The sequence below is a fragment of the Glutamicibacter sp. AOP38-B1-38 genome (assembly GCF_052377485.1).
Taxonomy (GTDB): Bacteria; Actinomycetota; Actinomycetes; order Actinomycetales; family Micrococcaceae; genus Glutamicibacter.
This window is the reverse complement of record NZ_JBQSWU010000008.1, coordinates 1-57,671: the sequence shown is the minus strand read 5'-3', so window position 1 is coordinate 57,671 and position 57,671 is coordinate 1. Positions and strand designations below refer to the sequence as shown.

Annotated in this window: 55 protein-coding genes (1 of these 55 running past the window's edge); 36 read left to right on the top strand and 19 right to left on the bottom strand. The window is 59.0% G+C overall.

Annotated elements, in window-relative coordinates; translation table 11 throughout:
- The 4 genes in view from ACT3TP_RS06450 to ACT3TP_RS06435 are tightly spaced (at most 50 nt apart) and all read left to right on the top strand, a layout consistent with a single transcriptional unit that may run on beyond the window.
- Positions 1-841 carry the 3' portion of an ABC transporter permease gene (locus tag ACT3TP_RS06450; RefSeq protein WP_105553713.1) on the top strand. It extends 677 nt beyond the left edge of the window, so only the last 841 of its 1,518 coding nucleotides appear in the window; its start codon lies off the left edge, out of view; its stop codon occupies positions 839-841.
- Between the two features lie 50 nt (positions 842-891).
- On the top strand, positions 892-1,947 hold the full coding sequence (locus tag ACT3TP_RS06445) for an ABC transporter permease (protein WP_096287326.1): 1,056 nt from the start codon (positions 892-894) through the stop codon (positions 1,945-1,947).
- A complete protein-coding gene (locus tag ACT3TP_RS06440; protein WP_105569938.1) occupies positions 1,944-3,620 on the top strand; it encodes an ABC transporter ATP-binding protein in 1,677 nt (558 codons plus the stop codon). Before ACT3TP_RS06445 ends, ACT3TP_RS06440 begins: the two co-directional genes overlap by 4 nt.
- Positions 3,621-3,661: 41 nt before the next feature.
- The gene (locus tag ACT3TP_RS06435) at positions 3,662-3,850 is read left to right on the top strand and encodes a hypothetical protein (RefSeq protein WP_096287322.1); all 189 of its coding nucleotides are present in this window, start codon (positions 3,662-3,664) and stop codon (positions 3,848-3,850) included.
- Positions 3,851-3,933: 83 nt separating this feature from the next.
- Here the strand turns inward: ACT3TP_RS06435 and ACT3TP_RS06430 are convergent, their stop codons facing one another.
- Positions 3,934-4,398: a GNAT family N-acetyltransferase gene (locus ACT3TP_RS06430; RefSeq protein ID WP_096287320.1), complete on the bottom strand. Its 465-nt coding sequence runs from the start codon at positions 4,396-4,398 to the stop codon at positions 3,934-3,936.
- Positions 4,399-4,469: 71 nt separating this feature from the next.
- Entirely contained in the window at positions 4,470-5,084 is a 615-nt protein-coding gene (locus tag ACT3TP_RS06425) for a TetR/AcrR family transcriptional regulator (protein WP_096287318.1), read from the bottom strand.
- Positions 5,085-5,304: 220 nt separating this feature from the next.
- Between ACT3TP_RS06425 and ACT3TP_RS06420 the strand changes: the two genes are divergently transcribed.
- From ACT3TP_RS06420 to ACT3TP_RS06360, 13 genes are all read left to right on the top strand, one after another.
- On the top strand, positions 5,305-6,459 hold the full coding sequence (locus tag ACT3TP_RS06420) for an acyl-CoA dehydrogenase family protein (RefSeq protein ID WP_105553710.1): 1,155 nt from the start codon (positions 5,305-5,307) through the stop codon (positions 6,457-6,459).
- A 123-nt stretch (positions 6,460-6,582) separates the two neighbouring features.
- Positions 6,583-7,806, top strand: a complete 1,224-nt coding sequence (dxr, locus tag ACT3TP_RS06415; RefSeq protein ID WP_444617414.1) for a 1-deoxy-D-xylulose-5-phosphate reductoisomerase — start codon at positions 6,583-6,585, stop codon at positions 7,804-7,806.
- Entirely contained in the window at positions 7,803-9,152 is a 1,350-nt protein-coding gene (locus tag ACT3TP_RS06410; protein WP_105569940.1) for a M50 family metallopeptidase, read from the top strand. Before dxr ends, ACT3TP_RS06410 begins: the two co-directional genes overlap by 4 nt.
- Before the next feature lie 23 nt (positions 9,153-9,175).
- Positions 9,176-9,475: a YciI family protein gene (locus ACT3TP_RS06405; protein WP_096287310.1), complete on the top strand. Its 300-nt coding sequence runs from the start codon at positions 9,176-9,178 to the stop codon at positions 9,473-9,475.
- A 534-nt stretch (positions 9,476-10,009) separates the two neighbouring features.
- Positions 10,010-10,564, top strand: coding sequence for an NADPH-dependent FMN reductase (locus ACT3TP_RS06400; RefSeq protein ID WP_096287308.1), 555 nt, complete (start codon positions 10,010-10,012; stop codon positions 10,562-10,564).
- Between the two features lie 130 nt (positions 10,565-10,694).
- Positions 10,695-11,861, top strand: a complete 1,167-nt coding sequence (gene ispG, locus ACT3TP_RS06395; RefSeq protein ID WP_096287306.1) for a flavodoxin-dependent (E)-4-hydroxy-3-methylbut-2-enyl-diphosphate synthase — start codon at positions 10,695-10,697, stop codon at positions 11,859-11,861.
- Between the two features lie 61 nt (positions 11,862-11,922).
- Complete coding sequence (locus ACT3TP_RS06390) at positions 11,923-12,702, top strand: GNAT family N-acetyltransferase (RefSeq protein WP_255248472.1); 780 nt, start codon at positions 11,923-11,925, stop codon at positions 12,700-12,702.
- 194 nt (positions 12,703-12,896) lie between these two features.
- Entirely contained in the window at positions 12,897-13,598 is a 702-nt protein-coding gene (locus tag ACT3TP_RS06385; RefSeq protein ID WP_444619931.1) for a hypothetical protein, read from the top strand.
- Between the two features lie 71 nt (positions 13,599-13,669).
- Positions 13,670-14,404: a hypothetical protein gene (locus ACT3TP_RS06380; RefSeq protein ID WP_105553707.1), complete on the top strand. Its 735-nt coding sequence runs from the start codon at positions 13,670-13,672 to the stop codon at positions 14,402-14,404.
- A 76-nt stretch (positions 14,405-14,480) separates the two neighbouring features.
- Positions 14,481-15,215, top strand: a complete 735-nt coding sequence (locus ACT3TP_RS06375; protein WP_444619928.1) for a hypothetical protein — start codon at positions 14,481-14,483, stop codon at positions 15,213-15,215.
- Positions 15,216-15,338: 123 nt separating this feature from the next.
- On the top strand, positions 15,339-15,749 hold the full coding sequence (locus ACT3TP_RS06370; RefSeq protein WP_444619926.1) for a hypothetical protein: 411 nt from the start codon (positions 15,339-15,341) through the stop codon (positions 15,747-15,749).
- Positions 15,750-15,931: 182 nt separating this feature from the next.
- The gene (locus ACT3TP_RS06365; protein ID WP_444619924.1) at positions 15,932-17,719 is read left to right on the top strand and encodes a proline--tRNA ligase; all 1,788 of its coding nucleotides are present in this window, start codon (positions 15,932-15,934) and stop codon (positions 17,717-17,719) included.
- Positions 17,720-17,767: 48 nt separating this feature from the next.
- Positions 17,768-18,574 carry a TSUP family transporter gene (locus ACT3TP_RS06360; RefSeq protein WP_096287294.1) on the top strand — a complete coding sequence of 269 codons (807 nt, stop codon included), beginning with the start codon at positions 17,768-17,770 and terminating at the stop codon, positions 18,572-18,574.
- A gap of 489 nt (positions 18,575-19,063) precedes the next feature.
- Here ACT3TP_RS06360 and ACT3TP_RS06355 read toward each other — a convergent pair whose 3' ends face one another.
- The 3 genes from ACT3TP_RS06355 to ACT3TP_RS06345 form a co-directional block, all read right to left on the bottom strand.
- Entirely contained in the window at positions 19,064-19,792 is a 729-nt protein-coding gene (locus ACT3TP_RS06355; RefSeq protein ID WP_444617396.1) for a response regulator, read from the bottom strand.
- Between the two features lie 16 nt (positions 19,793-19,808).
- The gene (locus ACT3TP_RS06350) at positions 19,809-21,059 is read right to left on the bottom strand and encodes a sensor histidine kinase (protein WP_444617394.1); all 1,251 of its coding nucleotides are present in this window, start codon (positions 21,057-21,059) and stop codon (positions 19,809-19,811) included.
- A gap of 339 nt (positions 21,060-21,398) precedes the next feature.
- Entirely contained in the window at positions 21,399-22,340 is a 942-nt protein-coding gene (locus tag ACT3TP_RS06345; protein WP_444619922.1) for a hypothetical protein, read from the bottom strand.
- A gap of 284 nt (positions 22,341-22,624) precedes the next feature.
- Between ACT3TP_RS06345 and rimP the strand changes: the two genes are divergently transcribed.
- The 5 genes from rimP (at position 22,625) to rbfA (ending at position 28,372) form a co-directional block, all read left to right on the top strand.
- Entirely contained in the window at positions 22,625-23,191 is a 567-nt protein-coding gene (gene rimP / locus ACT3TP_RS06340; RefSeq protein ID WP_444617479.1) for a ribosome maturation factor RimP, read from the top strand.
- A 2-nt stretch (positions 23,192-23,193) separates the two neighbouring features.
- On the top strand, positions 23,194-24,177 hold the full coding sequence (gene nusA, locus ACT3TP_RS06335; RefSeq protein ID WP_444617477.1) for a transcription termination factor NusA: 984 nt from the start codon (positions 23,194-23,196) through the stop codon (positions 24,175-24,177).
- Between the two features lie 172 nt (positions 24,178-24,349).
- Positions 24,350-24,670 (top strand): YlxR family protein, encoded by a 321-nt coding sequence (locus tag ACT3TP_RS06330; RefSeq protein WP_444617475.1) that lies wholly within the window; start codon positions 24,350-24,352, stop codon positions 24,668-24,670.
- Between the two features lie 167 nt (positions 24,671-24,837).
- Positions 24,838-27,843, top strand: coding sequence for a translation initiation factor IF-2 (infB, locus tag ACT3TP_RS06325; RefSeq protein ID WP_444617473.1), 3,006 nt, complete (start codon positions 24,838-24,840; stop codon positions 27,841-27,843).
- A 94-nt stretch (positions 27,844-27,937) separates the two neighbouring features.
- Entirely contained in the window at positions 27,938-28,372 is a 435-nt protein-coding gene (gene rbfA / locus ACT3TP_RS06320; protein ID WP_444619920.1) for a 30S ribosome-binding factor RbfA, read from the top strand.
- 110 nt (positions 28,373-28,482) lie between these two features.
- On the opposite strand, the gene ACT3TP_RS06315 is transcribed toward rbfA, so the two are convergent.
- Positions 28,483-28,923 (bottom strand): hypothetical protein, encoded by a 441-nt coding sequence (locus ACT3TP_RS06315; RefSeq protein WP_444617471.1) that lies wholly within the window; start codon positions 28,921-28,923, stop codon positions 28,483-28,485.
- A 255-nt stretch (positions 28,924-29,178) separates the two neighbouring features.
- On the opposite strand from ACT3TP_RS06315, the gene ACT3TP_RS06310 reads away from it, so the two are divergent.
- Positions 29,179-29,625, top strand: coding sequence for a YdeI/OmpD-associated family protein (locus tag ACT3TP_RS06310; RefSeq protein ID WP_444617469.1), 447 nt, complete (start codon positions 29,179-29,181; stop codon positions 29,623-29,625).
- Between the two features lie 107 nt (positions 29,626-29,732).
- Entirely contained in the window at positions 29,733-30,221 is a 489-nt protein-coding gene (locus tag ACT3TP_RS06305; RefSeq protein ID WP_444619918.1) for a GNAT family N-acetyltransferase, read from the top strand.
- Positions 30,222-30,282: 61 nt separating this feature from the next.
- Here the strand turns inward: ACT3TP_RS06305 and ACT3TP_RS06300 are convergent, their stop codons facing one another.
- The 3 genes from ACT3TP_RS06300 to ACT3TP_RS06290 all read right to left on the bottom strand — a co-directional run bounded on the left by ACT3TP_RS06300 (position 30,283) and on the right by ACT3TP_RS06290 (position 33,886).
- The gene (locus ACT3TP_RS06300) at positions 30,283-31,971 is read right to left on the bottom strand and encodes a cytochrome b/b6 domain-containing protein (protein ID WP_444619916.1); all 1,689 of its coding nucleotides are present in this window, start codon (positions 31,969-31,971) and stop codon (positions 30,283-30,285) included.
- A gap of 78 nt (positions 31,972-32,049) precedes the next feature.
- Positions 32,050-33,042: an electron transfer flavoprotein subunit alpha/FixB family protein gene (locus tag ACT3TP_RS06295; RefSeq protein ID WP_096287270.1), complete on the bottom strand. Its 993-nt coding sequence runs from the start codon at positions 33,040-33,042 to the stop codon at positions 32,050-32,052.
- A gap of 64 nt (positions 33,043-33,106) precedes the next feature.
- Positions 33,107-33,886, bottom strand: coding sequence for an electron transfer flavoprotein subunit beta/FixA family protein (locus ACT3TP_RS06290; RefSeq protein ID WP_176484216.1), 780 nt, complete (start codon positions 33,884-33,886; stop codon positions 33,107-33,109).
- 406 nt (positions 33,887-34,292) lie between these two features.
- Between ACT3TP_RS06290 and ACT3TP_RS06285 the strand changes: the two genes are divergently transcribed.
- The 10 genes from ACT3TP_RS06285 to ACT3TP_RS06240 all read left to right on the top strand — a co-directional run bounded on the left by ACT3TP_RS06285 (position 34,293) and on the right by ACT3TP_RS06240 (position 42,504).
- A complete protein-coding gene (locus ACT3TP_RS06285; protein ID WP_096287268.1) occupies positions 34,293-34,889 on the top strand; it encodes a class I SAM-dependent methyltransferase in 597 nt (198 codons plus the stop codon).
- A gap of 420 nt (positions 34,890-35,309) precedes the next feature.
- A complete protein-coding gene (gene truB, locus ACT3TP_RS06280) occupies positions 35,310-36,236 on the top strand; it encodes a tRNA pseudouridine(55) synthase TruB (protein WP_444617462.1) in 927 nt (308 codons plus the stop codon).
- A 36-nt stretch (positions 36,237-36,272) separates the two neighbouring features.
- Positions 36,273-36,650 (top strand): hypothetical protein, encoded by a 378-nt coding sequence (locus ACT3TP_RS06275; RefSeq protein ID WP_444617460.1) that lies wholly within the window; start codon positions 36,273-36,275, stop codon positions 36,648-36,650.
- Positions 36,647-37,117: a hypothetical protein gene (locus ACT3TP_RS06270; RefSeq protein ID WP_096288283.1), complete on the top strand. Its 471-nt coding sequence runs from the start codon at positions 36,647-36,649 to the stop codon at positions 37,115-37,117. The genes ACT3TP_RS06275 and ACT3TP_RS06270 overlap by 4 nt, the downstream gene beginning before the upstream one ends.
- 62 nt (positions 37,118-37,179) lie before the next feature.
- Positions 37,180-38,133, top strand: a complete 954-nt coding sequence (locus ACT3TP_RS06265; protein WP_444617457.1) for a bifunctional riboflavin kinase/FAD synthetase — start codon at positions 37,180-37,182, stop codon at positions 38,131-38,133.
- Between the two features lie 4 nt (positions 38,134-38,137).
- A complete protein-coding gene (locus ACT3TP_RS06260) occupies positions 38,138-38,926 on the top strand; it encodes a class I SAM-dependent methyltransferase (protein WP_444617455.1) in 789 nt (262 codons plus the stop codon).
- A gap of 104 nt (positions 38,927-39,030) precedes the next feature.
- Positions 39,031-39,300 (top strand): 30S ribosomal protein S15, encoded by a 270-nt coding sequence (gene rpsO / locus ACT3TP_RS06255; protein WP_096288277.1) that lies wholly within the window; start codon positions 39,031-39,033, stop codon positions 39,298-39,300.
- Between the two features lie 227 nt (positions 39,301-39,527).
- A complete protein-coding gene (locus ACT3TP_RS06250; RefSeq protein ID WP_444619914.1) occupies positions 39,528-40,280 on the top strand; it encodes a YceI family protein in 753 nt (250 codons plus the stop codon).
- Between the two features lie 364 nt (positions 40,281-40,644).
- Positions 40,645-41,742, top strand: a complete 1,098-nt coding sequence (locus ACT3TP_RS06245; protein WP_444619912.1) for a pyridoxal-phosphate-dependent aminotransferase family protein — start codon at positions 40,645-40,647, stop codon at positions 41,740-41,742.
- A gap of 321 nt (positions 41,743-42,063) precedes the next feature.
- Positions 42,064-42,504, top strand: a complete 441-nt coding sequence (locus ACT3TP_RS06240) for a DUF4282 domain-containing protein (RefSeq protein WP_444617449.1) — start codon at positions 42,064-42,066, stop codon at positions 42,502-42,504.
- A 153-nt stretch (positions 42,505-42,657) separates the two neighbouring features.
- Here ACT3TP_RS06240 and ACT3TP_RS06235 read toward each other — a convergent pair whose 3' ends face one another.
- The 4 genes from ACT3TP_RS06235 to ACT3TP_RS06220 are packed head-to-tail and all read right to left on the bottom strand — an operon-like array spanning position 42,658 to position 46,201.
- Positions 42,658-43,062 (bottom strand): universal stress protein, encoded by a 405-nt coding sequence (locus ACT3TP_RS06235; protein ID WP_444617447.1) that lies wholly within the window; start codon positions 43,060-43,062, stop codon positions 42,658-42,660.
- Positions 43,059-44,660: a tripartite tricarboxylate transporter permease gene (locus ACT3TP_RS06230; protein WP_444619910.1), complete on the bottom strand. Its 1,602-nt coding sequence runs from the start codon at positions 44,658-44,660 to the stop codon at positions 43,059-43,061. The genes ACT3TP_RS06235 and ACT3TP_RS06230 overlap by 4 nt, the downstream gene beginning before the upstream one ends.
- Before the next feature lie 21 nt (positions 44,661-44,681).
- Positions 44,682-45,185 (bottom strand): tripartite tricarboxylate transporter TctB family protein, encoded by a 504-nt coding sequence (locus tag ACT3TP_RS06225; RefSeq protein ID WP_444617443.1) that lies wholly within the window; start codon positions 45,183-45,185, stop codon positions 44,682-44,684.
- Positions 45,182-46,201: a Bug family tripartite tricarboxylate transporter substrate binding protein gene (locus tag ACT3TP_RS06220; protein WP_444619908.1), complete on the bottom strand. Its 1,020-nt coding sequence runs from the start codon at positions 46,199-46,201 to the stop codon at positions 45,182-45,184. Before ACT3TP_RS06220 ends, ACT3TP_RS06225 begins: the two co-directional genes overlap by 4 nt.
- Before the next feature lie 221 nt (positions 46,202-46,422).
- Between ACT3TP_RS06220 and ACT3TP_RS06215 the strand changes: the two genes are divergently transcribed.
- Positions 46,423-48,030, top strand: coding sequence for a sensor histidine kinase (locus ACT3TP_RS06215; RefSeq protein ID WP_444619906.1), 1,608 nt, complete (start codon positions 46,423-46,425; stop codon positions 48,028-48,030).
- A gap of 10 nt (positions 48,031-48,040) precedes the next feature.
- Positions 48,041-48,712 carry a response regulator gene (locus tag ACT3TP_RS06210; RefSeq protein ID WP_444617437.1) on the top strand — a complete coding sequence of 224 codons (672 nt, stop codon included), beginning with the start codon at positions 48,041-48,043 and terminating at the stop codon, positions 48,710-48,712.
- Between the two features lie 372 nt (positions 48,713-49,084).
- On the opposite strand, the gene ACT3TP_RS06205 is transcribed toward ACT3TP_RS06210, so the two are convergent.
- The 6 genes from ACT3TP_RS06205 to ACT3TP_RS06180 form a co-directional block, all read right to left on the bottom strand.
- Positions 49,085-50,485: a flavin-containing monooxygenase gene (locus ACT3TP_RS06205; RefSeq protein ID WP_444619904.1), complete on the bottom strand. Its 1,401-nt coding sequence runs from the start codon at positions 50,483-50,485 to the stop codon at positions 49,085-49,087.
- 756 nt (positions 50,486-51,241) lie between these two features.
- Entirely contained in the window at positions 51,242-52,102 is an 861-nt protein-coding gene (locus ACT3TP_RS06200) for a prephenate dehydratase (RefSeq protein WP_444617433.1), read from the bottom strand.
- Between the two features lie 255 nt (positions 52,103-52,357).
- Positions 52,358-52,654: a DUF3024 domain-containing protein gene (locus tag ACT3TP_RS06195; protein ID WP_444620003.1), complete on the bottom strand. Its 297-nt coding sequence runs from the start codon at positions 52,652-52,654 to the stop codon at positions 52,358-52,360.
- Positions 52,655-52,795: 141 nt separating this feature from the next.
- Positions 52,796-53,812, bottom strand: coding sequence for an NAD-dependent epimerase/dehydratase family protein (locus tag ACT3TP_RS06190; protein ID WP_096288235.1), 1,017 nt, complete (start codon positions 53,810-53,812; stop codon positions 52,796-52,798).
- Positions 53,809-56,397, bottom strand: a complete 2,589-nt coding sequence (locus ACT3TP_RS06185) for an alpha/beta fold hydrolase (protein ID WP_444619902.1) — start codon at positions 56,395-56,397, stop codon at positions 53,809-53,811. The genes ACT3TP_RS06190 and ACT3TP_RS06185 overlap by 4 nt, the downstream gene beginning before the upstream one ends.
- Positions 56,394-57,419, bottom strand: a complete 1,026-nt coding sequence (locus ACT3TP_RS06180) for a 3-oxoacyl-ACP synthase III (RefSeq protein ID WP_176484261.1) — start codon at positions 57,417-57,419, stop codon at positions 56,394-56,396. The genes ACT3TP_RS06185 and ACT3TP_RS06180 overlap by 4 nt, the downstream gene beginning before the upstream one ends.
- Positions 57,420-57,671: the final 252 nt, after the last annotated feature.

The following is a 57,671-nucleotide window of genomic DNA, read 5'->3' as shown; positions in this document are numbered from 1 at the left end:
CCCGCAAATGGGACCGGCATTCATCGTGGTGCTCACCGCGCTCGTCGCCCTCTCGGCCACCGCGATGAGCACGGGACTGAAGGAAAAGCGAGTGCTGTATCCGGCGCTGATCACCGTGGCGCTCGTGCTGATCGCCTACTACGCGACCTTCTACCTGATGGCCGAACCGAACACCTGGATCCTGCTGGGCGGCTTAATCCTCGCGGTGCTGTTGCCCGCGCTGGTCGGACGTTTCATGGGCGGGAGGCTGCGCAAGGTCGCCGCCAGCGTCGCGATGGCCACCGGCTTTGTCGGAGCCGCACTGACCGTGGTCGATCACCTGTTCCGTGCTTGGCCAGGCTTCCTGGACAACAAGGGACGCCCGATCTCCACCATCGGCTCCTCTACGGCGAACTTCGAGGGCGGCTACTGGGACCACTTCCTGGACAATGGCACCCAGCTGCTGCTGCCCACCATTTTGCTGGCAATCATCTCGCTGGCAAGCTACTCGCGCTACACCCGTTCGTCGATGCTCGAAGTTCAGCAGCAAGACTACATTCGCACCGCCCGCTCCAAGGGCCTGAGCGAACGCACGGTGATTTTCCGCCACGCATTCCGCAACGCCATGATCCCCATCGCTACCATCGCAGCCTTCGACTTCGCCGGGCTGATCGGTGGCGCGGTGATTACCGAGCGGGTGTTCGGTTGGAAAGGCATGGGCGAAATGTTCGCCACCGGTCTGGACCGGGTGGATGCCAACCCGGTGATGGCCTTCTTCCTGGTCACCGGCACCGCAGCAATTCTCTTCAACCTGATGGCAGACATTGTTTACGCCCTGCTCGACCCGCGCATTCGCGTCTAGGCGGCCATGACAATTCACACCAATCGTGTCTGGGACATTAAGGACAAGCGATGAGTAACACCAACGACAAACTGCCAGAGAACGTCACCTCCCTTGCAGAACTGGAGGATGCGAAGCTTGCCCGCCAGGCCGAAGATTCAAAAAGCCAGGGGCGCATCGTTATTGGGCGCTTCCTCAAGCACAAGCTCGCCATGACCTCCAGCATCATTCTGGTCTTCATTACCGTGATGGCCTTCAGCTCGGTGGGCTGGGGAGTATTTCCGGGCTGGTGGGATAAGTCCTACCTCAACGCCGGTAGCGTGATCGATGGCGGCAAGCCAACCTTGAGCTTGGTCCCCACGTGGCTCGGCGGCGAAGGAATCCGCTGGGGGGAGAACCCCTTCGGGCAGGACTCCATCGGTAAGGACTACTTCGCGCTGGTGATGACCGGAACCCAAAAATCGATCATCATCGGAGTGGTCGTCGGCGTGGTATCCACCTTCCTCGGAGCGGTCATCGGCGCGATCGCCGGATACTTCCGCGGCTGGGTCGATGAGGTTTTGATGCGCATTACCGACCTGTTCATCGTGATCCCGCTGCTGGTGCTGGCCGCAGTGCTTGGCCAGCTTGCCGGCGCGACCTCCGGCTCGATCATCACCTTGGCCCTCGTCTTGGGCTTGGTGACCTGGACCGGTCTAGCCCGACTGGTCCGCGGTGAGATCCTCAGCTTGCGCGAACGCGAATACGTGGCGGCGGCCCAGGCCATGGGCTCAAAAACCTCACGGGTCATTTTCAAGCACCTGCTGCCTAACACCATCGGGGTGATCGTGGTCAACGCGACCTTCGCCATTGCCGGCGCGATCCTGCTCGAATCCGCCCTGTCGTATCTGGGCTTCGGCGTACAACCGCCGGAATCCTCGCTGGGCCTGCTGATCAGCCAGTACCAGAATGCGTTTACCTCACGTCCGTGGTTGTTCTGGTGGCCGGGCATGATCATCGTCGCCATCGCGCTGAGCGTCAACTTCCTCGGCGATGGTCTGCGAGATGCCTTCGATCCACGCCACACCGGCAAGCGCCGCCGCCGGGCAGGGCTCTTTGCCCTGCCTACCCGTAAGGAGAAGCCATGAGCACCGAAGCAACAGAAGACTATGCACTGAGCTTCAATGACCTGAAGGTCACCTTCGAAACCGCCGGACCCGACGTCCACGCCGTCAAGGGGCTATCCCTGGCGGTGCGCCCGGGCGAAGTCGTGGCGCTGGTCGGTGAATCGGGGTCCGGGAAGTCCGTGACCTCCACCGCGGCCATGGGCCTGCTGCCGGAGAACGCCCAGGTCACCGGCGTCGCCAAGATAGGCAATGTCAACGTGGTAGGACTGGAGGCAGGCAAGATGCGTAAAATGCGTGCCACCGACATTGCCATGGTCTTCCAAGAACCCATGACGGCGCTGAACCCGGTGCTGACCATCGAACGCCAGCTGACCGAAGCGCTCGAGCTGCACGACGTGGCCTATGGCAAGGAAGCCACCGACCGCGCCATCGAGCTGCTGACCATGGTGGGCATCCCAGATCCCGCCAAACGCATTAGGCAGTATCCACACCAATTTTCCGGTGGCCAACGCCAGCGCATCGTGATCGCCATGGCGATCTCCTGCGAACCGAAGGTGATCATTGCCGATGAGCCGACCACCGCACTGGACGTGACCGTGCAGGCCGAAATCCTGGACCTGCTCCGGGAACTCAAAGACCGGCTGAATACGGGAATTCTGCTCATCACCCACAATATGGGTGTCGTGGCAGATATGGCCGATCAGGTCGCGGTGATGTTCCAAGGAAACCTGGTGGAGACCGGGGATGTAAAGCAGGTGCTGCTGCACCCGCAACACGAATACACCCAACGCCTATTGTCTTCCGTGCCGCGCCTTTCGCGAGTGAGCGTAGAAGAGCCCGCGCCGCGCAGCGAACCGATCGCGCAGGCCGACCGCGAGCTGGTCTTGGAAGCCAAGGACCTGATACTGGAATACGACATGCGCGGCACCGTCTTCCGGGCGGTGGAAAACGTCAGCTTCGACGTCGCAAAGGGCGAGGTGCTCGGCATCGTGGGCGAATCCGGTTCGGGCAAATCGACCATCGCCAAGGCGGTGCTCGGCCTGCTGCCGGTGGCCTCCGGAACGCTGTCGGTCAAGGGCCATAATCTGCCCAAGCTCTCACCACGCCAGGCGCGCCAGGTGCGCAAGCAGATCGGGGTGATCTTCCAGGACCCGGCCGCTTCGCTTAATCCGCGATTCCCCATTGGCGATTGCATTACCGAGCCCATGGTGGTGCATAAGGTCGGCAGCAAGACCGAGCGGATCAAGCGTGCGCAGGAACTGCTGGATGCGGTGAAGCTGCCGCGAAATGTCATCAACCGCTACCCGCACGAGCTTTCCGGCGGCCAGCGCCAGCGTATCTGCATTGCCCGCGCCCTTACCTTGAATCCGGAGTTGTTGATCGCCGACGAGCCGACCAGCGCGCTGGACGTCTCGGTGCAGGCGCTGGTGTTGGAGATGCTCCAGGAGTTGCAGCGCGATTTCAACTTCGCTTGCCTATTCGTCAGCCATGATTTGGCGGTTGTCGATATGCTCGCCGATTCGGTTGTGGTGATGCAAAACGGCAAGTCGGTGGAGCAGGGGCGCGTAGATACCGTGCTGCATGCACCGACCCACGACTACACGCGCAGGTTGCTGGCCGCCGCTCCGGTGCCGGATCCGATCGAGCAGGCGGTGCGTCGTGAGGCGTGGCGGACCTTGAATTCCACGAAGTAGTCCGCGGGAACCGGGCCGGGCAAGGAAGCGGGGCGCAAGCCATGGATCTGGTATCGATCCTGATTATGTCCGCCGTCATCGCCCTCTGCGCGCTGCCGTTCATCGTTGGGGCCTATCGCAGCCTGGATCGCAAGGCTACTGACTTTGACCATAGCGATGAGCAGACGGCCAAGGCGTTGCGGGATGCAAGAAAAGATATTGATCGAGGCAAGGGCTATTACGGGCCTTGAAACCCCGATAGATCAGCATTAAACAGCCAACCGCAGTTCACACGTCGTCGGGTGAACTGCGGTTAGCTGTATTTAAGCGACTGTTAGTCGTCGAGCTGGAGAACGATCTCGGTGACAACCGCGGCACGGGCGTTCGAGAAGATCTGCTCGGTGCCTACCTGCTTGAAGCCGCGACGTTCTAGGACCTTGAGCGAACCTAGATTGTCCTGCACCACGTGTGCGGTCAGCGGACGCTTAGTGAACTCGGCCAGGAACGCGTCCACAGCGCTGGTGGTGATTCCCTTGCCCCAGAACTTGGTGGAGGTCCAGAAATTGATCTCGGGCTTCGAACCGTCAAAGACCAAAATGGAGCCGGCAACGTCGCCTTCGTGCTCGATAGTGCGAACCAGTACCGACTCATCGTTGAGGATTGAGCTCCAGTGATGATCGAATACGGCCCGGTCCGAAGGGTTGCGGGCCTGATAGGCCGCCATCAGGTTCGCCTCGGGTTCCTGCTGGTGAGCAAAGAAGGCGTCCAAGTCGGAAGGGCGGACTTCACGTAGTTGCACGGTAAAGGCCTTTCTTTCGTGAGGTGGTACGCGCCCGATTGAACGCGCCCAGAATAAGTGGGACTTAGTTTCTAGACTACCGGGGATGTGAGAGCCGCGAGTGCCATATTGGAGAGCAACGGCTTTAACCCGGATTTCTTGGTGCGTGGTGAGTGCGCCGAGTGTGCGGTGGAGTTCAACAGGCCAAAGACCGCGTGTGCCCTAAAGCGGTGCGACTGCGGGCTTCCGGTGGGATGCATTTGGGCCAGCTGCTCGGTCCACAACGCAATGTAATTATTCTGAAGTTTTCGGACTAAGGCGAGTTCGGCCTTCGGGAGCGACTTCAAGTCGCGGTCCTGAACCTGAAGGATGTCTGGTCGAGAGAGGGAGAAATCGGTATGGAAGTCAACCAGTCGGGACAACACCTCCAACGGCTTGCCGCCACTCTCTGCGGCCTTCAGACCGCCGGCGTAGATGTCCTTAGACATATCTACCAGCAAAGCGATGAGGAGCGCCTGTTTGCCGGCAAAATGCCGGTACACGGCAGGCCCCGAGATGCCGCAGGCGGCTCCCAGATCTTCTAGGGAAACACCGGCGTAACCGTGCAACGCAAAGAGCCGTGTCGCTTCGCGCAATAGCGCATCACGGCGTTCGGCCTTGGCACGCTCGCGTTCGGTTGGCTCAGTGAGCGATTGATATCTGCTCAATGCATTTACTCCTTCGAAAACCCCGTCCAACTATGGACAACTATGAAGTACGCCACTAGTGTCAAAATGTAGCTGGACATACACAGTTAATAGAAATTAACCATACGCGCCGGACGGTCAGCTTCCAAGATATGGCCTCCGCGTCCAACATGGCCCGCCATCGATCATTGCGTCAAAAACGCAAGGACGGTGTGGACAACCTCGAAAGAAGAGAGTGCCCGTGATTGATCTCGAACTCGACGAACTGTACCAAGACCTGGTCGACGTCGTCCGTGAATTTGCCCAGCAAGTCGTCGCGCCGGTCAGCGCTAAACACGATGCGGAGCACAGCTTCCCCTATGAAGTTGTTGCGCAAATGGGGGAGTTGGGCCTGTTTGGATTGCCGATCTCCGAGGAATACGGCGGATCTGGCGGCGACTACTTCGCTCTGGCCCTCGCGCTGGAAGAACTTGGTCGAGTCGACCAGTCGGTAGCCATTACCTTGGAGGCAGGTGTCTCACTCGGGGCGATGCCGATCTTCCGTTTCGGAAATGAGGAACAAAAACAGCGTTGGCTGCCAGATCTCGCCGCCGGCAAGAACCTCGCAGGATTCGGACTGACCGAGCCCGGTGCCGGATCTGACGCATCGGCCACGAGAACCAAAGCAAAGCTCGAAAATGGCCAGTGGGTTGTCGACGGTTCCAAAGAATTCATCACGAACTCGGGAACAGACATCACTTCGCTTGTCACGGTCACCGCGGTGACCGGAGTCAACGAGGCCACCGGCAAAAAAGAAATCTCCACGATTATCGTTCCATCGGGTACCGAAGGATTCACCGCGGAACCGGCTTACAACAAGGTCGGCTGGCATGCCAGCGATACCCACCCACTGAGCTTCAACGGTGCCCGAGTCCCCGAAGAGAATCTCCTCGGCGAACGCGGACGCGGATATGCCTATTTCTTGGAGATCCTTGACGAGGGTCGTATCGCCATCGCGGCTCTTGCGACCGGCGCCGCCCAAGGCTGTCTGGATGAGGCGGTAACCTATGCGAAGAACCGACAGAGCTTTGGCTCTTCAATCGGCAAGAACCAGGGAATCTCATTCATGATTGCGCGCATGGCTTCGCGCGTCCACACCGCGCGCCTTGCCTATTACGCGGCCGCGGCCAAAATGCTTGCCGGGAAAGACTTCAAGATCGAAGCAGCCCACGCCAAGCTCGTCGCCAGTGAGGCGGCCATGGACAACGCCCGGGACGCCACCCAGATTTTTGGTGGCTACGGATTTATCAACGAATCATTGGTGGCTCGCCACTATCGGGATTCAAAGATCCTGGAAATCGGTGAAGGCACTACGCAGGTTCAGCTGATGCTGATCGCCCGCAGCCTCGGGCTGTAAAGGCTCAATCCCTAATGAGCCGGGCCGGCGCGCTGCTGAGCTTCAGACTTGCTCGCCGGCACGGCTTGGCTTGAGCGCGCCGGTTGATCTGCACTTTGGGAGCTCACAGATATAACGGCCATAATGGGGTGGGTGAGCATCCAATCTTCTTTTAAAACTGCGGACCATCCGCGCCGTGTCACGCTGATCGGTTCTACCGGATCCATTGGCACCCAAGGCCTGGATGTCATCAAGAATGCCCCGGAGCAATTTAGCGTCGCGGCACTGAGCGGTGGCTACAATCTCAAGCTCCTCGCCGAACAGGCAGTCGCCTTCCGCCCGGACCTCGTGGGCGCGGCGGTAGAGAGCAAAGATGAACTCGCATCCGCGATCGCGCAGGTGGCGCAGGACAAAGGCGTAGGCGACTACTCCCCGGAACTCCTCGCAGGGCCGCAGGCCGCCGCGCAGATCGCTGGCTATATGGAATCTGATGTGGTGCTCAACGGCATTACCGGCGCCATCGGATTGGAACCGACCATCGCGGCGTTGAAGGCCGGACACCTGCTCGCGCTGGCGAATAAGGAATCGCTGATTATCGGCGGCCAGGTCGTGAAGCAGATTGCCGCTCCCGGGCAGATCTCCCCAGTGGATTCCGAGCACTCAGCTCTTGCCCAAGCCCTGCGCTCGGGCACCCCGGAGGAAGTCTCCAAGCTGATTGTCACCGCCTCCGGTGGACCATTCTTCGGATATAACTATGAGCAGCTACGCGAAGTGACCCCGGCGCAGGCGCTAGCCCACCCAACCTGGGATATGGGGCGGATGGTCACCACCAACTCTGCGACCATGGTCAACAAGGCGCTAGAAGTCATCGAAGCCCACCTGCTCTTTGATGTGCCGCTGGAGCGTATCGAACCGCTGGTGCACCGCCAGTCGATAGTGCATTCGATGGTTGAGTTCATCGACGGTTCGGTGATCGCCCAGGCCTCGCCACCGGATATGCGGTTAGCGATTGCCTTGGGCATCAACTGGCCGCATCGCGTGGCCGGAGCCGCGAAACCCTGTGATTTTTCCACCGCCGCATCGTGGACCTTCGAACCCTTGGACGAATCGGTCTTTACCGCGGTGAAATTGGCGAAGCAGGCCGCTGCCGCCTCCGGCACCCATATGACCGTGTACAACGCGGTGAACGAAATTGCGGTTGACGCCTTCCATGAAGGCAAGATCCGCTTTACCGACATTGTTGAAACCATCGACCGGGTGTTGGAAGACTATACCCCGGTGAACGCCGAGCTTTCGGCGGAGCTAGTGCTAGAGACCGATCGGTGGGCGCGCGCCCACGCAATCTCGTTGCTGAAGGAAAAAGCATGAGCGTATTAATGTTCCTTGGCGGTGTCCTGTTCATGGTCGTCGCCATCGGGCTGTCCATTGCCTTGCACGAGGTAGGGCACCTGCTTCCGGCCAAGAAATTCGGACTGCGCGTTCCGCAATACATGATCGGTTTTGGCAAGACGATCTTTTCGGTCAAGCGTGGCGAGACCGAATACGGGCTGAAGACACTTCCGCTGGGCGGATACATCTCCATGGTGGGGATGTACCCGCCGCGCGCGGCCAGCAAAGCCGGCGCGGCGCAGAAGAAGCCGAGTTTCTTCGACAAAGTCTTCGGGCAAATGGTTGACGACGCCCGTTCGCAGGCCAATGAGAACGTGGAAGCCAGCGACGAAGGCCGGCTGTTCTATCAGCTGCCCATCTATAAGCGCATCATCATCATGCTCGGCGGACCCTTCGTCAACCTGCTGCTCGGGTTCCTGCTGATCGGCGTGGTGATCACCGGTTTTGGCGTGCCCACGGCGACCACCACCGTCTCCGAGGTGTACCAGTGCATCGCGAGCGCCGAAAATTCTGAGGCGACCGAATGCACCGCCAACGACAAGGAAGCTCCGGCCTACGCCGCCGGGTTGCTCCCGGGAGACACCATCACCGCCGTCAACGGCGCCCCGGTGGCGCACGATGCCTGGTATGAACTCACCGGTGTGATCCGTGACCACCCGGGGGAAAGCATCGCCCTGGAATATGAACGCGGTGGCATCATGCATGACACCACGCTGACGCCCTATCTGACCGAACGGCCGGTGCTGGATGCAGATGGCTATCCGGTGACCGACGAGAACGGCGCCATGAAAACCGCGCAGGTTGGGTTCGTCGGGATGGGCTCGCAGGAGAAAAACATTTCCCAGCCGGTCACCGAAATTCCCGGCGTGGTGGGGGACCAGCTGCTGAACATCGGCAACGTCATACTGCACCTGCCCCAGCGCATGGTCGACGTAGCACAGGCCGCCTTCGGTACCGAGGAGCGCGACCCGAACGGTCCGGTCTCCATTGTTGGTGTGGGACGTATCGCCGGTGAAATCAATGCTCATGAGGGCATCGAAATCAATGACAAGATCGCCTCGTTGCTCTCGCTGGCCGGTGGACTGAATCTGGCGCTATTTGCCTTCAACTTGATTCCCTTGCTGCCGCTGGACGGCGGGCATGTGATCGGTGCCCTCTACGAGGGACTGAAGCGTACCGTAGCCCGGATCTTCGGAAAAAAGAACATCGCTCCGGTGGATACCATCAAGCTGTTGCCCCTCACCTACGTAGTCGTTGCTGCGATGCTGGTCATGGGCGGGCTCTTAATATACGCAGACATCTTCAAACCAATCACGATCTTCTAGGCCTGGCGAAATAAGCTGTAGCCATGACTGTTTTTGCTGTTGAATACACCTATGCTCAGGACTCGACCGAACTGCGCAACGAACACCGTCCGGCGCACCGCGCATACCTCGGTGAGTTCCTTGGAGAAGGCTCGGTTCGTCTTCTCGCCTCGGGTCCCACCCCGGCTGCCGACGGTGCTCTGCTCATTTTTGTAGCTGAGGATAAGTCCGCCCTGAATGAGGTGCTGGCCAATGATCCATTCAGCAAGGTCGGCGCGCTAGAGCAGACCGACATCACCGAATGGAACCCGGTCATGGGCCTGCTTTCGCAGTTCGCCTCCTAAAAAGTCAATGCTTATGGACCCCCGACCGCAGGCCTTGGCTTTGTGGCCGGGGGTTTCATTGATTCGTTGAGCTACAAGATCGCAATGAATTTTGGCTTATCGGGGCCGCAGCTAATCGAATTGCAGCTGCAATTTATGCGTAAGTATCCATCGTTTATTTGCGCTGCCTCTTTGCCGCACAATCTTTGGCCAGGTGAGAAAGCGAGGGGTGAGCGTCCCTTGAGGTGCCGAAGAGCGAATGGGCATTGGTATGCAGGCCATCTTCAGAGGGCGGCGGGAGCATGACCTATCGGCGCGAAAAGAAGAGCAAGAAGCGATATTGCCGCTGTTGACTGAATTGGACTAATCGGGACTGAGCAGCCGCGGCTTTACCGCTGACTGGTTGGTGCACGCGCAGTTATGACCCAGGAGTTCTCACGAGTGTGCCCTAAGTCATATCTAGTGGCGGAATTGAATCTTCTGATCACTCGTTGGAGTAGATGAAGCGTCAGCTTTGTCTACTTATTGATTCACTAAATACAGGAGAAGCACAATATGGCAACAAAGGTCATTACTCTGGTCGGTTCCCTGCGCGCTGGTTCAACCAACCAGCAGTTGGCAGAAGCTACCGCGCTGAACTCCCCAGAAGGCGTTGATGTGAGCGTGTACTCGGGCCTTGACAGCCTGCCGTTCTACAACGAAGACCACGATGTTGAAGGCGGTGTGCCTGCGGCGGCACAGGCATTGCGCGATGCTGTTGGCGCGGCGGATGCGCTGCTGCTGATCTCCCCTGAGTACAACGGCACCATGCCAGCCGTTCTCAAAAACGCCATCGACTGGCTCTCGCGCCCGTTCGGTGCTGGCGCCGTGAAAGACATGCCATCGGTTGTCATCGGCACCGCTTTCGGCCAGTACGGTGGCGTATGGGCTCAAGACGAAGCCCGCAAGGCGCTGAACATTGCAGGGGCAAACGTCCTTGAGAACGTCAAGCTCTCCATCCCCAACTCGGTGGTTCGCTTCGCCGAAACTCACCCGAAGGATGACGCTGAAGTTGCCGAACAGGTTGCCGAAGTGCTGGGCAACATCCGCACCGTTGCAGAAGCCAACTAAGTAACTTTTCTTGAATCTGTGATGAAAAGCCACGGCGCTCGTCGTGGCTTTTCTCGCATCCTTACCAATAGCACGCCAGACGGTGCGATACTTGATATAGAAATACCTACAATCACTTCGGAGGCATCCATTGACTTCGGTCAAACTCGGCATGCCGGCGGCACCACCGCCGGTAATCACTCCACGTCGTAAGACCCGTCAGTTTAATGTTGGCAATGTGGGCATCGGTTCGAACTCGCTTATCAGCGTGCAAACGATGACCACCACCAAGACGCATGACATTAACGCAACCTTGCAGCAGATCGCCGAGGTGACGGCCGCCGGTTGCGATATTGTGCGCGTCGCTTGCCCGACCGATAAAGATGCCGAAGCCTTGCCGATCATCGCGATGAAATCGCAGATCCCGGTCATCGCCGACATCCACTTCCAGCCGAAGTACGTATTCGCTGCGATTGAGGCCGGCTGCGGTGCCGTCCGGGTGAATCCAGGCAACATCCGCAAATTTGATGATCAGGTTAAGCAAATCGCTCAGGCTGCCAAGGATCATGGCACCTCGATTCGTATCGGCGTCAACGGTGGTTCGCTGCACCCGAAGCTACTGAAGAAGTACGGCAAGGCAACCCCGGAGGCACTCGTAGAGTCGGCCATCTGGGAAGCTTCGCTGTTCGAAGAACATGGCTTTCACGACTTTAAGATTTCGGTCAAGCACAGCGACCCAGTCATCATGGTCCGCGCCTACCAGCTCTTGGCTGAGTCCGGCGACTGGCCATTGCACCTCGGTGTTACCGAAGCCGGCCCGACCTTCCAGGGCACCATCAAGTCCTCCGTTGCCTTCGGCTCATTGCTCTCACAGGGCATTGGCGACACCATCCGCGTCTCCCTTTCGGCTCCACCGGTCGAAGAGGTCAAGGTTGGTAACCAGATCCTCGAATCCTTGAACTTGCGTCCCCGAAAGCTGGACATCGTTTCCTGCCCATCCTGTGGTCGCGCTCAGGTGGACGTCTACACGCTGGCCGAAAAGGTCACCGCCGGACTAGAGGGCATGGAAGCCCCGCTGCGCGTTGCGGTGATGGGCTGTGTTGTCAACGGCCCGGGCGAAGCACGAGACGCCGACCTCGGCGTAGCCTCCGGTAATGGCAAGGGGCAGATCTTCGTCAAGGGTGAAGTTATCAAGACCGTCCCCGAGGACCAGATTGTCGAAACCCTTATTGAAGAAGCTAATCGTTTAGCTGAAGAAATGGATCTTGGCGATGACGAGAATCCTGCCTCGGGTTCTCCCGTGGTCTCCGTCAGCTAGACAGAGCCCGCCCGGGGAAGTGCGGGTCTTGGGACGTAGAGATACTGCGGCCCTACTCGCATTGCTTGATCAAGACCCCGTAGCTAATATCTTTACCCGGTCGCAGCTTGCTCTGCACCGTTCCGCCGTTCCGGATGGTTTTGCCCACCTGCTCGGCATTAACGGTGAAGAGGGGCTGGAATCGGCATGCTGGGTGGGCGCAAATATTGCGCCCACCGCCATGAGCGCTGAACATGCGCGCGCCTATGCTCAGCAAGCGCTGGAGACGCGCCAACGTTTCGCTTCGGTTTTTGGCCCAGCCGAGACCGTGCTGGCGATGCAAGATGTCCTTGCCTCGGGACCCCAGACATTCTTCGACGTCCGTGAAAATCAGCCATTGATGACTATTGCGCACCAGGCGAATATCACGCCGATTGAGTCTCTGCGCGTGGCGACCTTGCAGGACTTCAACCTTGTCTTGCCTGCTAGTGCTGCAATGTTTGAAGAAGAACTTGGATACTCGCCGTTGGACAGTGGCGGTGGATATTACCGAACCCGGGTGCGTCAGTTGATTCGCGAAGGGCACACCGTGATCGACGTTGACGAGTACGGCGAGATTATTTTCAAGGCGGATCTTGGAACCGTCACCACTTCGGTAGTTCAGATCCAAGGTGTTTGGATTAGCCCCCGCTATCGCGGACAGGGACTTGCCGCCGGATATATGGCAGCCACGGTTGACTATGCGCTGCGATTTGCGCCGGTTGTGAGCTTGTATGTGAACAATTACAACGAGCCTGCCATTCGGTCCTATGAACGGGTGGGATTCGAGCAGGCTGGAACGTTCGCGACGATCCTTTTCTAGTACGTCCAGAGATCTGACGCGCGCAGTTGTCGACTGCAGGTTGCTCATTGCCGCAAATCCTCGTGTCGGACCAGAATCGTCTCATCAAGAACTGGTAGAAAACGCGGCGTTTGTGCACGGCATGCCTCGGGCACAGAGGCCATAATCCGCCGAGAACGGTGCGCAATCTTCTAGACTCGAGCACAGTAACTATCGTGACAGGAAAATCTGTGGCTCTTGCCAATTGCTCTAAAACGTACCTCGCCTCGGCGCTTTGCCTCGCGGCGCTCCTGCTTAGCGGTTGCAGTACCCCGTCTGTTCCCAATGAGGCAACGGAGGGAAGCGCACTGCAGATCAACGCCGATGAACTTGAAAAGCAGCTCAAGGAATTCGTCAAGGACGATTCCAAGGCGAAGGTCATATCGGATTCGCAATTGCGCAAAAGTATCCCCGAAGCACAGGCCTGGATTGAGGGATTGAAAGTTTCGCCAAGTAAATGCGGTGTTACCTTCGCCGCTCCGGTCACCGAACAACTTGCCAAGGCCAAGATGTCGGCGGTGGAGTTTGAAGATCGATATCTGACGGTTGCGGTCTATCAAGACGAAGAAGCATTGCAGGCTCAATGGGAAAGCGAAGCGAAGGCGAGCGCCGACTGCGCACGATATTCGGTGACCATCAACGGGAAAACTCTCGCCTACCATTTGGCGAAACAACCAACTAAAACAATGGCGCCGTTCAATGACGCCTATGTGGTGACCAGTAGCGATGGCTCACAAACGCAACAGCAACTCATGGTGCGAGCGGCACAGGGCAACGTGATGGTCGGTTTCCAGCAGCAGACGACTGCAGAGCAAACGCAAGAGCGCCTCCAAGACGCTTCGGAACGAATCGACGCGTTGTTCGCCGAACTTGAGTAGCACCTCGGGGCTGCGTATTTCCAGCATTTCTAGCCAGGCTTGGAGCCGTGGCGCATTCTAAGGATTGATCTATGACCAAGCGTTCCCTCTGGCTGCTACCTCTGGCTGCAGCCCTGATTCTCACTGGCTGCTCGGGAAGCGACAATGCTGATCCGGTAACGGCGGAGTCGAGCCCCGCGCCGTCCCAGAAGCAGGATCAAACAAGCGGGGCATCGCTCTCCGCAGATCAGGTCAAGGACGTGGTCACGAAGCTTGTGGGCGAGGACTCTACTGCGCAGATCTTGGACAACGAGGTGATGAAACCCCAGTTGGAGAATGCCAAGGCCATGGAAGGCAGCAACGGGATCAAGCCGGAGAAATGCGCCAAACAGCAAGAAGAGTACACCGTCACGGACCTGACCGGCACAGTGGCGGCATCTGCAACGGTCCAGGGGGACTCCACGGGCAAAGTGATCCAGATATTCTCGATCACCGATGCACAGACCCGGAAAAATATCTCCGAGGCTCTGAAGCTGTCCGACATCGAAGGATGCGAATCGATCAGCGTGAGCGTCTCGGGTCAGGAAGTAAACACGGACCGACAGATATTGGACCTTGACTCAACCGCAGACCAGGCGCTGACGATGGCCACGCAAATGAAGGTTGGGGCGGACGAGTACCTGAATTCGGTCGCGGTGCAGGCTCTCGAAGGCAATAATTTCGTTCTGGTGACATTTTCCAGTGGAACCGTGGAAGCACCCTTGCTCGCGGGAGAAGCGATGAAGCTGGCCGATCAAGCGTTTGCCGAAATCAAATCGTTGCAATAATTAGGCCTTGGGCTTTTATTTCTAACCATTATTCAAATACAGTGGAAGCAACACCACTCAACGTGAGGACTGAATCATGGAAAAACGTTCACTTTGGTTGCTTCCGCTTGCAGGGGCGCTGGCGCTGACCGGTTGCGCGGACTCGGGCAATGAGGCCCCGGCGGCATCGGATGAGGCGCAAGCCTCGGAGCAAGCCCCGGCAGCGGAGCCTTTGAGTTCCGCAAAGGTAAAGGAAGTCGTAGAAAAGTTAGTAGCCGATGAATCCGGCGCGCAGATCATCGACGGTGCTGCGATCGCAGAGTCTCTGCCACAGGCGAAGGAACTGGTCAAGGGCATGAACATCGAGCCTGCCAAGTGCGCGGAACTGGTCGCTCAGCAAAGCTCATGGGACATCGAAGGCATCAATATGGCCGTTGCCACCGTCGCTGGTGCGGAGGTCGGCGAGTCAACCAGCTACAGCGTTGCATCCTACGAGGATGACGCAAAGCTATCCGAGATCAAGAAGACCGTCGAGGCCAAGGACCTGCAGGGCTGCGACAGCTTCTCCATGGAAATGCAGGGAATGAAGCTCAACGCTTCGGCTGAAATGCTTGACGCTACCTCGGACGCCGAAGTGACCACGGCAACGAAGACGAGCATCACCATGGAAGGCACCGAGGTGCCGATGGGTAGCTATACCGTGCAGGGTCTTGTCGGCCCTAATGCGGTGTCCATATCCTTCTCCGGTGCCGTTGAGGACGAGCAGGCTAAAATCGACGAGCTGGTCAAGGAGCTCAACGTCGCAGTTGCCGAGTTGGAAAAGACTCAGTAACGCGAGATTTTTCACCATTCGCCGCCTGCTTCCATTTCGGAGGCAGGCGGCGTTGCTGTATGCCAGCTCGACATATACCTTGTGCACTTGCGAATCCTCGTGTGCGCGCGAGAGCATGGGAGGATGGCCACGATTGCAGACATCCGAGTAATAGCAGCAGCGCTGCCTCAGCTCGAGGAAGGCATTAGTGGATATGGCACCGGAGCGAAGTGGGCGGTGCCCCGCGGCATGGTCATTTGGCGGCGGCCGCTAGGGAAAGCCGACACGAAAAGACTCGTTGATCAGGGGCTACCTGTGCCGCAAGGCGAAATCTATGCGGTGCGCACCGCATCAGTGATTGCCAAGAAAGAACTGATTGAGGCTTTCGGAGAACTATTCTTCGATATTCAGCATTTGACCGGGACCGACATTGTGTTATTCCATTTAGAACACATCAAGGTAGATCAGCTTCGTGAAGTGATCATCGAAGGGTGGTTGGCGAGAGTTTCGAGCACGACGGCCAACGCCTGGAGAGAAACCCTCCCAGGGCAGTAGTTTTTCTACTGCGGTAAGAATCACGGTAGTCTCCACAGCCTTAGGAATACTAGGGTTTTGCCTATAGAGGTTAGGATTGTGGAAGGCTATTTTTAAGCCAATTACACATCAGATTTTGCATAGCTGAGTCGACCTCCAGTGGCACACCATGGACCGGCGACTTACGGAAAAGGACGCCCCGCGTGGTTTTGAAGCTTTCCACCCTGTTCCTGCGCACCTTGCGCGAAGATCCGGTTGAAGCAGAAGTAGACAGCCATAAGCTGTTGGTTCGAGCCGGATACATTCGCCGCGCAGCACCGGGCATTTATACCTGGCTGCCACTGGGCTTGAAGGTGCTTGCTCGCGTAGAAGCTATTGTTCGCGAAGAAATGGACGCCATTGGTGCTCAGGAAGTTCATTTCCCGGCACTGCTGCCACGCGAGCCTTACGAACAGACCGGACGTTGGACTGAATACGGCGAAGGGCTCTTCCGCCTGCAGGACCGCAAGGGTGCGGACTACCTGCTTGCTCCAACGCACGAGGAAATGTTCACCTTGCTGGTCAAGGACCTGTACTCCTCGTACAAGGACCTTCCTGCCTACCTGTACCAGATCCAGAATAAGTACCGCGACGAAGCGCGTCCGCGCGCAGGCCTGCTCCGCGGCCGCGAATTCATCATGAAGGATTCGTACTCCTTCAACATCGATGACGAGGGTCTCGACGAAGCCTACGACGCACACCGCGGCGCGTACCTTCGTATTTTCGAGCGCCTGGGCCTAGAGGTCGTGCCAGTGTTCGCGCAGGCAGGTGCCATGGGCGGCTCGAAGTCCGAGGAATTCTTGCACCCAACTGCCATCGGCGAAGACACCTTCGTGCGTTCGCCAGGCGGCTACGCGGCCAACGTTGAAGCGGTCACAACCGTCGTTCCCGAGGCAATCGATTTCAGCGACGCTCCGGCATTCGAAGTCCTCGATACCCCGGAGACCCCAACCATCGAGACGCTGGTTGCCGCCGCCAACGAGCTGCGCCCGCGCGCAGAAGGCGAATGGGCTGCGGCCGACACGCTCAAGAACGTCGTCGTCGCGGTCATCGACCCCGAAGGCAACCGCCACGTCGTGGCCATTGGAGTGCCGGGGGACCGCCAGGTCGACCTGAGGCGCGCGCAAGCAACCATCGGCATGGCCCTGGACATCAGCGGCGAAGTGCTGGTCGAGGCGGCCAGTGCCGAAGACCTCGCCAAGCACCCAGCGCTGATCGCCGGCTACATTGGCCCAGGCAACGGACTGGACCAGCAGGTGCTGGGCTCCGAAGCCTCCAGCGGGATCACCTACCTGGTTGATCCGCGCGTGGTCTCCGGCTCCAGCTGGATCACCGGCGCCAACGAAAAGGGCAAGCATGTCTTCGGTCTGGTGGCCGAGCGCGACTTCTCCTTCGACGGCACCATCGAATCGGTTAATGTGCGCGCAGGTGACCCGGCTCCGGACGGCTCCGGCCCGCTGCGTGCCGAACGCGGTATCGAAATGGGACACATTTTCCAGCTCGGCCGTAAATACGCGGCAGCCTTGGATCTCAAGGTGCTGGACAAGAACGGCAAGCTCTCTGTGGTCACCATGGGTTCCTACGGTATTGGCGTTACCCGTGCGGTAGCAGCCCTCGCCGAGGCCTACCACGATGAAAAGGGCCTTGCTTGGCCAAAGCAGGTCGCCCCGGTCGACATCCACATTGTCGTGACCGGCAAGGGCGAAGAGCTGCTGGCAGCGGGCGAAAAACTAGCCAAGGAATTCGAAGCCAAGGGCATGGAGGTTATCTTCGATGACCGTGCAAAGGTTTCGGCCGGCGTGAAGTTCTCCGACGCAGAGTTGATCGGCGTGCCAACCATTGTTGTGGTGGGCCGCGGGCTAAGCGACGGAGTGGTTGAGGTCAAGGATCGTGCCACCGGCGAGCGTCGTGACGTTGCCGTTGCCGACGTGGTGGAAGAGCTGAGCGCGTAAACTGCCGGTAGCTTTTCACAAGCAATAAATGAATAGAGGTGCAGCGCGGTGCCGGAGATTCTCTCCTTCTTGTCACTTGATGGTGTTGAGTTCAGCTGGACGTCGCTGATCCTGCTTTTGTTAGCAGGGTTTGCGGCTGGTTGGATCGATGCAGTTGTCGGTGGCGGTGGACTGATCCAGTTGCCCGCGCTGCTTCTCTTTCCCGGAATGAGCCCAGTACAGGCCCTGGCCACGAATAAGCTGGGTTCCATTTTTGGCACCGCCACCAGCGCGATTACCTACTACAGGCGGACCAGCCCGGACCTGAAAACGGCAATCCCCATGGCCCTGATGGCCATGGTTGGTGCCTTTGGTGGTGCAGCCATTGCCACGATTCTGCCCGAAGAAGCCATCCAGCCAATCATTATCGCCGCGTTGGTGGCGGTGCTTGCCTTCACAATTTTCAAGCCCAAAGCCGGAGAGCTGAGCAAGCTACGCTACCGGGGCAGCGGGCACTACCTGCGGGCGGTAGTGATCGGACTGATCATCGGCGGCTATGACGGCATGATTGGTCCGGGTACCGGATCATTTTTGATCATCGCTATGGTCACGGTGCTGGGGTACAACTTCTTGCAGTCCTCGGCCAAAGCGAAGATCGTCAACCTAGCCACCAACTTTGGCGCCCTGGTGTTGTTCATTCCGGCTGGGCACGTGGTTTTCGGGTTGGGGTTGGCCATGGGACTGATGAATATGGCCGGCGGCTACCTCGGTGCCCGCATGGCGATTTCCAAAGGCAGCAAATTCATCAGGATCATCTTCGTGATCGTGGTGTGCGCACTGATCATCAAACTCGGTTCAGACATGATCTTTGCCTAGGGGCACAACGATTCCCGGGAAACGGTCCAGCCAAAGGCATCCAGCCCGGCTAGAATCATCACCTTTCTGAAACCGAACACCGGCTTGCCGCGGTGGTTGGCGGCGGCCAATTGCCCAACGTGGGCCGGGCGGAGAGGTACATGCCCTTTAACCACGAATTGCCGGTTCGCTTGGACTGCGAGCCGGCAATTCCTGGAGGCAATGTCCCCATACTGCCTTACCTAGAATCAACATCAATCAGCCTTGACCCATCCCCATAGGCCGGGCGCATTAAAGAAGCTGAGCTTTTGGATTTGCCCCAAAAGCTTTCCCCCTAACGCAGGTTCCCAAAAAGGCTGACCGTCATCTAGGACGTCATACGGTGGCAACAACCGCTCCCACCAGGCCACACCCTCGAAGCGCTGAGGGATTGCTGTGGCGTTGGTTCTAGGATCTCAAATTGAGGTTCTGCCGTCGTCATACCTGCACGGTATCTTTCTCTGGAAACTTTCAGTTTCGTCCCGGGATCTTGTCATCCGCACGGCTGAAGCCCGAGCGGTACGCCAAGGCCACAGCCGAAGCGCGGTCCCGAGAGCCGGTCTTGAAGAGGATTCGGGCCACGTGAGTTTTGACCGTCGCCTCGCTGAGCACCAGCAGGTCTCGGATCTCCTGATTGGACATGCCCGCGGCCACAAGTCGCAGGACTTCCTGTTCTCGAGGAGTCAGCAGCTCCGTGATGTCCGGCAAGTCCGAGGAGCTCATGTGCAGGCGCTGCACGAGCCGGGTGGCGGCCGTCGCATCCAGCCAGGTTTCACCCGCCGCAACCCGCCGAATCGCGGCCGCGATCTCATTGGGCAAGGCGTGTTTCAGCAGATATCCACTGGCACCGGCTTGGAGCGCCTTGACCACGACCTCCTCATCATCAAAGGTAGTCATAATCAGCACCCGGACCAGCCGGTCCTGGTTCTCCCGGGTTTCACGAACCAGCTGCTTGGTCGCCTCAACCCCGTCGATCCCGGGCATGCGCACATCCATGAGCACCACGTCGGGGAGGTGCTTGCCAGCAAATTCAAGCGCTTGGGGCCCCGAGCCCGCCTCGCCGATCACCGAGAGGTCAGGCTCGGCGGAAAGCAACATCGAAATGCCGGCCCGGACCATTGGCTGATCATCCACTATGAGGATGCGAATTCTGGAACTCGCATTCGGGCCGTGGGCGGTGGGTTCTGGGTCTGCGATCATCGTGTTGACGCTCCACTCACAAATCTTCCGAAGAGCTGTTATGGTCCGAGCCTAGTTCAGTTCGCACGGGCAGAACGGCTTTGACGAGAAAACCGCTATCGGTAGGACCGCTGACTAGTGTGCCTCCGCAGATCGTGACGCGTTCGCGCAAGCCCAGCAGGCCGAACCCGCCCGAGAGCCGCGACTTTTCGGTGATTCCGGATAGCGAACGGATGGATACCGTCAGCGCTTCGGAATCCCAGCGGGTTTCGACGTAGGCTTTCGCTCCTTGACCGGCGTGGCGCATCACATTTGACAGGCCCTCCTGGACTACACGATAGGCAGCGTGTCCGACGCTTGGATCGAGCGGACGCCCGGGGCCGGAAATCGACTCGTGGATTTCGACCCCCGAAGTTCGCGCCGCCTCGATGAGCTCGGCAAAGTCGGAGATTCCGCGCGGCGGAGAATCTGGAGCATCTCCCTCGCCGCGCAAGAGTCCCAGCAGCCGGTGTAGTTCGCGGATGCTCTGCTCCGCGGTCTGCTGCATATCCGCGAGCGCCGCATCCAGGTCAATTTCGCGCGACTTGGTGCGTTGCACCGCGCGCAGGCCGGCGGTTTGCAACACGATCGCCGTGAGCGAGTGCGCCACGGAATCATGCAGGTCGCGGCTGATACGCAGCCGCTCCGAAGTGGTGGCTTCTTCGCGGGCCCGAATTGCCCAAGCGCGTTCCGTGCGCAGCGTGCGCTCATAGCTGGCCAATGCCACGCCCGAGCCCCACACCGCGAGAACCAATAGCGTGAAGACGGCCACGCTGGGGAGAACCGTCGTGAGGTTGCCGATGACTTGCAGCTTCGTGGACACCAGCGAGGCGGTCAATATCGGGATCGCGGCGCCGATCAGGGCCAGATATGCCCTGCGCCGCGGCAGCCGTCGGGCCAGGTAGAACACGGAAATCAGGAAGCCGACCATCATGGTCGGTGCCATGGGATCGATGAGGCAGCCGGTACTCAGCAAGATCATCGTGCAGTAGCCAAGGACCGGCGAGCGGGTGATCACGAAGGTGGTGTAACCCAGAGCAGCAACCGTGATGATGATCCAGGATGGCATGGTCCCGGCATAGCCCTCGGGGTTCCTCGCGGACCAGACGATCATCTCGAAGATAAACCCGGCAATAGCAACGAACAAGCGCTGGACGAGATCCTTGGCCGGCATCAGCGTGACTCCCCGGACGTCGCTTGCGGCGCCGCGCGGGGAATGCGCCCGCCCTGAGGGCACGGAGTAACTCACCGCGGAATCCTCTGGCGGGATGCCGCGGAGTCTGCGACGGTAAAACCGAGGCCGCGAAGGATGTTCATTAGCCGGCTGCCTAAGGCTTCACAGCAGTTGCGAGGGTTCTTCGCGACCGAGTGCCGGTCCGCCAGAGGATGATGCCAGGCACCAAAAGGACTGCGAGCGCCTGGCTGCCGAAAATTCCACCGGGGGAATCAAACACTGGGAACTCCTCAGAATCTATGCGGTTGAATGTATCTTGTCACACACGGTGATGCGGGCACATCATTCTGAGCAGGTACGTTTCGGCCGCTGAATCGTTTAGACCCAGACAAGCGGGTAAAGCTTGGGCCAGTATTACTCGCTGGCGTTCAGCAGTTCTGGATCCAGTCCACGCTGGCGCTGCTCAAGCAGAACCTGCCAGGTCGTTTCCGCCAAGGTGCCTTGTGCGCTGTCCCTCGCGGCACCCGAGGCAAGAGCTAGCGCCTGAACAAAATCGGCTTCGGCCTCCGCGGCCAGCGAACCTAGTTCTTCGAGCCCGTCCTCGGGCAGCACATAGGCTGGCTGTCGTAGATCCGCACAGTCGCCTGGCAACACCGAACGCACCTTGCGCAGTTCGGCATTCAACGTCGTGCGGCGCTCTTCGATCTGCGCCGCGTCCGCGTTGGCTCCGCGAGCAGCCTGCAATTGCAGGATGTAGTCCAACGCGTAGCCGCGGTCCAGTGCCCGGGCCACCCGTACATCATCATGCAGTGCCGGATCGGCAATCGGGGTTTCTGCGTTTAGTAGCTTGTGATCCCTGAGGCAACCCACCGGTTCCCCCTCGGGTTCGCCCTGCCCGGAGAGCAGCGGGGCGGGCAGCTGATCCACCGACTCTTGCTTGGCCACGGCGCGTAGCGCGCTGCGCGCTTCGAGATTCGTCTGGAAGGCCAGCTGCGTCAGCGCGGGTGCCAGCGGGGCCTGCTCTTCTGGGACCGGCGGCATGCGAGTGCTCAGCTGGGCAACCTGTTCGGCCAGTTTGGAAACCGCCTCGGGGCTGAAGCTTTGCGCCAACGGCACCACTGGCTGGTCCTCGAAACTCAACTGGCCAACCAGCTTCGAGCCATGAGCCAGCGTGGCGCTCAATTCGCTCAGGGCGCCGGCACTGTCCGAGTCTGCCAGTGCGGCCAACGCGTCGGCCTGGGAAGCGAGCTGCGCCAGGGTCGAGCCGTACTGCCACAGCTGGAGCTGCTCTTCGGAGATTCCGCGGATTTCCTCCGGCAGGCCACGTTCCTCCAGCGACCCGCGAAAGATGCTCATGCCCACACTCCAAGTGAGGCCAGCGCATAGAACTCCGGCTAGCAGCGGTGCGATCCAGCCCGGTGCGCGCCTGGTTTTTGGGGTGCGTCGAGTGGGTTGCGGTGTCGAGTTCTCAGTCATGGCGATTCGATCATGCCATGAAGTTGCGGGCCAAGCCCGGTTCAAACGCGCTGAATGCGCGAATTGCGCGTGAGTTCTTTCACCTGTACCCATTAAGCAGTTCTCATCTTGCGTGCGTGCATATACCCTTAAAGGACAACATCGAATAACGTGGGAGGATATCCATGACCGCTAAGCCGGCTGATACCGAACAAGAGGCACAACGGTTGACGACCGTGCTGGAGAAGGAAGTGGAATCCCACGGGCTGGTGCTGGAAGAAGTCTCTGTCCGCCCTTCGGGAAAGCAGATGATCGTGCAGGTCATCGTCGACAAGGCTGACGGCACCCAATCGGTGATTTTGGACGAACTTGGTGAAGTAACTACCACCATTTCTAATGCCTTGGATCAGGACGCAAAGTACGCGTCAGTCGATCCGTATGAACTCGAAGTAAGCTCCCCAGGTCTATCGCGCCCACTGACGCTGAATCGTCACTGGATCCGTGCGAAGAACCGGATGGTGAAGTTCAATCTCTCCGATGGCAGCAAGCTGCGCGGCCGGCTGACCGAGGTCGCCGACACCGAGGTAGTCATTTCTGTGCACCATGAGCCTGCCAAGAAGGGCATGAAGGTCAAGGTCGATGAACCGAAGACCTTCGCCCTGGAAGACATCCGCAAGGCAGTCGTTGACCCGGAAATCAATTTCGACGACGCGCTATTTGAAAACATCGATAACGAAGATTTGGAGGGCTAGGCATGGATATTGATCTCGATGCGCTACGCATCCTGGAAAAAGAGCGGGACATCCCGATGGATGTGCTGATCCCTACCATCGAGTCGGCACTGCTGCTGGCCTACAACAAGACCGACGGCGCGATGCCCGGTGCTCGCGCTCATATCGAGCAGAGCAACGGACATGTGGCAATCCTCGTCGAGGACCGCGATTCCACCGGTGTGCTGCTGGGCGAATTTGATGACACCCCGCACGGTTTCGGACGCATCGCCGCGTCCACCGCACGTCAGGTGATCATGCAGCGTCTGCGCGAAGCCGAAGATGCAGTGGTCGTGGGGGAGTACTCCTCGCGCGTGGGTACGCTGATCTCCGGCGTCATCCAGCAGGGCCACTCCTCGCATATGGTCCAGGTGAATATCGGTGAGGTCGAGGCACTGCTTCCACCTCCCGAACAGGTTCCAGGCGAGCGCTACACCCATGGCAGCCGCTTACGTTCCTATGTGGTCTCGGCCGAACGCGGGACCAAGGGCCCGGCAATCACCTTGTCGCGTTCGCACCCGAACCTGGTTCGCCTGCTGTTCGAAATGGAAGTTCCAGAGATCGCAGACGGCACCGTCGTGGTTGAGGCGTTGGCCCGCGAAGCAGGGCACCGCACCAAGCTTGCGGTGCACGCCATCCAAGCCGGAGTGAACGCCAAGGGCGCTTGCATCGGTGAAATGGGCACCCGCGTACGTGCGGTGATGAACGAATTGAACGACGAGAAGATCGACATCGTTGACTACAACGAGGATCCGGCCAAGTTCATCGCTGCCGCTTTGTCCCCCTCGAAGGTCGTCTCGGTCGAAATCCTCGACGAGGACGAGCGTCGCGCTCGTGTGGTCGTGCCGGACAGCCAGCTGTCTCTGGCCATCGGCAAGGAAGGCCAGAACGCGCGTCTGGCCGCCAAGCTGACCGGCTGGCGCATCGACATCATTGCCGCATCCGGTGGCAAGGAACCACAGCTCTAAATTTGAGCAATTCCGGATCCCGGCCAACGGGAGACGGAAAATAGATTTGCCTAGCACGTTTTTTGGCCTCGGTGTACCTGTGATCTGGACCTCACGCGTGCGCCGAGGTCTAAACGCGCTAGACTAGTAGTTGGCTCGTTGACAAGTTGTGGAAGGTGAGGATGGCGCTCGCATGAAACTGCATCAGCAACGTACGTGCATTGGCTGTCGAACCATCACATCTCAAGATGAGCTACTCCGTTGGGTTTTGAATCAGGACTCACCGCTGCGCGGTGTGCGTCTGGATCTTTCGGGCTCCGCCGCAGGGCGGGGTGCCTGGACCCACGGAACCGAAAAGTGTGTGCGGCATGCTGTGCGACGCAAGGCATTTTCCCGGGCTTTTAGAAGTTCGGTTGATGACTCCTGCGTGGCACAGCAGTTCGCCGCATACGAAGATCAGCCGGCAACGGGCCGGCTATCTGGCAATCATGATGAAAGCGGGTCAGAAATCTGATGGCAACCCGATGAGTCCGCTAAGTTGAGCGCACAACGATGAACAATCGGTTTTGCGTGATCCACCGTGCGGCGGAAGAATTTCACGAATTACAACGCTGATCAGCCAGAACACCCAAGTCTTATTGAACCCGGGGTTCTAGCCGATCGCATCGACACAGGAGAGATGTGGCTAAACCCCGCGTTCACGAGCTCGCTAAAGAGCTCGGAATTACTTCAAAAGAAGCCCTAACCAAGTTGCAGGATATGGGCGAATTCGTTCGTTCTGCTTCCTCAACCGTTGAACCTCCGGTAGCGCGCAAACTGCGCGATGCCTTCCCAGGTTCGGCAGCCCCAGCCAAGCCAGCAGGCTCGACCCCAGCACCACGTGCCGGCGGTCCAAAGCCAGGCGCTAAGCCTGCGGCCAAGCCAGCTGCCACCCCGGCTGCCCCAGCAGCTAAGGCTCCGGAAGCTCCGGCGGCCCCAGCTGCTAAGTCGCCAGCGGCTCCGGCTGCTCCGGCGGCCAAGGCCCCGGCGGCAGAAGCACCAGCGGCCAAGGCTCCCGAAACGGATGCCCCGGCAGCCAAGGCACCGGCAGCTCCGGCCCCGGGCGGTCCACGCCCAGGTCCGAAGCCGGCGCCCAAGCCAGCAGGCGCACCTCGCCCGGGCAACAGCCCGTTCTCCTCACAGCAGGGAATGCGCGGCGGGGATGAGCGTCGCGGTTCCCGCGATGGCGGCCAGAACCGTGCACCACGCCCACAGGGTGCCGGCGCAGGAGCCCCACGTCCAGGCGGTCCACGTCCGGGCAACTCGCCGTTCTCCGCACAGCAGGGAATGCGCGGCGAAGGCGGCCAGGGCGGTCCACGTCCAGCAGGCCGAGGCCCACGCCCCCAGGGTGCTGGCGGTCAAGGTACCGGCGGTCCACGTCCACCACGTGATGGCGCACCAGCTCGCGGTCCACGCCCACAGGGTGCCGGCGGACAGCGTCCGGCCGGACAGGGCCAGGGCGGTCCACGCCCAGCAGGTGCCGGAACCGGCGCACCACGTCCGGCAGGTGCCGGCGCAGGTGGCGCAGGCGCCGCAGGTGGCGCAACCCCACGTATGATGCCTAACCGCACCGATCGTCCGGCTCCAGCAGCCGGCGGTCGTCCGGGTGCCGGCGGTCGCGGTCGTCCAGGTGGCGGCGGCGGTCCAGGTGGCGCTCCGGGTGCCGGTGCAGGCGGCGGCGGATTCCGTCCGGGCGCTCCACGCGGCCGCGGCGGCGTTGGCGGTGCCTTCGGTAAGGGCGGTGCCGGACGCGGCAAGCAGCGCAAGTCCAAGCGCGCCAAGCGCCAGGAATTGGAGCAGATGAGTGCTCCGAGCCTGGGCGGCGTCAACGTTCCACGCGGCAACGGATCCTCCGAGATCCGCCTGCGCCGTGGCGCGTCGATCACCGACTTCGCCGATAAGATCGGCGCAAACCCGGCAGCACTGGTCACCGTGCTCTTCCACCTGGGAGAAATGGCTACCGCCACCCAGTCGCTGGACGAGGCGACCTTCGAGGTCCTCGGTGCAGAGCTGGGCTACAAGGTCCTGGTCGTCTCCCCGGAGGACGAGGACAAGGAACTGCTCGAAGGCTTCGGCCTGGACCTGGATGCCGAACTTGAGGCTGAAGGCGAAGCCGAGCTCGAAGAGCGTGCCCCGGTCATCACGATCATGGGCCACGTCGACCACGGTAAGACCCGACTGCTGGATGCAATCCGCAAGTCGAACGTCACCGAGGGCGAGCACGGCGGCATCACCCAGCACATCGGTGCCTACCAGATCAACCACGAGCACGAAGGCCGCGACCGCGCGATGACCTTCATCGATACCCCGGGCCACGAGGCGTTCACCGCCATGCGTGCCCGTGGTGCCGAGGTCACCGACGTTGCAGTGCTGGTTGTCGCAGCGGATGACGGCGTGATGCCGCAGACCGTTGAGGCGCTGAACCACGCACAGGCTGCTGGCGTGCCGATCATCGTCGCGGTCAACAAGATCGACAAGGAAGGCGCCAACCCTGACAAGGTCAAGGGCCAGCTGACCGAATACGGTCTGGTTCCCGAAGAATACGGTGGCGACACCATGTTCATCCACGTCTCGGCGCTGCAGCGCGATGGTATCGACGAATTGCTCGATGCCGTGCTGCTGACCAGCGACGTGCTGGAACTGCAGGCGAACCCTGACAAGTCCGCCCGCGGTGTGGCCATCGAAGCGAACCTGGACAAGGGCCGCGGTTCGGTTGTCACCGTGCTGGTGCAGTCCGGTACCTTGGCAGTGGGCGACACCATGGTTGTGGGCACCGCCCACGGCCGCGTGCGTGCCATGTTCAACGAAAACGGCGAGAACCTCGACGTGGCCCTGCCGTCGCGTCCGGTTCAGGTCTTGGGTATGTCTTCGGTGCCACGCGCCGGCGACGGCTTCCTGATCACCGACGACGAGCGCACCGCACGCCAGATCGCCGACAAGCGCGAAACCGCAGAGCGCAATGCGATGCTGGCCAAGCGCCGCAAGCGCATCACCCTGGAAGACTTCGACCAGGCTGTGGCAGATGGCAAGATCGATACGCTGAACCTGATCCTCAAGGGCGATGCCTCCGGTGCTGTCGAAGCACTGGAAGACTCGCTGATGAAGATCGACGTGGGCGACGACGTGCAGCTGCGCGTGATCCACCGCGGCGTCGGTGCGATCACCCAGAACGACGTCAACCTGGCAACCGTTGACAATGCCATCATCATTGGCTTCAACGTGCGTCCGGCAGAACGCGTGGCAGACCTGGCCGATAAGGAAGGCGTTGACATGCGCTTCTACTCGGTCATCTACTCCGCAATCGATGACATCGAAGCTGCCCTGACCGGCATGCTGAAGCCAGAGTACGAGGAAGTTGCCCTGGGCAGCGCCGAGATCCGCATGGTCTTCCGCTCGTCGAAGTTCGGCAACATCGCAGGTTCGATCATCCGCTCCGGCACCATCAAGCGAAACACCAAGGCACGCCTGGTTCGCGATGGCAAGGTAGTGGGCGACAACCTGAACATCGATTCGCTGCGCCGCGAAAAGGACGACGTCACCGAGGTCCGCGAGGGCTTCGAGTGTGGTATCGGCCTTGGCTCGTTCAACGACGTCAAGGAAGGCGACATCATCGAGACCTTCGAGATGCGCGAAAAGCCACGAGCTTAATCCTTAGATGAGCAACGGCGTGGGCGCGCACCGGTAAACTAACCGGTGAGCGCCCACGCTCCTCACTTTCACGACAATTTTTTAGGAGAGATCCATGGCTGATTCAGCCCGTGCGGCCCGTTTGGCCAAGCGCGTTCAGGTCCTCATGGCCCAGTCGCTGCGCACCGTCATCAAAGACGAGCGCATCGACAACGTGACCGTGACCGACGCGCGGGTCACCAACGACCTGCAGCACGCCACCGTGTACTACACGGTGTTCGGTGAGGGTGAGATCAAAGCGGAAATCGCCGAGATGCTCGCCAAGCGCACCGGTGCGCTGCGCAAGGAACTGGGACGCAACCTGACCATACGCTTGACCCCTACCCTGGCCTTCGTGGCAGACGAGATTCCAGAGAGCGCCTCGCTTCTGAATGAACTGCTGGCCAAGGCCAAGGAAAAGGATGCTGAGGTCGCTTCGCTGCGCGAGGGCAAGACCCACGCCGGGGATGCCGATCCGTACAAGAAAGACGACGAGGAGGAAGAGGCCTAAGCCTGCTCATACTCTGCGTTTCCGCGAATCGGGAGCGAGCAAAAACCCCAGAGGTGCCGAACAGCAGTTCGTGCGCCACTGGGGTTTTTGCGTGCTGAAAAAAGCAAGAGCTAAGGGGCACCGGGCGTATCGCGGGGTGCGCTGGCTGTGAGCCGATTGATCAGCGGGGTGCAGAGCAAATAGACCGCCACACTGATCGCGGCGCTCGCCAATGCCAGCGGGTAGGTGCTCATGACCAGGTAGTAGCAGCCCACGATCACCACGAAACTCAGCAACGATTCCAAGGTATTGCTGGCAATCTTGCCGGCATCGGGAAATAGCAGTCGCACCAGGCGGTCGGTGATTTCGCCCGTAGCAAGCAGCACCAGGGTGAAGACGATGACAAGGACCGGAACCCATGGCCAAAGCCCCTGTTTCAGCTCGCCGAGCTGCGGGAGCCAGAGCGGAGTGAGGAAGCCGATGAGAAACGGAAGTCCGGCCATCAGCGCGCAAGCGGCCAAATAGAGGATGAAGAACAGCAGTTCGTGGGGTTTCGGTTTTTGTTCCGGCAAGTTTTCCTTTGCATGGATTGCAACGCATGGCCAACGATGGCTCCGCGCGGTATTCACACGGTGGTGGTGCTGTCCATGATCTCACAGCAAGATCCAAGGACTATGAAGACCAGGGCAATCATGCCCGTCGACCAATCTGGCTACCCGGCTGGCCGCTGGCACCGCTTCGAAGCTCACGATAATTGATGGTGGTCAGCACGGAGATACTGGACTACCGTGGAGATCATAGACTTGCCTGAAACAAAGGAGCAGCTCATGCCGGAATTCACCACCACCTTGATGGCCTCGACCGGAAATAATGTGGGCATTGTTGTTCCCGACGACATCGTCCGAGGATTCAATCACGGCAAACGGGTACCGGTGACGGTGACGATCGACGGGGACTACACCTATCGAAATACCATCTCATCCATGGGCGGGCAATTTTTGATCTCCTTCAATTCCGAAACGCGGCAAGCCACCGGCCGGGGTGCCGGGGATGAGATCACTGTGAAACTGGAACTCGACGAGGCACCGCGAATCATCGAAGTCCCCGAGGACCTTGCGGTGAAACTGTCTTTGGAACCGGCCCTAGCCGACGCCTGGAACAATCTCTCCTACAGCAAGCAACGCGGTCATGTTGAACCGATCATCTCGGCAAAAGGCGCGGATACCCGTGCTCGCCGAGTGGAAAAGGTCATCAAGGCACTACGCGTCGACTAGTGTCGACTAACTATGCTGCGTCGGAACCGCCGCTCCAGGCGACTGCGGTAGATAGGCCGGGCGGATGACCCGCCCGGTGGCGAGCATGGCGCAAAGGAGCCGACCAAATGGGACAGCCAAAGGCCGTTGGGATTCAGGATCTACGGCTGCGCGCAGCACGCGCGGAAGACGCGACAGCCGTAGCCCAGCTGTGCGTGGACAGCGGCCGGGACCCGTGGACGGCGCAGGCAATCCAGAGCACCTCGCACCGGACCGTCGTAGTTGCGGTGGCCGGCACTCAGATTGCCGGCATCGCAAAGACCCATTGGCACGAAGACGCCCACGGAATTGCACCGGCAGGCCACTACCTCGGCGGGGTCATCGTAGATCCAGACTGGCGCAGGCATGGAATTGGCCAGGCCCTCACTGCGGCGCGTCTGGAATGGATCGCTGTGCGGAGCCAGCGGGCGTACTACTTCACCAACGAACGAAACGTCTCCTCGCTGCGCTTGCACGCGAAATTCGGGTTTGTGCAGATCGCGGCCGGCGAAGAGATTCGCATGGTGCGCGCCGATGACGGTGACTCGAAGCTTCTGCTCTTCGAAGCGGTGCTCTGAGATGCCAAACGGCGCCCGCAGGCTCCGCTGAGAAGCCTGCAGGCGCCGTGGCAAGCGAACCCTAGTTCTTGGAAATTTTGCCGGTCATCGTTGCCACCGGCAGGAGGAACATGGGCCTGGTGAACACCCAAGCCGCCGCGACCACCGCCACCGAGACCAAGAAGATCACCAGCCCCCAGGCGTCGGCCGCGTCCCGCGAGGCATACATGTGGTTCAGGTTTTTCAACGCGCCGGTGGTGAATACCAGGAATATGTGGACCAGCACGAAGGCGACGAAGAAGATCATCACCGGGAAATGCACCTTGCGGGCCAGCTCGATCGGATAGACCCGGTTCAAGGCCTGAGGCTGTGTCGGCCACCAGCTGGACATCCGGACACCGGTCAAGACGGCCAGTGGGGCAGCCACGTAGATCACGAGGAAGTACGAGGTCATCTGCAAGGCATTGTAATGAATCCAGCCATTTTCGACAGGCCAGTTGAGCGAGGCATATTGAATGGCGCCGGAGAGCATATTCGGGAAGACATCCCAGCTGGTCGGAACCACACGCATCCACTGGCCGGTAATAGCCAGCAGGATCACGAAGATCACTCCGTTCAGCACCCACAACGCATCCAAGGCCTGATGGGTCCAGATGCTGAGCGAATATTTCTTGGGACTATTTCCCTTCGGGGAGAACCAGGAGTTCGCCTTGGGCGTCCACATCGCCGCGGGCCGTTTCTCATACCGTACCTGCAACCCGGTGCGGATGATCAGCACGATAAAGAACATATTCAAGAAATGCTGCCAACCAAGCCAAGCCGGAATTCCGAGCGGGGCAGAGTCGGGCATGGTTGAATGCCCATCATAGGTGGCGATGAAGTCCTGGATTGGTTCCAGCGTGCGCAAGCCGCGCGCGGCAAGAACCACCAATAGGGCCACAATGACCGCTCCGATCACCAGGATGGCCGGCTTGACCCAGGGCTTCATCTTGATCTTTGAAGTTCCTTGGGCATCGGAGGCCGGGCGCTTTTCCGCGACGGGAGGCTGGGCCACGCTCGCGGCCTGCGCGGCAGGTTCCGCATCGGCCGGTGGCCTCTGGGCCGCGGGCTCGGCGACTTCTTCAACGGCCGGCGGTTGCCCGAGTGCGGCTGCTTCTTCGGCGACTGGTTCGGAAACCGGGACAGCCACTGGGGCTTGGGCAACGGGCGCCGCAGACTCGGGGGACTTTCCGGCAGCCGCATCCTCGCGTTGGCGCAGGGGAGTGTAGCCCTGCATGCGATTGGACGGAACTGCCGCCCGTTCGGATGAATCCGCCGAAGCTGCCTCGGTGCCCGAAGCGGCCATTGCTGGAGCAGCCGGTTCCGAGTCCGGAGCTACCGGAGCTGCCGGAGTTTCGCTCGGCGTTGCTGCGGCCACCCCAACGGGTTCCGCAGCAGCGGCAGCCGGTGCCGCGACCTGTGCGCTGGTGCTGGCGGTGTCCGTGGCCGGAGCCCGGAGCGGGGTATAGCCCTGCATGCGTTGGCGTGAGGAGCTAGCGGCGGTGTTCGGGACGGGAGCCGGCGCTGGCTCAGGCTGAACGGCCGTCGTCGCGGCCGGTGCAGGAGCCTGTTCTGGGGCCGGCTCGCTGGACACCGGTTCGGTGACCGGTGCTGCGGGCACGCTCGCCGTCGGTGGCGCCTCAATTTTCTGTGCAGGCTCGGCGGCTGCGTCGGGTTTTACCCCGCCTTTGGCGCGCAGGGGCGTGTAGCCTGCCATCCGTTGCTTGGTCATAATCGTTGAACCTCATCGCGTCGTCGTATCCGGCAGGTGATGCTTCGCCGGAACCTACCTGAGTGGAGAATGCCCTGATTACCCTTGGCGGGTGCGGATTTCCTCGAGCAGTTTCGGGACTACGGTAAACAGGTCGCCAACGATGCCGAAGTCTGCGTGGTCGAAGATCGGCGCATTCTCATCCTTGTCGATGGCTACGATCGTCTTGGCGGTCTGCATACCCGCACGGTGCTGAATCGCCCCGGAGATGCCCAAGGCAATGTACAGGTCCGGGGAGACGATGACACCGGTCTGGCCCACCTGCAGCTTCGGCGAGACAAAGCCTGAATCCACCGCGGCACGCGAGGCGCCAATCGCCGCGCCGAAGTGATCGGCCAGCTGCTCGACGATCTCGAATTTTTCGGCCGAGCCCACTCCGCGTCCGCCGGAGACGACGATCTTGGCGCTGCGCAGGTCCGGACGGGAGGCATCGCTTTGCATCGCTTCGACCGAGCGGATTTGGGCGCCCTTGGATACCTTGGGCAGAGCCGAAGGTTCGATGATGGTCAGCTGCGGTGCCGCGACGGACTCGGCGCGGGCATCTACGGCACCGGGGCGAATCGTGAAGATGCGCGGTCCGCCTTCGACAGTGGATTCTGAGGTGACGTCTCCGCCGAAAATCGAGTGCATGGCGATCGGCTCGTCCTCGGCCCAGCGCATGCCCACCGCATCAACGCAGACGGCGCCCTCAACCCGAATGGCCAAACGGCCGGCAATGGTGCGGCCGGAGGCCGTATTGGAGAGCAGCACCGCGGACGGAGCGACAGTGCTGGTGGCCGAGGCGAGCGCCGCCACATCGGCCGAGCCGAGAGCCAAGGCGTCGAGGTCGGTAGGCAGCAGGTGAACTTCGGCGGCGCCGAGTTCACCGAGCTTGGCCGCAAGCTGCTGTTCTTGGCCCGCGGCACAGACGGCAACGGCGACGGGCGTGCCGAACTGAGCGGCGGTTCCGAGCAAGCCTGCGGTGGTGTTCTGCGGGGAGCCGTCCGGTGATACCTGGACATGGACTAGCACGCTGTGGGTGGTTTGAACCATGGGAAAATCCTCCTGAGCAAGGACAAATCGTGGGGATGAAGATTATGGAAAGGCCCGAGCTGATTTAGATAAAGTGCTTCTCGGCCAGGAAGTCGGCCAACTGGGTGGCCGCCGTTCCGTCATCGGTAATCTTTGGTCCGGCGACTCGCTCGGGGCGGTCCTCCGCAGAGACCATCACCGAACGGAAGTGGGCCGCCTCGGGACCTGCCTCGATGCCGAGGTCGGCCAGGGTCCACGTTTCCAGTGGCTTGGTCTTCGCCGCACGGATTCCCTTGAAGTTCGGGAAGCGTGGCTCGGCGGACTTCTCCGTCACCGAGACGACGGCGGGTAGCTGCACGCTCAAATTCATGGTGGTGTCGCCCAGCTGGCTGGTTCCGGTCACTTCGCTTGCGCTGATTTCCAATTCGTCGGCGTAGGGCAGCAACGGACGGTCGAGGAGTTCGGCGATCATTGCTGGCACCATGCCACCCTTGCCGTCGGTCGATTCGTTGCCTGCAAGGATCAGGTCAACGTCGAGTTTCGCCAGAGCCGCCGCGAGCACCCGGGCGGTGGAGATCATATCCGACCCAGCCAGCGCCGGGTCGGAGATATGCACCGCAGAATGCGCACCCATGGAGAGCAGCCGGCGCAGTGCAAGCACGGCCTTCTCATCTCCCATGGAGACAGCAATGACCTCAACCTCGCCCAATGACTTTTCCGCTTGGAGTGCGACCTCGCAGGCGCGTTCGCAGATCTCATCGGCGACCAGGTCTGCCGCTGCGCGGTCGAGCATTCCGGTTTGCAGGTCCAAGCGACGGCTCGACCATGTATCAGGTACCTGTTTGGTCAGGACGGCGATTTTCACGCTGGTCTCCTTCTGAGGGTTCTGTTATTTGCCAGACGTTCAGGAGATTATCCGACGCCCTGGCACAACGCTTCAAATGAAAATTTCTCGGATCGCGAGTGCTTCGCAGCAACGTCACCGACTAGGAAAAACTCTACATGTCTATTGTGCGCTCATGGGGGTGGGGCGCACATAGAAGCCGGATTTCAGAGACAATCATGACGAAATCTTCCATTTCGGTGAAGGCAATATTCGGTGGATCGGTGATCAGTGTTAACGGATATGTCCTAAGATGCCGAATATCTTGCCATCATCTCGAAAGCCCACGCCCGTATTTCGGAAACGATCACGGAGCGGAACTATTCGGGGAAAGTTCTGGGGCGACGACGTTGGACGCCTTCTGATCCAAAACATCTAGAGTGGCGTTATGACTTTTGAATCCGTCAGGTCCGCATATGGAGCCAAAGCAAGCCAGTATGTGGATGCCGTCGGCAGCATTGAACATGCTGCCGCTGCCGAAGTGGCTTTTGTCGAAACGTGGGCGCGCAGCATCAAGGGCACAGTGCTTGACGTCGGTTGCGGTCCGGGCCAATGGACACATCATTTGAGTACCTTGGGGATTGACGTCGAGGGTGTAGATCCCGTTCCCGAGTTCATTAAAATCGCTCAAAGGAACTACCCCCAAGAACGGTACCGACGTGGCCGGGCAGAAAGCTTGCACGTTGGCTCCGAAGCATTGGGCGGCGTGCTTGCCTGGTATTCACTGATTCACACCATCCCCGAACTAATCGGTGAGGCGCTCGCAGAGTTCGCTCGCTGCATTCGCCCCGGCGGCGGCCTTGCCTTGGGGTTCTTCACCGGCCCCAAACTCGAACCCTTCGACCATGCGGTTGCCACCGCCTACTATTGGCCTTTGGATCTTTTGGCTTCACATGTCGAGGCCGCGGGATTCACCGTGGCCCAATCCGAATCCCGGAACGAAGGCCAAGTACGAACTCACGGCTCGCTCTTGGCTGTCCGCTAATCGGCGCGGACCGGCCAGAGCTGGAAAGCCGCCGAATGAATTGGCCTTCGCTGTAGGGCCGCTTCTGGCGCATTCGGCCCTTTGCTCCTAGGGGAATCAGCATAAGGGCCGTTTTCCCAAGAAATCGAAAGAGGTTTAGCAGGTGGCAAAAAAGCTTGCACCCGAAAAGGGAATGCTTGAGGTTGGAGACGGCCAAAGCATCTATTGGGAAGAATGGGGTGCCGTCGACGGTGTGCCGGCGTTTCGAGCAGGGATTCTCTGACCGCCGCTGAACTCAGCTAGGGAGTGATCTGTGCTTGCCGCGCCGGAAATGAAATTTGGGTTGGATTTCTTTCCGTGGCCGATTTCCGGGACGAGGGCCGTGATTGCATGACACGCGTCACCGCAAGCATGGTCTCCATAACGCCTATACTGGTATGCGTGAGTAAAGCCGGGCAGAATACTGAAGAGCAGGCCTCGGGCCTCGTACTAGTCGACAAAGATCAGGGAATGACCTCCCATGATGTGGTGGGCCGAATCCGTCGGCTTGCGGGAACCCGCAAGGTAGGCCATGCTGGCACCCTTGATCCCATGGCAACGGGTGTCCTGGTGATCGGTGTTAATAAGGCAACACGTCTACTGACCTACATTGTGGGACATGACAAGACCTACACCGCCACCATCCGTCTGGGACAGAACACCGTCACCGATGACGCTGAGGGCGAGGTCATCTCCGAACGCATTGCGGCAGCGGTGACCGACGAGGATATCGAACGTGAAATCTCCAAACTTCGCGGCGACATCGAGCAGATCCCAAGCCAGGTCTCGGCCATCAAGGTAGACGGCAAGCGTTCCTATGCTCGAGTCCGTGCCGGCGAGCAAGTAGAACTCAAAGCCCGCCCGGTCACCATCTCCCGCTTCGACATCCATGAAATCAGCCGCGAAGTTGGTGGCAAGGTGTTGGACGTAGACGTCACCGTCTCCTGCTCATCAGGGACTTACATCCGGGCATTGGCCCGAGACTTGGGCGAAGCGCTCAACGTTGGTGGCCATCTCACCGCGCTGCGTCGCACCGAGGTCGGCCCATACCCGATCGCAAAAGCGAAGCGTTTGGAGCAGCTCGCCGAAGAGTTCGAGATCCTCTCGCTCGACAAGGCTGCGGCTGCGCTCTTCCCAAGCCGCGAATTGACCGAAGACGAAGCTTCCGAGCTCTCTTACGGACGAACCATCACCGCTTCCAAGAATGTTATGGAACTACCAGAGGGTGAGCTCGTAGCGGCTTTCGCACCGGACGGCGGACTGGTGGCGCTCATTGCAGATAAGGGCGAGAAAGCTCGCGGCCAAATAGTCTTCACCGGAAAGCAGTAACTCATTTCTTCGTGAGACTTTCAGAAAGGCTCAGTCTTGTTTGCCCTTAACGGCTTCTTTATCGCCGGCGCCATCGTATGCGCGCTCGCCGTGTTGCTCGGAATCATTGCCACCATCATCCGGCGTTATCCGGATGACTGGGCGCTGATCGCCACTGCAGGAACCGAGCTTTACTTGATTGTCTACGCGGTAGCTGCGGGTATTCGCCAGGCCGGGGGAGAAGTTATTCTCGGTGAGGCTTGGGAATTCTGGGGTTACTTGCTGACCGCGGCAATCATGCCGCCGATAGCGTTCTTCTGGGCGGTCAGCGATAAGAGCCGCTGGGCAAATACAGTACTGGCCGTTTCGGGAGCCATCACATTTGTCATGTTGTTCCGAATGGAGCAAATCTGGCACGTAGGAGTTGTTGCATGAGCGAGAAACCACGTAATTCACGCATCGTACAAGCGGCGCAAGCTCGTGGCGTTGACAAAGCGCCACGTCCCGGAAGAACCACCGGGCTGGGCCGCATTATTATCGCCGTTTACGGAGTGCTAGCACTTTCGGCCACAGTGCGTGCGCTGTACCAGATTTTCTTCCGTGACTTCTCTGAAGCGCCACTGGCTTACCTGTTGTCGTTGCTTGCAGGCCTGGTTTACATCCTCGCTACCTTTACTCTCTCCTCGGCTAAGCCAGGCGCTTGGAAGCTCTCCCTGTTTGCGGTGAGCTTCGAATTGCTGGGCGTGCTCGTGGTTGGATTGCTGTCCTTCGTGCTACCTGATCACTTCGGCCACGACTCCGTGTGGAGCTACTTCGGCAAGGGTTATGGCTATATTCCGCTGGTGCTGCCACTGATTGGTTTGTGGTGGCTCTTCCGTAACCGTAATGAGCGTCACGTCTAAAGACGTGCAAGAATTACCTCGGTAAACTATTTATCTTTCGTTGCAGAGTCAAGAGGAGCAAAGTGCACTATTGGAAGGGCCTGGACTCAGTCCCCACGGATATGGCTCCCGCTGTCGTGACCATTGGTAACTTCGACGGCGTCCACCTCGGGCATTGTGAAGTTCTAGATTCTGCGGTCTCGCATGCCAAAAGGCGCTCGGCTAAATCGGTAGCGATCACCTTTGACCCACACCCAGCACAGGTGCACCGCCCTGACTCTGCTCCCGAGCTCATCATGGGTCTGGAAGATCGTATCGACACCTTGGCCAGTGTCGGCCTAGATGCAACTTTAATGATCAACTACACCCTCGAATTCGCCGAACAGTCGGCCGAAGAATTCGTGCATTCCATCATCGTAGAGAAGCTCAATGCGGTGGCAGTAGTGGTGGGCCACGACGTCCGCTTCGGCCATGGCAACTCCGGCGACTTCGACTTCATGCGCGAGCTGGGCGCAAAATACGGTTTTGATGTCATCGGTGTCGAAGACGTAGGCGATAAGCGTCGTCTTTCCTCCACCTGGGTCCGCGAAGAACTGGCGGCAGGCAACGTCGAAGCCGCCGCGGCTATCCTAGGACGTCCGCACCGGATGCGCGGCGAAGTAGTCCATGGGGCGGCCCGCGGACGCGAGCTGGGATTCCCCACGGCGAACCTGGCGCCAGAGGCTGCCGGTATTATCCCGGCAGATGGCGTGTACGCCGGCTGGGTGATCGACGAAGCCGAAGTGCGCTGGCCTGCGGCCATCTCGGTGGGTTCGAACCCGACCTTTGAAGGTGTTTCGCGCGTCGTTGAGGCCCACGTGATCGATCGCCCCGTAGAGGGCTACGAGGAATTCGACCTCTATGGCCAGCAAATTGTAGTTGAGTTCATCTCCCATCTGCGCCCCATGGTGGCCTACCGTGGCATCGAAGCGCTGATCGAGCAGATGAATGAAGATGTGGTCCAGGCGCGCAGCGTGCTGGCCACCGAATCCCACTAGGGACATGCCGGAAATCCCTTCACTGCCGCGCCGCGCGTTCACCATGAAACCCGAACGTCGCGCGGACCTAGCCTCCGCATATGAGGCTGGGGCCGCGGACTACGACAAAATTCGCCCGGCCTATCCACGCGAAGCGTTGGAATTTACCGTTGCTGGCGATTTCGTGGAGCGCGCCATTGACATCGGTTGCGGATCAGGAATTTTCACCGAACAGCTCCTCGGGGCGGGGATAGATGTCTGGGCGGTGGATCCGTCCGAAGACATGCTCGCCGTGCTCAAGGAACGCACACCGCAAGTGCATACGGTATGTGCCTCCGGAGAAGCGACCGGGATGCCGGAGAATAGTGCGGATCTGATCACCTATGCCCAAGCCTGGCACTGGGTTGATCCGCCTCTTGCAAGCGCCGAAGCCGCCAGATTGTTGCGCAACGATGGCTCGCTTGTTTTGCTCTGGAACCAACTGGACGTAGAAGTGCCTTGGGTTCATCGACTGGCTCGCATCATGCATGCCGGGGACGTGCACCGTCCGGAAATTGCGCCACCGCTAGGCAAGGAATTCGGCACCCCGGAATCGGGGATCTGGCATTGGCAGATGGAGTTGGACCTGCAGGGCATCTTGGAACTGACTCGTTCGCGCAGCTTCTACCGGCGCTCCAAAGAAGAAACCAGAGCCAAAGTGGAGCAGAACCTGAGCTGGTATTGGTGTGAGCATCTGGGCTTTGAAGCAGCGCAAATTGTCGAGGTGCCGTATCTCACCCATGCGTGGAGGGCGCGTCGACGGGTCCGTCGGTGATATGATTGTCGATGGTTCTCGCTGCAGTCCGCGGTTGCGAGACGCCGTCGTGAGTGTCTGACGCTCACACCGAATGAAACGCGGTCCAACTCCAGGAGTTTGTTATGGCATTAGATGCCGCAGTAAAGAATGAAATCATCAAGGCTTACGCCACCCACGAGGGTGACACCGGTTCGCCTGAGGTTCAGATTGCCGTTATGTCCCGTCGTATCAAGGACCTGACCGAGCACCTGAAGATGCACAAGCACGATCACCACACCCGCCGCGGCCTGATGGCTCTGGTTGGTCGCCGTCGTCGTATGCTCGGCTACCTCAAGAACACCAACATCGAGCGCTACCGTGCGCTGATCGAGCGTTTGGGCCTGCGCAAGTAGTCTCACGCTTCGGTGTGAATATCCCCGCTTCCCTTCATGGGAGGCGGGGATTTCCCTTTTAGTGCACCGGAAGCTGAGAAACGGTGTTCCAAACGGATTCCCTGTTTAGCGGCTGTGGATATTTGGTGAAGTCCTTTGGATTCCACACCGATAAAAATTGATGATGCAACAATTGAATGGTCAAGTAAATTATCGTCGAAGGACGGCGTGATCAATCGAGAGTTGCAATGACCGAGCAGACAGATTCAGTCCAGTCCGTCGAGAAGAAACCCACAAAGATGCGGCGAGCATGGATTGTTGCTTTCGCCGTAGTAGTCATTATTGCGGGTGTCTTTATTGGCAGCCGTATCTATGCCTCCAGCGTCTCGGCTCAGGCCGAAGACGTACCAACGCTTTCCCAGCCCCCTGTGGCGAAACAGTCAAATGGTGCGCCGGAAGTTGGCAGTGATTCGATCGCGGGGGACACCTCCGGAACGTGGTCCGTCGGTTCGGGTTCCTTCGCAGGTTACCGTCTCGACGAAGTTCTCAACGGTGCCAATGTGACAGTCGCTGGGCGCACCGAAGACATTACTGGGTCTCTCACAGTTCAGGAAGATCAGCTCATCGCAGCGGATCTCGCCCTGCAGGTGGATACCATCTCAACTGATTCCGAGCGACGCGACCAGTACTTCTGGACTACTGCCATCGATACCGGGCAGTTCCCTGAAGCAACCTTCACCCTTGCCGAACCAGTTGACGTATCTGCGTCACGGGACGGCGGGGCTCAAACTTTCAATATGACCGGTGAACTGACTCTCAATGGACGGACCGTTGAGGTAAGCACTGACGTGGAGGCCGTCTTCAATGACGGACAGGCCCAGTTAGTCGGACAGATTCCTATGACCTGGGCCGACTTCGGTGTTGAAGCCCCGAACTTGGGATTTGTTGCCGTAGAAGATGACGGATTCATCGAGTTCTCATTAAACGTCGCGCAGAACTGACCTGCGAAAGCTCGACGAATTCGTAACGTGCAGAAGGCAGAGCGGCGGCAGGCAACTCTTGCAGGTGCCTGCTGCCGCTCTGCCTTTCGGTGTCAACCGAACCGCTGCTGTTGCCAGCTGGCTACGCGTTCGCTGATAGTAGTCAGCCTCCGTTAAAGAGAATTCTTCCTTGAGCGTTAAAGTCCAGTGCTAAATTTTGTGCCGGGCGGTAAGGAATGCGTGCTGACCCTGATGGTCTGTATATCTGAGCAACGCCATTCTCGCGGACGAAAATTCTGTCATGTGAAATTCTGCTTTCGTTTCCGAAGTAACTTGGGGATAGGCTGAAAGCAACATTCAGCCCCAACTAGGAGAGTGAGTAGTCATGAGCACGACTGTTCTACAACGTCATTTGTTCGGCCCAGGTCCCTGCAACCCATATCCGGAAGCAACTGCAGCCTTGGGGCTTCCCCTACTTGGTCACCTGGACCCAGCCTTCATTGCCCGCATGGACCGCGTAGGCGATGGACTGCGCGCTTTGTGGGGAACCAAGAACACTCGTACCTTGCCGCTGAGTGCTACCGGTTCCGCCGGCATGGAAGCGGCCTTCGTGAATACCATCAATCCAGGGGATGTGGCAGTCATTGCCATCAATGGGCTGTTTGGTGAGCGCATGTGCGAGGTAGCCTCGCGCGTGGGCGCAGAAGTGGTTCGTGTGGACCACGAGTACGGAACACCAATCGACGCCGAGCGCGTCGCCGCGGCACACCCGAATCCCACCGTGATTGCTGGCGTGCATGCTGAGACGAGCACCGGAGTGGTTTCCGATATTGCCGCACTCGGCGCGATCAAGGGCGATGCCTTGCTGATTGTGGATGCGGTGACTTCCATTGGCGGAATGCCGGTCTTGGCAGACGAGTGGGGAATCGACGTCGGCTACGCCGGAACCCAGAAATGCCTTGGGGTGGCTCCCGGTCTGGCACCATTCACCATCTCTGACCGCGCGTTCGAACGCCGCGTTCAGAAGCCCCAGTCCTGGTACTTGGATCTCGGTCTGCTCGGTGGATACGCCACCGGCGCAAGCGGCGGTGGGCGCACCTACCACCACACGGCACCGGTTGCCATGGTCACTTCCTTGGAAGCCGGCATCGTCCGGATTCTCGCCGAAGGCCTGGACGCGGTGACCACGCGCCATCAGGAAGCTGGCAAGCTGTTGCAAGATGGTCTAGTGGCCATGGGCCTGGAACTATTTGCCGCCGAAGGCCATCGACTGCCGCAACTGACTACCGTTAAGGTTCCAGAAGGGACGGACTCGGCCAAGGTGCGCGGCTACCTGCTGGAGCGTTTCAACATCGAAATCGGTGGCGGCGTCGGACAGTACGCAAACACCGTGTGGCGTATCGGTCTGATGGGGCCGAACGCTAACCCAACCTCGGTGGCGCTGATTCTTGCTGCGCTGAAAGAAGCAATCGACAAGGCCTAGCAAAACAGTCCTGTGACTTTCTAGAGACGTGGCGCAGCTTAGTCAGTGGCTGCGATAGCTACTTTGAAGATGTTTGGTAAGTGACTCTGAACCTTGTTCTGGGTGGCGGGCTGAGCCTCATGCGGGCGTTCCCAATAAGTATCCCATTCTCGTCTAGTTGAACACTATTGGACGCTGCTGAAACTCAAGATGAACATTGTCGATGACTTTCTGTTTATCCAACCCAGTAGAAAATAGTTTGTCATGCGTCAGGACAATCCCTTTGGTTTGCGGTAGCCTCTTACAAGTCAGTTGAGTCCATGAAAGAAAGTTGGCTGCGCAGTGAAAGCATTATTTGATTTCGGGTTCCGTAAATTTGTCACGCCGTCAATTATCAAGATCGTATACATCTTGATCATGATCATGCTGGTCGTGTCCTACCTCGGGTTCACCATCGCGGCCTTCAACGAAGACGCCATCTTTGGCCTCCTGGTGTTGCTAGTTCTCGGCCCGCTCTTCGTTTTGATCTACCTCGTGTTTGCTCGCGCATGCTTGGAATCGTTGATCGCGCAGATTCGTACCGCTGAAAATACGTCTGAGCTTGTGCGCCTGGCCGGTGGAACGCCACCAAACGAACTGTCGACTGGAATGGTTCCGCCAAATCCTGCCGGACCATCGACTACTAACATCCGCCCGGCAAATCAAGCCGATCCGACTCGTCCGGTCAACCGACAGGACCCGGAAGACGGATCAACCCCTCCAACTAACCCATACAAGTCCTAAACGGCTTGTAGGTCATGCCGGGCACGGAAGTTTTCGTGCCCGGCGTTTCTTTTCTTCGATTTAGTGTTGGTTTCGTGGCAGCGGCCGGAGAACGCTGAAGCCCGGGCGTGCAAGAGAGATTCTCTTTCACGCCCGGGCTTCAGTTATCTAGTGTTACTGCCAGGCGTTGTCTGCCTTCACCGAGAGGACTGGGCAACCAGCCTGCATCAGGATGCGTTGCGCGGTGCTGCCCATAATGAACTTGCCTACCGTGGTGCGTTTGCGCAGTCCGATGACGATGAGTTGCGCTCGTTGCGCTTCGGCGACTCGCAGAACCTCGTCCGCTGCATCGCGTCCCTGGGCAGAGCGTTCGATCCAGTGTTCAATTCCGGCGTCAGCGAGGCGTTCTTCCAGGAGATGAAATTCCCTGGCATCGATCAGTCGATCATCTACCAATGCATCTCCTTTTGACGAGTTGACCACCACAAGTCGAGCCTGCACGCGTTGTGCCTCGACGATTGCCTGGTCTAGAGCCGCTTCACCCTGTGGGGAGGGGAGATAACCGACAACAATTGTCATGATTTGTCCTTTCCGTCCTGCTCGTCTTCTGCCGAGTGACGTGCTCCGGTTGACAGGCCGGCTTCGGTCTTTTCCAACTCGTCTTCGCTGATGGCTCCGCCGGCGGCTAAGCCTGCGGTGAGCTCGGAGGTGCCGCCTCGTGCCTTGCGAATCATGTTGAGGATCGTTGGGATGAGCAGCAAGATGGCAATGATGATGTAGATCGTCACCGCTACCGGCTCACTCCAGAGCCCGGAGATCTCACCAGCACTGAGCTGGAATGACTTACGCAGTTGTTGTTCTGCCATGGGACCAATGATCACGCCGAGGACCAACGGGAGGATCGGCAGCCCAAAGCGGCGCAAGGCAAAGCCCAGCAGGCCGAGCAATAGTAGTAGCCACAAGTCCGCGGTCTGCATGTTCACCGAGAACGCGCCCAAAGTGGCGAAAAACAGAATGCCTGCGTATAAGAACGGACGCGGGATCTTCAGCAGCTTCGCCCACAACGGTGCCAGCGGAAGGTTGAGCAGCAGCAACAGCGTGTTGCCAATGAACAGACTGGCAATTAGTGCCCAAACCAGGTCTGGTTCATTTTCAAAGAGCAGGGGACCCGGCTGGATGCCCTTCATGGTCAAGAATGCGAGCATGACGGCTGCGGTGGCGTTTGTCGGCAGTCCCAACGCCAGCATCGGTGTCAGAGTACCGGCGGCCGAAGCGTTGTTCGCGGCCTCTGGACCTGCCACACCCTCGATGGCACCGTGTCCGAATTCCTCCGGGTGCTTGGAAAGCTTCTTCTCGGTCACGTAGGAGAGGAAAGTTGGAACTTCGGCGCCGCCAGCGGGCAATGCACCGAACGGGAACCCATAAGCGGTGCCGCGCAGCCATGGCTTCCATGAGCGCTTCCAATCATCCTTACCCATCCAAGGGCGTCCGACCGGAATCGTGCGTGCAGGATTGCGCCGGAGGTGAGCTGCGATCCATAGCGCCTCGCCGATAGCGAAGATCGCCACGGCAACCACCACGATATCCATGCCATCAATCAGTGGAGCGAAGCCAAAGGTCAGACGGCTCTGCCCAGAAACCGGGTCCATGCCGACCAAGCCAATGGCCAGGCCAAGGCCAAGAGCTGCGAAACCACGGATCTTTGAAGACCCGAGAACCGCGGTAACCGTAACCAGGGCGAGAACCATGATGGCGAAATAACTCGGAGCGCCAAGGCTTACCGCGAACTTCACCACAAACGGTGCCACGGTCACTAGCAAGGCGGTGCCGATGGTGCCTGCAACAAACGAGCCGATGGCAGCGGTGGCCAACGCTTGGGAAGCACGTCCAGCCTTGGCCATCTTGTGGCCCTCGATGGCCGTGATAACCGTGGAAGATTCGCCCGGTGTATTGAGCAGGATAGAGGTGGTCGAGCCGCCGTACATGCCGCCATAGTAAATGCCGGCAAACATGATGAGGGAGCTAGAGGTTTCCATGCCATAAGTGACCGGCAGCAACAGTGCTACGGCCATGGCTGGGCCAATCCCGGGCAGGACACCTACGGCCGTCCCTAAGATCACGCCAACCAGTGCAAAGAGCAAGTTGACGGGAGTAAGCGCCGAAGCGAAACCATCCATCAATAGATTTAATGTTTCCAATTACAGCACCCCCGAAAGAATTCCGGCTGGCAGCTTGATACCCAAGCCCAAGTAGAAGCCGTAAAAGGTACCAAGTGACATAGCGATTGAGATTAGCAACGTCAGTACGTAGCGCCGGCTACCCAAAGAAATAGCTGCGCCGAAGAACAGAATGGTTCCCGAGATGACCCAGCCGGCTGTGTTGATCAATAAGATGTTGACCACAAATACTGCCAGTAGCGGAAGGACAACCTTCCAGTCCGAAGGCTGGCTAAGGTCAACGTCTTCGCCTTCCTCGCCCTCGGCGAGGTTTCCGCGGAGCACGGTAATAGCCAGAGCAATGGAAGAAAGTACCAGGATTCCCGCAACCCCATAAGGCAGGGCCTTGGGACCCACCACGTCGGACTGGGAGTACGTCACATGCAACTGCGACGCATCAACGAACACAATGATTCCCACCAGAAAAAGAAACGCGGCGAACAGGAGTTCGACGCGCTTCTTTTTCACTGTGGTTACTTGGCTCACGCCAGACCCAGGGTCTTGAGCACGGTAGCTACACGCTCGTCCTGCTCGGTGAGGAAGGTCGAGAACTCGTCGCCCGTCATGAACGCGTCGGTCCAACCGTTGGTTTCCAGAGCTGTCTGCCATTCTTCGGAGTCGTGCATCTTGGTGACCGCCTCGGTCCACTTCGCCTTGTCCTCATCCGAGATCTCCGGTGGCGCTACCAGGCCGCGCCAGTTGGAGAAGACCAAGTCAATATCGGACTCCTGCAAGGTTGGTGAATCAACACCTTCCAGACGTTCTTCGCCACTGGTCGCCAGGACGCGAACGGAGCCTTCTTCGATCTGCTGCATGTACTCGCCGGCGCCGGAAGCTGCGAAATCGAGCTTGTTCCCCAAGATGGCTGGGAGCAGATCGCCACCGCCGTCATAGGACACGAAATTCACGTCCTTGGGATCAATTCCTACGGCTTCGGCCAGCTGCATCGGCAGCAGGTGGTCGGGTCCACCCGGCGACGAGCCGCCACCGACCGAGAGCTTCCCTGGATCCTTCTTCCACGCAGCTACAAGATCATCAATGGTCTTGTATGGGGAATCCTTGGGCACCATGATTGCGCCCGGCTCTTCGATGAGCTTTGCAATCGGGGTGGTCTCGGTCAGCTTGGCTTCTGATTCATTGGTGTAGCTTGCGCCCACCACGCCCAGGCCCATGAGCATCCCGAGGTCTCCGTTGCCTTTTTCGTTGACGATTCGGGCAAGACCAACGGTGCCGCCAGCGCCGGCAAGGTTGAAGACTTCGAGATTTGAGGCGATTGCTGCGTCATCCATGACTTGCGCTGCCACGCGAGCGGTGGTGTCATAGCCGCCTCCTGGAGTGTTTGGAACCATGATGCGCAGGCCCTCGAGTGGGCCGCTTGCGGCGGAGCCGGAGGCGCTTGGGTCGCTGCTAGAGCTGGTGACGCCGCAACCCGTTGCGGTCAGTGCGAGCGTTGCAGCGGCGGCCACCGCTGTCAGCATGCGGAGGGACTTGAAAGTTTTCATGGATTCAGCCTTTGCCTTCATTGGGGTGCGAATAGTTCAACACTAAGCAGGCGAGTGAGGCAGGTCACGCTTGCGTACGCAAAGAAAATACTGTTCATTGTGTAACCAGAAATTGTGAGCTGGCTCATCCGAAACTTCGGTAAAGTTGCCGGGTGCACTGCAATAGCTGTGCCGTAGGGGAAACATCTGCAAGGACAGCAGATGACGGGTAAGGAGGGGCAGTGAAGACTGCAAGGGCCTGGCCCAGCGAACTATTCGCCAACAGAATGTCCCTCGCCGGGCAGTACCTCATATTGCAGTTGCTGATCATTGGCGTGGTGGTCACCGGATTTGTGGTGGTCTCAATTACCCAGGCAACGAATACCTTTGAAAAAGAAGAAGGCCGGCGCAGCCTTTCCGCAGCAGAATCGCTAGCGGCCAACCCGCTCTTGCGGGTTCTCCTCCCGGGTGCCGAGCCGGAAATGGGGTCCGCGCTGCCAGCCATGGCCGAATCTGTACGCAGTATCTCGGGCCTGCAATTTGTCACAATTGCGGATCCTAGTGGTGAGGCGATCACGTCCAGCTTTCCCGACGAGGTAGGCACCACAATTCTTCAGCCCGAGTCACAGGTCATCGAAGGGCGAGGTTGGACCGGAGATGTCTGGCGCAAGGGGAAGCACGTATTGATCGCTCAGGTACCTGTCTTGGACGATGACGGGTCGATGGTGGGGATTGTGAGCACAGGGCAAAAATACCCTTCAACGCAGGCTGTCATTCGTGAAATCGCGCCCAACGCACTATTCACCCTCCTCATCTCACTTTTCTTGGGGGCCACCGGCTCGGTGCTCCTGTCCAGACGTGTCAAGCGCCAAACCCGCGGCATGGAACCAAGAGAAATTTCTGAACTCTTCGAACACCGTGAAGCCTTACTGCACGGAGTGAAAGAGGGGATCATTTCTGTCTCCCCGGATCACCGGGTCATGCTCGCCAACGACATCGCCATAGAGTTGTTGCAACTACCCAATAACTGCGTGGGACAAACCCTTGACCAGCTGGAGGTGGCACCGCAGGTTACTCGTGCTCTAACCACGCAACAGCAACAGGCAGACCGGCAATTCCTCATCGCCGAACGAGTGCTGGTCTTCAACCGCATGCCAGTGATGACCGCGGGCAGGGACCTTGGCTCGGTGACCACTTTCCGCGATCGAACCGAGCTGACCCTCTTGGAGCAAGAACTCGGAGATAGCAAAGCAACGTCGGACATGCTCCGAGCCCAAACCCACGAGTTCGCCAATCAGCTCCACGCGATCTCCGGACTCATTCAATTAGGCGAGTATGACGAAGTCGTTGGATTCATTGACGGGGTGAGCTTCAGCCGCAGCAAACTCTTTGAAGATGTCGCAGCGCGAATCACCGAACCAACCATAGCCGCCTTGCTCATTGCCAAGGCCAGCGTTGCGACCGAACGCGGTATTCAACTCACCGTTACAGAGGACTCCAACCTGGGCCGCAATGATGACCAACTTGCTCGGGACTTGACCACCGTTATCGGAAACCTCGTAGACAACGCCATAGACGCGGTATCAGCGGTGAGCCAACCACGCATCGAACTACGCATTGCAGAAAGCGATACGCAAATTACCGTTGTGGTGGGCGACAATGGTTCGGGGGTAGATGACGCGGCAATCGATGAAATCTTTACCCAGGGATTCTCCACCAAAGACACGACCGTCTCCGGGGGAAGGGGATTCGGGCTGGCTTTAACCAGACTGGTCTGCCGTCGCCGCGCCGGGGACGTCCAAGCGGTCAATGACCACGGTGCGCGTTTCACCGCCACACTCAGGAAGTAGGGAACAACTCGTGATCAAAGTACTGGTGATCGATGATGACTTCATGGTCGCCAAGGTGCACTCCGGGTTCGTCAATAACGAGCCGGGATTCTCGGTTGTGGGAGTAGCCCACTCGGCCAACGACGCGATCAAAGCCGTAACCGCACTCTCGCCAGATCTCGCGTTGCTAGATATCCACCTACCCGATATGAACGGGCTCGACCTGCTCCAACGGCTACGCGAAGTACAGCCGGACTTAGATGTCATCGTCATTAGCGCGGCCCGAGAAATGGACACCGTCCGCCGTGCTTTAAGGGGCGGAATCGTCCACTACCTGATGAAGCCGTTCTCCCGCGAAGATCTTCGCGAACGGCTGGAGCACTATTCGAAAACTTACCAGCCGCTGCAAGAGGCAGATCAAGAACTGGAACAGGCAGACGTGAACCGGCTCTTCGGACTGAGCGGGCAGAACCGACGCCCCCTGCCCAAAGGCTGCAGCGCTGAAACGCTGGCACTCGTGGAAAACATCGTCAAGGAAGCCACTAATCCCATCTCCGCCACCGAAACCGCCGAGAAGCTCGGCACCTCGCGGGTGAGCGCTCGCCGGTATCTGGAGTACTTGGCCGAAGAGAACCTGGCTCAGGTGAATCTGCGATACGGGGGAGTGGGCAGACCCGAGCGACGGTATTCGTGGAAAAGCTAGATGTTGCTTTTCTAGCGACGAGGCTATTGCCGTCCAACTGAACTGAAATCGGACCTTCGGCCGAATAAAGGGGCTTTTCACATTCCAGGGCGCAAATGAGGTTATGCCCACCGGACTTCAGCAAGGAACTGCCTCGGCTGGCATACTGGAAACTAAATCCTCCGGTCTCCTGATTACACGGGAGCATTGCGGAATCTGGATGCAACTTTCGCAACTTGGCACTGGGAGCATTCGAACGTTCCGCCAATCATCCCGAATGCCTATTGGCTTCGGCTATGAAACGACGACGGGATATATACGTATTGCCCTGTGCCGAAAAATCGGCACAGGGCAATAGGCCCTTAACAGCTGAATAATCAAGCCAGATTTTGGCTAGTCGTTACGGGCATTGGCTTTCTCAAGCGCCGTGAGGTCTTCGAGCTTTTCTTCCTGCGGGGATGACATGTAGCGCTGGTAGCTATCGTCCAGCTCGCCGAGCCACGGCGTGTGGTGCTCAGCGGCCATGGTGCCGGTCATGACCGAGCGATAAACCTTATTGCGGTAGGTCATGATGTTCTTCTTCTTGTCGTTCTTCCATGCCATGAAAGTCCGGGTGACTTCATCCAGATCGAACATCGGATAGTCCGTCTGCTCGATGAGGTCGCGAATGTAGTCCGCCTGGAACTTCACTTCATCTTCCGCGGTCTCGATTGCATTGAATCGCTCCAGCCACGCATCTATGCTTGCACGCTGTTCGGACGCTGAAGGGACCGCGGCTTCTCCCAAAACCAGATCACGGACATACCAAGCCTGCGCATCGAACATGTTGAAGGTGAACCATTGATCCTGGGCACCTAGGTAGTAAAGCTGGCTGTTGTTCTCGGAAACCACGCCACGGTACAGAGTGTCCGGGTAGACGTTGTTCGGAGAATCAAGCGCAAGGTCCGAGGGCAAGAAGGGGTAATGGTGCAGATACCCTGTACACAAGACAACAGCATCAAATTTGCGGGAGACACCATTGCTGAAATGTGCAGTGGACCCTTCGAATCGGTCGATGAGGGGGAGCTCTTCGATGCCTTCTGGCCAATCGAATCCCATTGGGGCCGTGCGGTAGCTGTAGGTCACCGAGCGTGCACCCATCTTGAAGGACTGGACGCCAATGTCTTCGGCCGAGTAGCTCGCACCGATCAGCAGAACGTCTTTGCCTGCAAATCGCTCGGCCCCACGGAAGTCATGGGCGTGCATGAGCTCGCCGGGAAAACTTTCGATTCCCTTGAAATCTGGAACATTCGGGAAGCTGAAGTGACCGGTGCCGACAATGACATGATCAAAATCGTTCTTTTCCGTCTGGCCGGTCTGCAGGTCTTCGCTGGTGACGGTGAATAGCTTGGTGGTCTCGTCGTAATCGACCCAGCGCACTACGGTGGCAAAGCGGACGTACTTCTTGACGTCAGACTTCTCTGCGCGGCCATTGATGTAATCCCACAGCACGGCACGCGGTGGGTAGGAAGAAATTGGGCGGCCGAAATGCTCGTCGAAGGTATATTCGGCGAATTCCAAGGCTTCCTTGGGGCCGTTGGACCACAAGTTGCGGTACATGCTCGAATGCACCGGTTCGCCGTGCTTGTCGATGCCGGTGCGCCAGTTGTAGTTCCACTGGCCTCCCCAATCATCTTGCTTCTCAAAGCAGGTGATCTCGGGGATTTCACGCCCTGACTTCTTGGCAGAATCGAATGCCCGCAGCTGGGCGATGCCGCTGGGTCCTGCTCCAATGATGGCGACGCGTTGAGTCAAACATACCTCTCCGGCTTGTTAAGCCTTATTCAAGTTTCGCGCGCTGCTCCGGATCCCGATAGTGGGTTCGTGCGTGCTACGCGAATCAACAAAATGCTCTAAACCAGTCGACCAGTCACGCATAAAAAGCGTTCACATGTCGAGGAAAAACTGCCCTGTTCCAAAGGGCATCGTTACCGAGTTTACCAGCTGCCGATTCTATTGACCGGGAAACCGACGGACAGGGAACATGCACCAGGTAGATATAGACGCTGTTTTGAGGCACGGCAAGAGTTAAGCTGCCCCTACGAGCCAAGCCCAGTCGGCGGCTGAAAGCCGGTCAAAATGAGTTGCCCGCAGTTCTTACTTTGCGCACGCAGTCTTGGGTTTTGGGACTAGAAAAGGCCAGCCTCCCTCCTTGTCCATTGGACTGGAAGGGAAGCTGATGAAGTGCTACTGAACGCGGATCGATACGGCGGAGGGGCTTCGCTGGTGGAAAACACTTTTGCGCTGTGGACCACGAACGCTGCGATTAGCGGTTCTTCAGTACCGACGAATCTGGTGTATCCACCAGCGTGCCGGCGCCGAGTCACAGAGGTTGCCGACCAACATTCAATCCAGGAATCTAACCAAGCAGAGGCTCATGAATAGCTCTGAACCGGTAGTAGCGAACCGAGACCAATCCGATGACGATGTGCATCGGACCCGATGGGAAGGGCTGAATTGACGCGTGGGACAACGGTGAGTTCCAGCGCGTTGTCGCGGGGCGCTGCAGCATTAGATGAATGAAGCAGAACCGGCATGTCGGTGCTCGCTGGCCGCGTAGGTTCCGAGGGTTTTGATCTCCCAAGTGAAGAAATCCAGTTCTTCTAGCGCAAGCCGAACGGGCAGATCTTCCGGGTGCCCTTCTATATCAACCATGAAGGTGGTCGCGGCGAAAGTGGAGCCGACCATGTAGCTTTCCATACGAGTGAGGTTCACGCCATTTGTCGCGAATCCACCAAGTGCCTTGTACAGCGCACTGGGTACGTTGCGTACTTGGAAAACCAAGCTCGTGATGACGTCATCGGGCAGTTGTGCTCGGGTGGGCAGTGCTTGTTTACGGGCTAGCACAACGAATCTGGTCATATTCGTGGGGTCGTCTTCGACCCCGCTGGACAGGACCTCAAGTCCGTAAAGTTCTGCGGCCATCGGCGGGGCCAACGACAATTTTCGAGGGTCATTCCAATCCCGGATCTCGCGGGCGGACCCTGCCGTATCCCCGGCGATGACAGGGGTCAGCTGATGTTCGCGGATCAAACGTCGGCACTGGCCTAGCGCGTGGATGTGGCTGTGGACCTCGGTGGCGGCTTCGATGCTGCTACCGGGAATTCCGAGTAGGTCGAAACGGATTCTGAGGTAATGCTCTCCAACGATTTGGAGGTCAGATTCCGGGAGCAATACATGGATATCGGCAACGCGACCGGCAATGGAATTCTCTATTGGAATCATGGCGAGCTCTGCCGCGCCACTTTCGACCATCGCAAACGCATCCTCGAAGCTGGCGCACGGGACGGCTTCCATATCGGGGAACCTCTCGGTGCAAGCGATGTTTGAGTTCGATCCGGCTTCACCCTGATAAGAAATCTTATTGCTCATTGAATCAACTTAGCGCAGAGTACTGCCACTGCAAGAAAGAGTGAATCAAGGTTTCCTGACATGCGCCTTTTTCGGAATTCTGCGCAGTTGCCGCAGGAGCAGTTGCTCCGTGGCCGGCTCAGCCCCACCAAGAACATGCAGCATGCTGGGCAGTTTCAGAACTCATTTCGCATGGTATCAATGCTGACAGTTTGTATTTCAGGGCCACCCCGATCTGCTGATTGAGGAGCGACATAGCCGACTGTTAATGAACGCTTATCCGAAGAAGATTGGGTCCTGGCTGCCGGACAGAAAATCCAGAATTTCTTGAACTGCGGCAGTCGGACCCAGCATCTCGTATTTGTGAAATTTCAAGTTGCGGTCACGCCAATATAGGCTCCACAAACCTGTTGAACTGACGTATCGGTGTCTAGCAATGGGTGATCGTATCCAGTCTCCGCGGCCATCCCATGGGGGTCGTGACTCAAGAATGGTGACGTGATGTGGTGCTTCCTCGCATACTAGCTGTAAGCGATCGTGGACACTCTCAGGTATCTGCTGAGCGCACCACATTCGGACGCACGCTAATTCTGGTTCGGGGATCATCTCGAAGTAATCCTCCAGGTCCGGGTCGCAGAAGCAGTAGAACGTTTCGAGCCATCCAGGAGTGCCTTCCGGGCTGAAGAGACTATTCTGTAGCTATTTTCCAAAAATCTATCGATCAAGCTCAACGTAGTGGGAAGCGAGTCTTTGCAATCCCTCAGTGATGGTTACTTCAGGTTTCCAATCCAAGATTTCGTGCGTTTCGCGCTGATCAAACCAGTGCGCGGTTGACAACTGCTCCGCAAGGAACCGAGTCATTGGCGGCTCGTCGTGTACAAGATTCTTGGCGCCAGCCGCAAGCCAGAGGCGTTCAATGACCGACCCCGCACCGCGTGCAAGCCATCCCGGAACGTTTAGCCGGGGGGCCGGTGCGCCGCCCGCTTGGCAGATCCCTGCAATGAGCTCGCCCACTGGGCGCGGCTCACCATTGGTAACTACCAGGGCACGACCGTGAGCAAACTCCATGCGCTCGAGGCCACGGACAATCGCCGTGGCCGCATTGTCGATGTATGTGGTGTCAATGAGCGCGGCCCCATGATCCAGCAGCGGTAGTCGTCCGGCTTTTGCTCGCTGAATGACCCGCTCAACCAGCTGCGTGTCGCCGGGACCCCAGACCACGTGGGGTCTGATCGCCGCTACACGGAAGCCATCCGAATCTTGGGCAAGAGCATTGAGCTCCGCCGCCGCTTTGGACCGCGCGTAATTTCCGCGGGCCCGCTCAGGATCGGCCGCACCGGCGGTTGCGCCGGCCAACGGTTCTCCGAAGTGCGCCACCGAAGGGGAAGAAACAAAAACGAAGTCTTTGATTCCGGCTTCTTTGGAAGCCCTGAGCAGATTATTGGTTCCATTGATATTCGTGTCGACAAATTCTTGCCATGCACCGGTGAATGAAACCTTGGCCGCCAGATGGATGACGGCATCCATACCCTCGGTTGCTTGCCCTACTGCCTCAGAATCCGTAAGCGAACCCAACACATCGTCCGTGGCTCCCTGCGATGGTCTGCGTTGGAAAGTCCGGACATGATGGCCTTGGGTGCGTAGCAGCTCTGCTACGGCGCCGCCAAGCATTCCGCTGGCGCCGGTGACTAGGACGCGACGGGTTGGCGCGGAACTTTGCTTTTCACTCATGGCTTGCCGATCCTTCCGCCGGCCAGTGTGGTCGCCGCCCAGCCTGCCAGAGCCGCACGGTCAATCTTGGAATTGTGCCTAATGTCGGTTGGCAGATCCGGGACTACGAGTACAGCCGAAATTTCCAGCCCGGTTCGTTCCACCGCAGTGCGCACCGCGTGGGCAAATGCCACCGGGGCTGGAGCCGCGCGGCGGGCCGGTGGGACGGTTTCCATCACCACTACGGCGGCTTGAGTCCCTGCTGGTCCGACACCGACCACTGCAGCTCGTCCGGCGCCGGCTACAGATTCGGCTGCTTGCTCCGCTGCCACAGGTGTTTTCGAGCCCGTGGCGGTGTGCAGCACATGGCCGAGACGGCCTTCGACCCATAGTCGTCCCTGGTCATCGAGATGCCCCACGTCTCCGGTGCGGTGCCAGCCAGGAATGGAGGTGCTAACCTGCTCGGTGATCCAGAGCCTGTCGTAGCGGTCCTTCACGTGGGGTGCGCGCACCAGAATTTCACCGGTGAGGTTTGGTTCTTCCAATGGTTCGTTGCCCGCTTGGCCATCGGAACCAAGCGGTGCAATAGCTACTTGAGCCCCCGCCACCGCAGTGCCAACGCATACTCCGTTCCCTGATCCAGCGGCACGAATACCTGCCAAATCAATGTCGGTCACGGGAAGTGCCTCGGTCATCCCATACGGGGTATGCACCCGGGCATTGGGCACCAGGCTCTGGACCCTGGCCAGCAAAGGCTCTGGAATCGGTGCTCCGGCCGAGAGCATCAGGGAGACATTTTCGAGGATCTTGCGTTGGGGTCCGTCTAGGGCGTCTTCAGTTTCCAGCACATTCGCTAAGGCGGCAGGAGACGCGAAGACGGTGGTTGCGTCGACGGCTAAGGCTGCATCCGCCAGCGCCGCGGCGGTCAGGGTGCGCGGTGCCGTAACATCCATATCGGGGGTGACCGAGGTTGCGCCCAAGGCTGGGCCCAGAAGTGCGAATGGCGCAAATCCGGCCACCAGAGCGGAGCCAGCCTTGAGGTTGTACGTTTCGCGCAGGGTGTCCCGCATGGCAGCCAATTGCCGGTGCGTGTAGACCACACCTTTGGCCGGGCCGGTGGAACCGGAGGTGAAAAGCACCGCGGCATCGGCATCCGGGTCGGCTTCGTCAAACGTCGGCGCATCATGGGCAGCGGAATTACCGGACTCGAGCAGCTCGGGGACGGTATGTGCCACCCCGAGGAGTTTGCGCTTGGCAGCCGGCAAGTTTTCCACGGCGATCCGGGTGCCGGGCCAGCCAAAGAATCTGGCGCCCACGAGTGCACGATCGATCCCGATAAGGAAACTAGGGCCGGCCCCCTTGATGGCACGTCCCAAGCCCTTGGTGCCCAGGCCCGCATCTGCCACCACAATGACCGCGCCCAGGCGCAGGCAAGCGTAGATCAGTGAAGTCAATTCGATGCCTGGAGGCACCAAAAGATTGACTCGGGATCCGGCGGTGACACCGATCTGTGCGAGGCCAGCGGCGAGAGCATTAACGCGTTCGCCGAGCTCAGACCAGGACAGGGAGCGTGGGGGATTGATATCGACTACCGCAACGCTGTGGTCGTCGGTGCGTGAATCAAGCTCGGCAAGCATCGGACGGTAATCGCCTAGCGCGGTGGCGCGTGAGGAGTTCCTAGAATCCCGATCGGCGCCCAACCAATTAAAAATGGGGGAGGCGATATCGCGGTCTTCAGGCAACAGGTGGCTGGCGCCTTCGAAACGGTGCACCTGAGCGTGGGGCAGACGGCCCATCAGATCTCTTAGGTAGCGATCGGAGAACACCGGGTCCTTAGGGCCCCACAGCATGAGCGCCGGAACGGAGAGCGAGCGAATTGCGTCGGAGATCTCCTCCAATGCAGGACGGCTCGGGTGATCTTCGCTAAAAGGAATATCCGCTACGAAGTTTGCGACGCCTGTGCGCTTGTCCGCGCTGGTGTAGGGAGCCATGAATGCCTTGCGGACGTCTGCCTCTAAGGCCGGCTGAGCCAGCGAATGAGTCACTCGAAGGAATGCGTCAGTGCTCTTGGTGCCCCACCCATGGACTGCAGGGTTCGAAGCCAAACGCAGGGCGGCTGGTAGCTCGAAGCCCGCAGGGTGTACGGCGGTGTTGGTAAGGATTACGTTCGCCAGCTGCTCTTGGTGGGCTACGGCCCAGCCCAGGGAAATGATTCCTCCCCAGTCGTGGCCAACCGTGGTGACCTTGCCGTTGAGTCCGAGGCCGTCGATCAAATCGCCTAGGTCGTTGACTCGATCGGCCAGCCGACGGAACTTCCCGGTGCGGGCAGAGAATCCCATATCAAGCTGGTCTACGGCGATGACACGCCACGGCAAGGCGTTGTCCGAAACGTGGCTCAGCAGGCTGCGCCACAGGTAGGACCATGTGGGATTGCCGTGCACGCACACCAGGGTGCCGGCCGGGTGGATACCACGCGCGATGAGTTCTTCTTCGTTGTCCAGCAAATGCCACAGGTGGGTGGTTCCTGGATCGTCTATCTCCGAAGTAGAAGGGACGTCTAGGTAGCCCGAGTATTTTGCATCTACGCCGGGAAAGATCTCGGTCACCAGGCGATCTCCATCATCGCGGTGTTCAGTCCTGAGCCGACGCCCATGCAGAGCACGCGGTCACCAGGCTTTAACGAGTCGGCCTCCTGCGACAAGGTCATTGGCAGGGAAGCAGGCCCCACGTTGCCCCATTTGGAGAAGGTGATCGGCACTCGGTCCTTTACTAGGCCCACGGCTTTGATAATGGCGCTGGTGTAGGACTTCGAGACCTGGTGGGTGACGTAACGGTCCATGGACTTCCAGTCCCAGCCGGAATGGTGTGCTTCATCCCAAGCATCAACTACCAACTCCAAGCCGTTGTCCAGCAGGCCTTTGGTGTCGGTGTACATGCCGGTCGGACCGCCGACACAAAGCTCGTGGTGCTCGGTTCCTGCGCGGGAAACCCCGCCGAGAATGCGGTGTCCGTCAGGGTGAACATCCGCCGGTCCAATGACGGCGGCAGCCGCGCCGGAGCCCAGAGTCAGAGTTGCAAATTCGCGCATGTAGTCTTCACGGGTGGAGTTCTCGGCGTTGAGGCGCTGGAACGTCGTCTCCTGGGTGGGCCGGGAATCTTCACCGGCCACGATCAGCGCGTACTTGATCTGTCCGGAATCAATCATGTTTGCAGCCAGGCTCATACCGTTGACGAACCCTAGGCAGGCGTTGGCCACATCGAAGTTCATGGCGGAGGACGGCAGGCCCAATCCGTTGTGAACCTTTGAGGCTACCGAAGGCTCTAGGTTGCGTCGGGTCACCGAAGTGTTGATCAGGAGGCCGATTTGGCCTGGTTCAACGCCGGCCTGAGCCAGCGCTTTCTTGCCAGCGAGAATCGCCGCATCATCAAATTCCATGCCTTCGGACCACCAGCGGCGTTCTTTGACACCCGACACTCGTTCAAGCAGCTTTTTGGAGAGGCGCAGACGCTTGAGGCTAGGGGCCAGACGCTCGTCGAATTCTGCCGAACTCATGACCTCAGGTGCAAGTACGCTGTTTACCGCCAAGAGGGCCACATTGTGGTGTTTAAAAGTGGCATTGCCGTTCAAAATTTAGCCTTTGTGTCGGGGCTGTCGCGCCGTTCACGGACGCGACGAAGTAACAATCGTTTGATGCGTTAGAGTCATCAACGAAAAAACGTCTACCTCTACCGTATTCCTTGTTGGAGCGCACTGCGTACACGGGCGCGCTATTTTCAGCGGTTAGCAAGAAACTCTCAGGGTTTTCAGCTAAATTCCAGTGGTTTTCGCTCGGTGAGTTACTGCACAGTAACTTGTTTCTTGCATTTCAGCTAAATGAGG

Excerpts from the sequence above, each read along its gene's own strand:
- ACT3TP_RS06400 (WP_096287308.1), top strand. The coding sequence starts at position 10,010 with ATGGCAACAAAGGTCATTACTCTGGTCGGTTCCCTGCGCGCTGGTTCA.
- ACT3TP_RS06200 (WP_444617433.1), bottom strand. The coding sequence starts at position 52,102 with ATGAGCAATAAGATTTCTTATCAGGGTGAAGCCGGATCGAACTCAAAC.
- ACT3TP_RS06435 (WP_096287322.1), top strand. The coding sequence starts at position 3,662 with ATGGATCTGGTATCGATCCTGATTATGTCCGCCGTCATCGCCCTCTGC.
- ACT3TP_RS06285 (WP_096287268.1), top strand. The coding sequence starts at position 34,293 with ATGACTTTTGAATCCGTCAGGTCCGCATATGGAGCCAAAGCAAGCCAG.
- ACT3TP_RS06260 (WP_444617455.1), top strand. The coding sequence starts at position 38,138 with ATGCCGGAAATCCCTTCACTGCCGCGCCGCGCGTTCACCATGAAACCC.
- ACT3TP_RS06305 (WP_444619918.1), top strand. The coding sequence starts at position 29,733 with ATGGGACAGCCAAAGGCCGTTGGGATTCAGGATCTACGGCTGCGCGCA.
- ACT3TP_RS06235 (WP_444617447.1), bottom strand. The coding sequence starts at position 43,062 with ATGACAATTGTTGTCGGTTATCTCCCCTCCCCACAGGGTGAAGCGGCT.
- ACT3TP_RS06310 (WP_444617469.1), top strand. The coding sequence starts at position 29,179 with ATGCCGGAATTCACCACCACCTTGATGGCCTCGACCGGAAATAATGTG.
- ACT3TP_RS06190 (WP_096288235.1), bottom strand. The coding sequence starts at position 53,812 with ATGAGTGAAAAGCAAAGTTCCGCGCCAACCCGTCGCGTCCTAGTCACC.
- ACT3TP_RS06195 (WP_444620003.1), bottom strand. The coding sequence starts at position 52,654 with ATGTGGTGCGCTCAGCAGATACCTGAGAGTGTCCACGATCGCTTACAG.
- ACT3TP_RS06380 (WP_105553707.1), top strand. The coding sequence starts at position 13,670 with ATGACCAAGCGTTCCCTCTGGCTGCTACCTCTGGCTGCAGCCCTGATT.
- ACT3TP_RS06270 (WP_096288283.1), top strand. The coding sequence starts at position 36,647 with ATGAGCGAGAAACCACGTAATTCACGCATCGTACAAGCGGCGCAAGCT.
- ACT3TP_RS06410 (WP_105569940.1), top strand. The coding sequence starts at position 7,803 with ATGAGCGTATTAATGTTCCTTGGCGGTGTCCTGTTCATGGTCGTCGCC.
- rbfA (WP_444619920.1), top strand. The coding sequence starts at position 27,938 with ATGGCTGATTCAGCCCGTGCGGCCCGTTTGGCCAAGCGCGTTCAGGTC.
- ACT3TP_RS06355 (WP_444617396.1), bottom strand. The coding sequence starts at position 19,792 with ATGATCGCAGACCCAGAACCCACCGCCCACGGCCCGAATGCGAGTTCC.
- nusA (WP_444617477.1), top strand. The coding sequence starts at position 23,194 with ATGGATATTGATCTCGATGCGCTACGCATCCTGGAAAAAGAGCGGGAC.
- rimP (WP_444617479.1), top strand. The coding sequence starts at position 22,625 with ATGACCGCTAAGCCGGCTGATACCGAACAAGAGGCACAACGGTTGACG.
- ACT3TP_RS06230 (WP_444619910.1), bottom strand. The coding sequence starts at position 44,660 with ATGGATGGTTTCGCTTCGGCGCTTACTCCCGTCAACTTGCTCTTTGCA.
- ACT3TP_RS06445 (WP_096287326.1), top strand. The coding sequence starts at position 892 with ATGAGTAACACCAACGACAAACTGCCAGAGAACGTCACCTCCCTTGCA.
- ACT3TP_RS06405 (WP_096287310.1), top strand. The coding sequence starts at position 9,176 with ATGACTGTTTTTGCTGTTGAATACACCTATGCTCAGGACTCGACCGAA.
- ACT3TP_RS06250 (WP_444619914.1), top strand. The coding sequence starts at position 39,528 with ATGACCGAGCAGACAGATTCAGTCCAGTCCGTCGAGAAGAAACCCACA.
- ACT3TP_RS06370 (WP_444619926.1), top strand. The coding sequence starts at position 15,339 with ATGGCCACGATTGCAGACATCCGAGTAATAGCAGCAGCGCTGCCTCAG.
- ACT3TP_RS06295 (WP_096287270.1), bottom strand. The coding sequence starts at position 33,042 with ATGGTTCAAACCACCCACAGCGTGCTAGTCCATGTCCAGGTATCACCG.
- ACT3TP_RS06245 (WP_444619912.1), top strand. The coding sequence starts at position 40,645 with ATGAGCACGACTGTTCTACAACGTCATTTGTTCGGCCCAGGTCCCTGC.
- ACT3TP_RS06440 (WP_105569938.1), top strand. The coding sequence starts at position 1,944 with ATGAGCACCGAAGCAACAGAAGACTATGCACTGAGCTTCAATGACCTG.
- ACT3TP_RS06375 (WP_444619928.1), top strand. The coding sequence starts at position 14,481 with ATGGAAAAACGTTCACTTTGGTTGCTTCCGCTTGCAGGGGCGCTGGCG.
- ACT3TP_RS06220 (WP_444619908.1), bottom strand. The coding sequence starts at position 46,201 with ATGAAAACTTTCAAGTCCCTCCGCATGCTGACAGCGGTGGCCGCCGCT.
- ACT3TP_RS06300 (WP_444619916.1), bottom strand. The coding sequence starts at position 31,971 with ATGACCAAGCAACGGATGGCAGGCTACACGCCCCTGCGCGCCAAAGGC.
- dxr (WP_444617414.1), top strand. The coding sequence starts at position 6,583 with ATGGGGTGGGTGAGCATCCAATCTTCTTTTAAAACTGCGGACCATCCG.
- ACT3TP_RS06345 (WP_444619922.1), bottom strand. The coding sequence starts at position 22,340 with ATGAGCATCTTTCGCGGGTCGCTGGAGGAACGTGGCCTGCCGGAGGAA.
- ACT3TP_RS06330 (WP_444617475.1), top strand. The coding sequence starts at position 24,350 with ATGAAACTGCATCAGCAACGTACGTGCATTGGCTGTCGAACCATCACA.
- rpsO (WP_096288277.1), top strand. The coding sequence starts at position 39,031 with ATGGCATTAGATGCCGCAGTAAAGAATGAAATCATCAAGGCTTACGCC.